Origin of the sequence: Streptomyces gardneri (assembly GCF_006539185.1) — a bacterium.
Taxonomy (GTDB): Bacteria; Actinomycetota; Actinomycetes; order Streptomycetales; family Streptomycetaceae; genus Streptomyces; species Streptomyces gardneri.
Genome location: NZ_BJMN01000030.1, coordinates 1 through 54,843, shown reverse-complemented (window position 1 = coordinate 54,843; position 54,843 = coordinate 1). Strand labels below are relative to the sequence as shown.

The 54,843-nt window shown below is 71.9% G+C and carries 56 protein-coding genes and 1 riboswitch (1 of these 57 only partly in view); of the genes, 25 read left to right on the top strand and 31 right to left on the bottom strand.

Going from position 1 to position 54,843, the window contains the following annotated elements; translation table 11 throughout:
• From SGA01_RS23080 to SGA01_RS23060, 5 genes are all read left to right on the top strand, one after another.
• Positions 1-85, top strand: partial view of a glycosyltransferase family 39 protein gene (locus tag SGA01_RS23080; protein WP_141298324.1) — the 3' portion only. The gene continues 1,451 nt to the left of window position 1, outside the view; the window shows 85 of its 1,536 coding nt (coding positions 1,452-1,536); its start codon lies off the left edge, out of view; the stop codon is at positions 83-85.
• 315 nt (positions 86-400) lie between these two features.
• Positions 401-1,495, top strand: a complete 1,095-nt coding sequence (locus tag SGA01_RS23075) for a UDP-glucuronic acid decarboxylase family protein (protein ID WP_141298323.1) — start codon at positions 401-403, stop codon at positions 1,493-1,495.
• Between the two features lie 127 nt (positions 1,496-1,622).
• Positions 1,623-3,512: a glycosyltransferase family 2 protein gene (locus tag SGA01_RS23070; protein WP_141298322.1), complete on the top strand. Its 1,890-nt coding sequence runs from the start codon at positions 1,623-1,625 to the stop codon at positions 3,510-3,512.
• Positions 3,513-3,557: 45 nt separating this feature from the next.
• Positions 3,558-4,580 carry a UDP-glucose 4-epimerase GalE gene (galE, locus tag SGA01_RS23065; RefSeq protein WP_141298321.1) on the top strand — a complete coding sequence of 341 codons (1,023 nt, stop codon included), beginning with the start codon at positions 3,558-3,560 and terminating at the stop codon, positions 4,578-4,580.
• Between the two features lie 58 nt (positions 4,581-4,638).
• Positions 4,639-6,114, top strand: a complete 1,476-nt coding sequence (locus SGA01_RS23060; RefSeq protein WP_141298320.1) for a UDP-glucose dehydrogenase family protein — start codon at positions 4,639-4,641, stop codon at positions 6,112-6,114.
• A gap of 79 nt (positions 6,115-6,193) precedes the next feature.
• Here the strand turns inward: SGA01_RS23060 and SGA01_RS23055 are convergent, their stop codons facing one another.
• Positions 6,194-7,834, bottom strand: coding sequence for a right-handed parallel beta-helix repeat-containing protein (locus SGA01_RS23055; protein WP_141298319.1), 1,641 nt, complete (start codon positions 7,832-7,834; stop codon positions 6,194-6,196).
• A gap of 361 nt (positions 7,835-8,195) precedes the next feature.
• Here SGA01_RS23055 and SGA01_RS23050 point away from each other — a divergent pair, with 361 nt between their 5' ends.
• The 6 genes from SGA01_RS23050 to SGA01_RS23025 all read left to right on the top strand — a co-directional run bounded on the left by SGA01_RS23050 (position 8,196) and on the right by SGA01_RS23025 (position 14,992).
• Entirely contained in the window at positions 8,196-9,422 is a 1,227-nt protein-coding gene (locus tag SGA01_RS23050) for an MFS transporter (protein WP_141298318.1), read from the top strand.
• Positions 9,423-9,481: 59 nt separating this feature from the next.
• Positions 9,482-9,916, top strand: a complete 435-nt coding sequence (locus SGA01_RS23045) for a GlcG/HbpS family heme-binding protein (RefSeq protein ID WP_141298317.1) — start codon at positions 9,482-9,484, stop codon at positions 9,914-9,916.
• Positions 9,913-10,764 carry an aldo/keto reductase gene (locus SGA01_RS23040; RefSeq protein ID WP_141298316.1) on the top strand — a complete coding sequence of 284 codons (852 nt, stop codon included), beginning with the start codon at positions 9,913-9,915 and terminating at the stop codon, positions 10,762-10,764. The genes SGA01_RS23045 and SGA01_RS23040 overlap by 4 nt, the downstream gene beginning before the upstream one ends.
• A 28-nt stretch (positions 10,765-10,792) precedes the next feature.
• Positions 10,793-11,803: an aldo/keto reductase gene (locus SGA01_RS23035; protein WP_141298315.1), complete on the top strand. Its 1,011-nt coding sequence runs from the start codon at positions 10,793-10,795 to the stop codon at positions 11,801-11,803.
• 227 nt (positions 11,804-12,030) lie between these two features.
• Complete coding sequence (locus SGA01_RS23030; RefSeq protein WP_141298314.1) at positions 12,031-14,268, top strand: alpha-N-acetylglucosaminidase; 2,238 nt, start codon at positions 12,031-12,033, stop codon at positions 14,266-14,268.
• Between the two features lie 28 nt (positions 14,269-14,296).
• Entirely contained in the window at positions 14,297-14,992 is a 696-nt protein-coding gene (locus SGA01_RS23025) for an adenosylcobinamide amidohydrolase (RefSeq protein ID WP_141298313.1), read from the top strand.
• A 36-nt stretch (positions 14,993-15,028) separates the two neighbouring features.
• On the opposite strand, the gene SGA01_RS23020 is transcribed toward SGA01_RS23025, so the two are convergent.
• From SGA01_RS23020 to SGA01_RS22990, 7 genes are all read right to left on the bottom strand, one after another.
• The gene (locus SGA01_RS23020; protein WP_229918347.1) at positions 15,029-15,613 is read right to left on the bottom strand and encodes an alpha/beta fold hydrolase; all 585 of its coding nucleotides are present in this window, start codon (positions 15,611-15,613) and stop codon (positions 15,029-15,031) included.
• A gap of 167 nt (positions 15,614-15,780) precedes the next feature.
• The gene (locus SGA01_RS23015; RefSeq protein WP_141298312.1) at positions 15,781-16,470 is read right to left on the bottom strand and encodes a DUF6230 family protein; all 690 of its coding nucleotides are present in this window, start codon (positions 16,468-16,470) and stop codon (positions 15,781-15,783) included.
• Positions 16,467-17,084, bottom strand: coding sequence for a hypothetical protein (locus tag SGA01_RS23010; protein ID WP_141298311.1), 618 nt, complete (start codon positions 17,082-17,084; stop codon positions 16,467-16,469). The genes SGA01_RS23015 and SGA01_RS23010 overlap by 4 nt, the downstream gene beginning before the upstream one ends.
• Positions 17,081-17,536, bottom strand: a complete 456-nt coding sequence (locus SGA01_RS23005; protein WP_229918336.1) for a DUF6114 domain-containing protein — start codon at positions 17,534-17,536, stop codon at positions 17,081-17,083. Before SGA01_RS23005 ends, SGA01_RS23010 begins: the two co-directional genes overlap by 4 nt.
• On the bottom strand, positions 17,530-18,306 hold the full coding sequence (locus SGA01_RS23000; protein WP_141298310.1) for a DUF6230 family protein: 777 nt from the start codon (positions 18,304-18,306) through the stop codon (positions 17,530-17,532). Before SGA01_RS23000 ends, SGA01_RS23005 begins: the two co-directional genes overlap by 7 nt.
• On the bottom strand, positions 18,303-18,809 hold the full coding sequence (locus tag SGA01_RS22995; protein ID WP_229918335.1) for a DUF6114 domain-containing protein: 507 nt from the start codon (positions 18,807-18,809) through the stop codon (positions 18,303-18,305). The genes SGA01_RS23000 and SGA01_RS22995 overlap by 4 nt, the downstream gene beginning before the upstream one ends.
• Positions 18,810-18,902: 93 nt before the next feature.
• Positions 18,903-19,583 (bottom strand): DUF6230 family protein, encoded by a 681-nt coding sequence (locus SGA01_RS22990; protein ID WP_141298309.1) that lies wholly within the window; start codon positions 19,581-19,583, stop codon positions 18,903-18,905.
• 191 nt (positions 19,584-19,774) lie between these two features.
• On the opposite strand from SGA01_RS22990, the gene SGA01_RS22985 reads away from it, so the two are divergent.
• Positions 19,775-20,386 (top strand): TetR/AcrR family transcriptional regulator, encoded by a 612-nt coding sequence (locus tag SGA01_RS22985; RefSeq protein WP_141298308.1) that lies wholly within the window; start codon positions 19,775-19,777, stop codon positions 20,384-20,386.
• A gap of 6 nt (positions 20,387-20,392) precedes the next feature.
• Here SGA01_RS22985 and lepB read toward each other — a convergent pair whose 3' ends face one another.
• The gene (gene lepB / locus SGA01_RS22980; RefSeq protein ID WP_141298307.1) at positions 20,393-21,025 is read right to left on the bottom strand and encodes a signal peptidase I; all 633 of its coding nucleotides are present in this window, start codon (positions 21,023-21,025) and stop codon (positions 20,393-20,395) included.
• A gap of 122 nt (positions 21,026-21,147) precedes the next feature.
• Positions 21,148-22,197: an AraC family transcriptional regulator gene (locus SGA01_RS22975; RefSeq protein ID WP_141298306.1), complete on the bottom strand. Its 1,050-nt coding sequence runs from the start codon at positions 22,195-22,197 to the stop codon at positions 21,148-21,150.
• A 136-nt stretch (positions 22,198-22,333) separates the two neighbouring features.
• Between SGA01_RS22975 and SGA01_RS22970 the strand changes: the two genes are divergently transcribed.
• The gene (locus tag SGA01_RS22970; protein WP_141298305.1) at positions 22,334-22,738 is read left to right on the top strand and encodes a Rieske (2Fe-2S) protein; all 405 of its coding nucleotides are present in this window, start codon (positions 22,334-22,336) and stop codon (positions 22,736-22,738) included.
• On the opposite strand, the gene SGA01_RS22965 is transcribed toward SGA01_RS22970, so the two are convergent.
• Entirely contained in the window at positions 22,725-23,477 is a 753-nt protein-coding gene (locus SGA01_RS22965) for a cysteine hydrolase family protein (RefSeq protein ID WP_229918334.1), read from the bottom strand. The genes SGA01_RS22970 and SGA01_RS22965 overlap by 14 nt on opposite strands.
• Positions 23,478-23,553: 76 nt before the next feature.
• On the opposite strand from SGA01_RS22965, the gene SGA01_RS22960 reads away from it, so the two are divergent.
• A complete protein-coding gene (locus tag SGA01_RS22960) occupies positions 23,554-24,012 on the top strand; it encodes a pyridoxamine 5'-phosphate oxidase family protein (RefSeq protein ID WP_141298304.1) in 459 nt (152 codons plus the stop codon).
• A 123-nt stretch (positions 24,013-24,135) separates the two neighbouring features.
• Here SGA01_RS22960 and SGA01_RS22955 read toward each other — a convergent pair whose 3' ends face one another.
• A complete protein-coding gene (locus SGA01_RS22955) occupies positions 24,136-25,038 on the bottom strand; it encodes a LysR family transcriptional regulator (protein WP_141298303.1) in 903 nt (300 codons plus the stop codon).
• A 73-nt stretch (positions 25,039-25,111) separates the two neighbouring features.
• Here SGA01_RS22955 and SGA01_RS22950 point away from each other — a divergent pair, with 73 nt between their 5' ends.
• Positions 25,112-26,209: a DMT family transporter gene (locus SGA01_RS22950; RefSeq protein ID WP_229918333.1), complete on the top strand. Its 1,098-nt coding sequence runs from the start codon at positions 25,112-25,114 to the stop codon at positions 26,207-26,209.
• On the opposite strand, the gene SGA01_RS22945 is transcribed toward SGA01_RS22950, so the two are convergent.
• A complete protein-coding gene (locus SGA01_RS22945) occupies positions 26,200-27,534 on the bottom strand; it encodes an aminotransferase class I/II-fold pyridoxal phosphate-dependent enzyme (RefSeq protein WP_141298302.1) in 1,335 nt (444 codons plus the stop codon). The genes SGA01_RS22950 and SGA01_RS22945 overlap by 10 nt on opposite strands.
• 35 nt (positions 27,535-27,569) lie before the next feature.
• On the opposite strand from SGA01_RS22945, the gene SGA01_RS22940 reads away from it, so the two are divergent.
• Entirely contained in the window at positions 27,570-28,241 is a 672-nt protein-coding gene (locus tag SGA01_RS22940) for a pyridoxamine 5'-phosphate oxidase family protein (protein ID WP_141298301.1), read from the top strand.
• A gap of 39 nt (positions 28,242-28,280) precedes the next feature.
• Entirely contained in the window at positions 28,281-28,925 is a 645-nt protein-coding gene (locus SGA01_RS22935; RefSeq protein WP_141298300.1) for an FMN-binding negative transcriptional regulator, read from the top strand.
• Between the two features lie 34 nt (positions 28,926-28,959).
• On the opposite strand, the gene SGA01_RS22930 is transcribed toward SGA01_RS22935, so the two are convergent.
• The 3 genes from SGA01_RS22930 to SGA01_RS22920 all read right to left on the bottom strand — a co-directional run bounded on the left by SGA01_RS22930 (position 28,960) and on the right by SGA01_RS22920 (position 31,841).
• Entirely contained in the window at positions 28,960-29,949 is a 990-nt protein-coding gene (locus tag SGA01_RS22930; protein ID WP_141298299.1) for a DMT family transporter, read from the bottom strand.
• A 183-nt stretch (positions 29,950-30,132) separates the two neighbouring features.
• Positions 30,133-31,176, bottom strand: coding sequence for an EamA family transporter (locus SGA01_RS22925; RefSeq protein WP_141298298.1), 1,044 nt, complete (start codon positions 31,174-31,176; stop codon positions 30,133-30,135).
• A 41-nt stretch (positions 31,177-31,217) separates the two neighbouring features.
• Positions 31,218-31,841 (bottom strand): Clp protease N-terminal domain-containing protein, encoded by a 624-nt coding sequence (locus SGA01_RS22920; RefSeq protein WP_141298297.1) that lies wholly within the window; start codon positions 31,839-31,841, stop codon positions 31,218-31,220.
• 196 nt (positions 31,842-32,037) lie between these two features.
• Here SGA01_RS22920 and SGA01_RS22915 point away from each other — a divergent pair, with 196 nt between their 5' ends.
• Together SGA01_RS22915 and SGA01_RS22910 are read left to right on the top strand one after the other, a co-directional pair.
• The gene (locus SGA01_RS22915) at positions 32,038-32,262 is read left to right on the top strand and encodes a hypothetical protein (RefSeq protein WP_055644674.1); all 225 of its coding nucleotides are present in this window, start codon (positions 32,038-32,040) and stop codon (positions 32,260-32,262) included.
• Positions 32,263-32,330: 68 nt separating this feature from the next.
• The gene (locus tag SGA01_RS22910) at positions 32,331-32,759 is read left to right on the top strand and encodes a type II toxin-antitoxin system Rv0910 family toxin (RefSeq protein ID WP_141298296.1); all 429 of its coding nucleotides are present in this window, start codon (positions 32,331-32,333) and stop codon (positions 32,757-32,759) included.
• A gap of 70 nt (positions 32,760-32,829) precedes the next feature.
• Here SGA01_RS22910 and SGA01_RS22905 read toward each other — a convergent pair whose 3' ends face one another.
• Complete coding sequence (locus SGA01_RS22905) at positions 32,830-33,441, bottom strand: PadR family transcriptional regulator (RefSeq protein WP_079037703.1); 612 nt, start codon at positions 33,439-33,441, stop codon at positions 32,830-32,832.
• Between the two features lie 182 nt (positions 33,442-33,623).
• Here SGA01_RS22905 and SGA01_RS22900 point away from each other — a divergent pair, with 182 nt between their 5' ends.
• Positions 33,624-34,001, top strand: a complete 378-nt coding sequence (locus tag SGA01_RS22900) for a hypothetical protein (RefSeq protein WP_141298295.1) — start codon at positions 33,624-33,626, stop codon at positions 33,999-34,001.
• 33 nt (positions 34,002-34,034) lie between these two features.
• A complete protein-coding gene (locus SGA01_RS22895; protein WP_141298294.1) occupies positions 34,035-34,592 on the top strand; it encodes a GNAT family N-acetyltransferase in 558 nt (185 codons plus the stop codon).
• Here SGA01_RS22895 and SGA01_RS22890 read toward each other — a convergent pair.
• A complete protein-coding gene (locus SGA01_RS22890; RefSeq protein WP_141298293.1) occupies positions 34,581-34,934 on the bottom strand; it encodes a hypothetical protein in 354 nt (117 codons plus the stop codon). The two genes, SGA01_RS22895 and SGA01_RS22890, sit on opposite strands and share 12 nt — an antisense overlap.
• A 148-nt stretch (positions 34,935-35,082) precedes the next feature.
• On the opposite strand from SGA01_RS22890, the gene SGA01_RS22885 reads away from it, so the two are divergent.
• Positions 35,083-35,892, top strand: a complete 810-nt coding sequence (locus SGA01_RS22885; RefSeq protein ID WP_141298292.1) for a PhzF family phenazine biosynthesis protein — start codon at positions 35,083-35,085, stop codon at positions 35,890-35,892.
• A 75-nt stretch (positions 35,893-35,967) separates the two neighbouring features.
• On the opposite strand, the gene SGA01_RS22880 is transcribed toward SGA01_RS22885, so the two are convergent.
• Entirely contained in the window at positions 35,968-36,750 is a 783-nt protein-coding gene (locus SGA01_RS22880; RefSeq protein ID WP_174867435.1) for a CPBP family intramembrane glutamic endopeptidase, read from the bottom strand.
• A 208-nt stretch (positions 36,751-36,958) separates the two neighbouring features.
• Complete coding sequence (locus SGA01_RS22875) at positions 36,959-38,458, bottom strand: glutamate-cysteine ligase family protein (RefSeq protein ID WP_141298290.1); 1,500 nt, start codon at positions 38,456-38,458, stop codon at positions 36,959-36,961.
• A gap of 489 nt (positions 38,459-38,947) precedes the next feature.
• Here SGA01_RS22875 and SGA01_RS22870 point away from each other — a divergent pair, with 489 nt between their 5' ends.
• Together SGA01_RS22870 and SGA01_RS22865 are read left to right on the top strand one after the other, a co-directional pair.
• On the top strand, positions 38,948-39,538 hold the full coding sequence (locus tag SGA01_RS22870) for a hypothetical protein (RefSeq protein WP_141298289.1): 591 nt from the start codon (positions 38,948-38,950) through the stop codon (positions 39,536-39,538).
• 336 nt (positions 39,539-39,874) lie between these two features.
• Positions 39,875-40,081, top strand: coding sequence for a DUF5999 family protein (locus SGA01_RS22865; RefSeq protein ID WP_024756896.1), 207 nt, complete (start codon positions 39,875-39,877; stop codon positions 40,079-40,081).
• Between the two features lie 85 nt (positions 40,082-40,166).
• Here SGA01_RS22865 and gcvP read toward each other — a convergent pair whose 3' ends face one another.
• Positions 40,167-43,052, bottom strand: coding sequence for an aminomethyl-transferring glycine dehydrogenase (gene gcvP / locus SGA01_RS22860; RefSeq protein WP_141298288.1), 2,886 nt, complete (start codon positions 43,050-43,052; stop codon positions 40,167-40,169).
• Positions 43,053-43,229: 177 nt separating this feature from the next.
• Positions 43,230-43,329, bottom strand: a riboswitch (glycine riboswitch).
• Positions 43,330-43,442: 113 nt separating this feature from the next.
• On the opposite strand from gcvP, the gene SGA01_RS22855 reads away from it, so the two are divergent.
• Positions 43,443-43,817 (top strand): PRC-barrel domain-containing protein, encoded by a 375-nt coding sequence (locus tag SGA01_RS22855; RefSeq protein WP_055644664.1) that lies wholly within the window; start codon positions 43,443-43,445, stop codon positions 43,815-43,817.
• Between the two features lie 523 nt (positions 43,818-44,340).
• Here SGA01_RS22855 and SGA01_RS22850 read toward each other — a convergent pair.
• The 10 genes from SGA01_RS22850 to clsA all read right to left on the bottom strand — a co-directional run bounded on the left by SGA01_RS22850 (position 44,341) and on the right by clsA (position 54,752).
• The gene (locus SGA01_RS22850) at positions 44,341-45,759 is read right to left on the bottom strand and encodes a DNA polymerase IV (protein ID WP_141298287.1); all 1,419 of its coding nucleotides are present in this window, start codon (positions 45,757-45,759) and stop codon (positions 44,341-44,343) included.
• Positions 45,760-45,960: 201 nt separating this feature from the next.
• The gene (locus SGA01_RS22845) at positions 45,961-46,578 is read right to left on the bottom strand and encodes a MerR family transcriptional regulator (RefSeq protein ID WP_174867433.1); all 618 of its coding nucleotides are present in this window, start codon (positions 46,576-46,578) and stop codon (positions 45,961-45,963) included.
• Between the two features lie 211 nt (positions 46,579-46,789).
• On the bottom strand, positions 46,790-47,263 hold the full coding sequence (locus SGA01_RS22840) for a bifunctional nuclease family protein (protein WP_015032172.1): 474 nt from the start codon (positions 47,261-47,263) through the stop codon (positions 46,790-46,792).
• A 53-nt stretch (positions 47,264-47,316) separates the two neighbouring features.
• Positions 47,317-48,060, bottom strand: a complete 744-nt coding sequence (ftsR, locus tag SGA01_RS22835; RefSeq protein ID WP_141298286.1) for a transcriptional regulator FtsR — start codon at positions 48,058-48,060, stop codon at positions 47,317-47,319.
• 29 nt (positions 48,061-48,089) lie between these two features.
• A complete protein-coding gene (locus SGA01_RS22830; RefSeq protein ID WP_190133545.1) occupies positions 48,090-49,031 on the bottom strand; it encodes an FHA domain-containing protein in 942 nt (313 codons plus the stop codon).
• Between the two features lie 82 nt (positions 49,032-49,113).
• Positions 49,114-50,142 carry a DUF881 domain-containing protein gene (locus SGA01_RS22825; protein WP_308699069.1) on the bottom strand — a complete coding sequence of 343 codons (1,029 nt, stop codon included), beginning with the start codon at positions 50,140-50,142 and terminating at the stop codon, positions 49,114-49,116.
• Positions 50,143-50,171: 29 nt separating this feature from the next.
• The gene (locus SGA01_RS22820; RefSeq protein WP_015032176.1) at positions 50,172-50,504 is read right to left on the bottom strand and encodes a small basic family protein; all 333 of its coding nucleotides are present in this window, start codon (positions 50,502-50,504) and stop codon (positions 50,172-50,174) included.
• On the bottom strand, positions 50,501-51,430 hold the full coding sequence (locus tag SGA01_RS22815; protein ID WP_141298284.1) for a DUF881 domain-containing protein: 930 nt from the start codon (positions 51,428-51,430) through the stop codon (positions 50,501-50,503). Before SGA01_RS22815 ends, SGA01_RS22820 begins: the two co-directional genes overlap by 4 nt.
• Before the next feature lie 101 nt (positions 51,431-51,531).
• Complete coding sequence (locus SGA01_RS22810; protein WP_141298283.1) at positions 51,532-54,027, bottom strand: mannose-1-phosphate guanyltransferase; 2,496 nt, start codon at positions 54,025-54,027, stop codon at positions 51,532-51,534.
• Positions 54,028-54,143: 116 nt separating this feature from the next.
• Positions 54,144-54,752, bottom strand: a complete 609-nt coding sequence (gene clsA / locus SGA01_RS22805; protein WP_024756906.1) for a cardiolipin synthase ClsA — start codon at positions 54,750-54,752, stop codon at positions 54,144-54,146.
• Positions 54,753-54,843: the final 91 nt, after the last annotated feature.

Below are 54,843 nucleotides of genomic sequence, written 5' to 3'. Positions count from 1 at the left end.
GATCATCGCCGTGCGCAAGGGATTCGAACTCGCCCGCAGCACGCAGCTGAAGAGCGGCCTGGTGCAGTTGTACGTACGGGAGTGAGCCGGCGGCCGCGCGCGGCCGGGCTCCGGGCGCGCGCAGCCCGCACTCACACGTGCGCGTGACGGTGACCCGCAGGCCCTACGGCAGTGGCGGCCCGGGAACTGGGGGACTTCCCGGAGAGACGGTCACCGAAGGGATCGGCCGAACAGCCGAACAGCCGGAATCGCCTCCAAAACAATGAGTATGTACGGCCATACGCTTTTGCTTGCCTTTCCCGAGAATGCTGCGTTTATCAGCTCACCCGATCAGCATTTCTCGCGCCGTCGCGCCATCGGGGCGTGACGCCATTTCCGCTTCTCACCCCTGGAGAAACACATGCGCGTAGCCGTGACCGGTGGCGGTGGTTTCCTTGGGTCACATCTCTGCGAAGCGCTCTTGCGGCGCGGTGACTCGGTGGTGTGCCTGGACGACTTCTCGACGGGCGATCCCGATAACATCGCTCCGCTCCTCTCCCACCCGGGCTTCGCCTTCCAGCACGCCGACGTGAGCGTGTCGGCGGATGGCGCCGGCCGCGTCGACGCCGTGGCCCATCTCGCGTCCCCCGCCTCGCCGCCCGACTACCTGCGCCGGCCGCTGGAGACCCTCAGGGTCGGTAGCCGCGGCACGGAGAACGCCCTGCGCCTCGCCCTCCGCCACAACGCGCGTTTCGTCCTCGCGTCGACCAGCGAGATCTACGGCGATCCGCTGGTCCATCCGCAGGAGGAGGCGTACTGGGGCAATGTGAATTCCATCGGCCCGCGCAGCGTCTACGACGAGGCAAAACGATACGCCGAGGCGGTCTCCGCGGCGTACCGCCGTACCCACGGCCTCAACGTCGGCATCGCGCGCATCTTCAACACCTACGGGCCGCGGATGCGCCCGCACGACGGGCGGGTGGTGTCAAGCTTCATCACCCAGGCCCTCACCGGTGAGCCCCTGACGATCTACGGCGACGGCAAGCAGACCCGCAGCTTCTGCTACGTCGACGACCTGGTCCGCGGTCTCCTGGCGCTCCTCGACTCCTCCGAGATGGGCCCGTTCAACCTGGGCAACCCGGTCGAACGGACCGTCACCGAGCTCGCCGAGGCGGTCCTGGCCATGACCGGGTCGCGCTCCGAGGTGAAGCACCACCCGCTACCGGTCGACGATCCGGTCCGCCGCCGCCCGGTGATCACCCGGGCCCAGGAGGTACTGGGCTGGCAACCGGAGATCGACATCACCGAGGGCCTGCGCAGGACCGTCGCGTACTTCGCCGCCCGGCCGGACCGGCTCGGCGCCTCGGCCGCGGCGATCCGCGGCGGCCAGGACGAGACGGTGCCGCTGACCGCGGTGACCGGCGCCACCACGGCGGCGCAGACGATCCCCGGCCCGGCCGCCGAGACCGCCGGTGTGACGCCCACGACGGCCGGTCCGTCCGGCTCGGGCGGCTGATCTGCGCGACGCCCGCGCCTCCCCCGCCGCACCGTCCAAGGGCCTCCCGCCTTTCCGCCTCCGGCTCTTTCCCCGGCTCCTCCGTATCCCACGGCCCGCTCACGCACCGCCTGGAGAACTCGCTGCCATGACGTCGTTGGAGCACGGCCCCACCCTCGCCACCGGGACCGTCCAGAATCCCCCACTCCTCTCCCCCGTACCCGGCTCCCCGGAGGAATGGGAGGCGCTGGGCGCGGAGATCCGTACCCTGTCCGGCGGATCCGTGGCCTCCATCGGCCCGGACGGCCCGGTCCTCGCCGGGCCGCCGCGCCGACTCGACACGCTCCCGTCGAGCTTCGTACGCGCCTTCACGCGCGTCGACCGCTGGCTCGTCGTCCTGCTGTCCCTCGGCTGGGTGGCCTGCCTGGTCTGGTTCTGGGCCTGGTGGCTCCAGCCCTCGCACCGCATCGGCTGGCCGGGTCTCATCGTCAACAGCGCCCTGCTGCTCTATCTGACCTACCTGCCGGTGCACTTCCTCGTCGCGCTGCTCCGGATGCGCCGCTTCGATCCGGCCGTCGGCGTGCCGGCGCTCCACACCGCGTTCGTGGTCACCCGCGCCCCTTCCGAGAGCTGGGACATCGCCCGCACCACCCTGGAGGCGATGCTCGCCCAGGACTTCCCGTACGGCTACGACGTGTGGCTGTGCGACGAGGACCCGACCGAGGAGATCCTCGACTGGTGCGAGGGCCGCGGCGTCCACGTCTCCTGCCGGCGCGGCCGCGCCGACTACCACCGGGCCGAGTGGCCACGACGCACTCGCTGCAAGGAGGGCAACCTCGCCTTCTTCTACGACCACTGGGGATACGCCCACTACGACGTGGTCGCCCAGCTCGACTGCGACCACGTGCCCGGCCCCCGGTACCTCGCCGAGGTCGTGCGCCCCTTCGCCGACCCGGCCATCGGTTACGTCGCGGCTCCCAGCGTGTGCGACTCCAACGCCGCCGAGTCCTGGGCGGCCCGCGGCCGGCTGCAGCGCGAGGCCATGTTCCACGGGCCCGTGCAGCTGGGCCACTCGGCCGGCCTGGCGCCCGTGTGCATCGGCTCCCACTACGCCGTCCGCACCCAGGCCCTGCGGGAGATCGGCGGCCTCGGACCTGAGCTCGCCGAGGACTTCTCGACCACGTTCCTGCTCAACTCGGCCGGCTGGCACGGCGCGTTCGCGATCGACGCGGAGGCGCACGGCGAAGGACCGCTCACCTTCGGCGCGATGATCACGCAGGAGTTCCAGTGGTCCCGCAGCCTCGCGGTGATGCTCCTGGGGATGCTGCCCCGCCACCTCGGCCGGATGCCGCTCAAGCTGCGCGTGCGCTTCGCCACGGCGCTGATGTTCTACCCGCTGCTCGCCGCGGCCACCGTCGTGGGCATCGCGCTGCCGCCGATCGCCGCGATCACCGGCATGCCCTGGATCAACGTGAACTACGGGGAGTTCCTGGCGCACTTCTGGAGCATGTCCGTCTGGCTGATCCTGCTGACACTGCTCTGCCGCCGCCGCGGGCTGCTGCGCCCCCGGGACTCCGCCGTCCTCAGCTGGGAGATCTGGCTGTTCGGCCTGTCCCGCTGGCCATACGTGGCCTGGGGCGTGCTCGCCGCGGTGCTGCAGAAGCTGCGGCCCCGTCAGATCACCTTCAAGGTCACCCCGAAGAAGCGCGACGGCCTGGAGCCGCTCCCGCTGCGCACCGTCGCCCCGTACCTGCTGATCACCACGGTCCTGTCGGGCTCGGCGCTCGTCGGCCAGTTCACCGGGCCCGCCGTGGGCTATGTCTTCCTCTGTCTGCTCGGCGCCGTCTCGTACGCCGCCGTGACGCTCGCGATCGGCGTACTGCACGTCAAGGAGACCGCGCGCGCCACCGGTGTCTCCGCGTTCCGAGCCCTGCGCACGGCCGCGCTGCCGCTCTGCTGCGGCCTGGTGTGCGCGGTTCCCCTGGCGCTCGCCGTGTACGTCTTCCCCACCTATCTCACCGGCTACTACGCCTGGTGACGGCCCGGCCGGCCCGCGTGGCCGGCCGAGAAATGAGGGTTCCCCGTGCCCCGTACGGTCCTTGTCACCGGCGGCGCCGGCTTCATCGGCAGCCACACCTGCGTCGAGCTGCTCGCGTCCGGCCACGAGGTCGTCGTCCTCGACGACCACTCCAACAGCTCCCCCGAGGCCCTTGAACGCGTCGCCAAGATCGCGGGCCGTCCGATCGCGGCGGCCCATGTCGGGGACGTACGTGACCGCCGGGCCCTGGATGCCGTCTTCACCGCCCACCCGATCGACGCGGTGATCCACTTCGCCGCGAAGAAGGCCGTCGGCGAGTCGGTGCAGATCCCGCTCACGTACTACGACATCAACGTCGGCGGCACCACGGCCCTGATCTCGGCCATGCACGACCACGGGGTGCACCGGCTGGTGTTCTCGTCGTCCTGCTCGGTCTACGGCGACACGACGACCGTACCGCTGACCGAGGCGTCCCCGGCCGCGCCGACGAACCCGTACGCCACCAGCAAATGGACCTGCGAGCGGATCCTGGCGGACGCCTGCCGCCATGTGCCCGAGCTGCGGGTACTGGCCCTGCGCTACTTCAACCCGGCCGGCGCCCACCCCACCGGGCTGCTCGGCGAGGACCCGCACGGCGTGCCCGGCAACATCATGCCGTACCTCACCCAGATCGCCGTGGGCCGCCGCGAGGAGCTGAGCGTCTTCGGCGACGACTACCCGACGCCCGACGGCACCGGCATCCGCGACTACATCCATGTCGTGGACGTCGCCGAGGGGCACCGCGCGGCCCTCGACCACATCGACGACGAGCCCGGCATGGTGATCCTCAACCTCGGCACCGGACGCGGCGCGTCGGTCCTGGACCTCGTACGCACCTTCCAGGAGGTGTCCGGCCGCCCGATCCCGTACCGCGTCACCGGGCGCCGCCCCGGCGACGTCGCGGAACTCGTCGCCGATCCGTCGAAGGTCGCCGCGGCCTGGGGCTGGAGGGCCCGCCACGACCTGGCCGCGATGTGCCGCGACGCCTGGCACTTCCAGCAGCAGAACCCGTACGGCTACGCCCGCTGAGCCTCCCCTCCCACCCACTCCCACCTTCCCCTCCCCCGCGCAGACAGGAGCACAACGCATGCGGTTGACCGTCATCGGTACGGGATATCTGGGAGCCGTGCACGCCGCTTGCATGGCCGAGATCGGACACGACGTCCTCGGTGTGGACGTCGACCACGAGAAGGTGGCCGGCCTCTCCGAAGGCCGACCCCCCTTCTACGAGCCGGGATTCGAGGACGTCCTGACCCGGGCGCTCGACTCCGGCCGGCTGCGCTTCACCACCGATCTGCGGGAGGCGGCGGCGCACGGCGAGGTCCACTTCATCTGCGTCGGCACCCCGCAGCAGGCCGGCTCCCAGGCCGCCGACCTGCGGTACGTGGACGCCGTCGTCGACGGACTGGCCCCGAACCTGTCCGCACCCTGTCTGATCGTCGGCAAGTCCACGGTCCCCGTGGGCACGACCGCCCGGCTGGCCGCCCGCGTCGCGCGGCTCGCGCCTCCGGGCACGCGCGTGGAGCTCGCCTGGAACCCGGAGTTCCTACGCGAGGGCTTCGCCGTCGACGACACGCTGCGGCCGGACCGGATCGTCACCGGTGTGACCGGCAAGGCGGCGGACGAGGCGCTGCGCCGCGTGTACGCCCCGATGCTGGCTGCGGGCGTCCCGTACCTCGTCACCGACCCGAACACGGCGGAGCTGGTCAAGTCCGCGGCCAACTCCTTCCTGGCCACGAAGATCTCCTTCATCAACGCGATGGCCGAGATCTGCGACGCCACCGGCGCGGACGTCGCCACCCTCGCCGACGCGATCGGCCACGACACCCGGATCGGCCGGCAGTTCCTGAACGCGGGGCTCGGCTTCGGCGGTGGCTGTCTGCCCAAGGACATCCGGGCGTTCACCGTCCGCGCCCAGGAGCTCGGCGTCGGGCCCGCGGTGGCGTTCCTCGGCCAGGTCGACGAGATCAACCAGCGGCAGCGGAGCCGGACCGTCGCGCTCGCCCGGCAACTGCTCGGCGGCGACCTCACGGGCCGGCGGGTCACGGTGCTGGGCGCCACGTTCAAGCCGAACAGCGACGACGTACGGGACTCGCCGGCGCTGGCCGTCGCGACGGAGCTGCACCGGCAGGGCGCGCGGGTCCGGGTTCACGACCCCGAGGGCGCGGCGAAGGCCGTGCTCGCCCACCCGGAACTGCGCTGTGGAGCAGATCTGCTGACGGCATGCCAGGGCGCCGAGCTCGTGCTGCACCTCACCGAGTGGAGCGAGTACCGCGAGCTGGATCCGGTCAAGCTGGCCCGCGTGGTTCGTACCCCGCTGCTGATCGACGGGCGCAACGCGCTCCCGCACGACGCGTGGCGCGCGGCCGGCTGGACCGTGAAGGCACTGGGCCGTCCGGCACCGCCGCCGGAGGAGCCGCGGCAGGCCGGCGACCGGGCAGTGGAGCCCCTGCGCACTCTCATCGCGTCCCCGGCGGCGTCCGGTTCGCAGGCATCCGGAGTACCGTCCCCCGCGCTTCCCGTCAGCCCGGTGGGCGGCGTCAGCTCTGTCAGCGGGACGTAGCGAGCCGGTGGTGACCAGCGGCTCGCTGCCCGGACCGGTCTCGGCCGGCCGGGCAGCGCCGCACGGTACCGGGGCCGCCTCAGTCAGTGGCGCGGGGCTGGACGGCCCCGACCGCCGGAGTCTGCGGAACCGGGTGGCCGAAGTAGTCGACGGGACCCGGGTCGATGCCGAGGGCCTGCGGATCCACGCCGAGGGGCACCAGGCCCTCGCAGCGTGGCACCAGGCCCTCCGGACCGGCGGCGCCGTCCGTGACCGGCGCGGTCAGGCCGCTCAGACACGGGTCCTCGCTGAGGCCGGTCGGACCGCCGTCCAGCGTCTCCTGGCCGGACGCGACACGCCAGCCGTCCAGGGACGTGTAACGGTGCACGCCCCACTCCAGGGCCCAGCCGCCAGTGCTGTAGTAGTCGTTGCCCGCGAGCCTGACGGTGCTCCGGCCGTACGCCGACTGGGTGTCGAGCAGGGGGCCGCCGTCGGTCGCGAAGACGTTGTTGGCGACGCGCACACCGGCCATGCCGTCGCGCAGCCGCAGGGCCGGGGGCCGGATGCCCGCGGCCGCCGCGGAGGGGAGGCCCTCGGTGCGCATCACGACCGTGTTGTGGTGGATGTCCAGGTTCTTCATGCGGGTGCCGTAGGCGACGATACCGCCGTACTCGGGCAGCTTCCTGGCGTCGTCCCAGCTCATGTTGAAGCGGACGACGTTGTCGTGGTGGGCGCCGGTCGGCTGACCCGAGTAGACGAGGAAGCCGGGACCGTCGTTGCCATAGGCGAGGTTGTACTGCATGACGGAGAAGGACACGTTGTTGTCGAGGCCGAACCCGCCGCCGTCGACGCGTGATCCGGTGCGGTTGCGGTACGACTTGTTGTGCTCCAGGACGACGCGGGAGGAGTCGTAGACCCAGATGCCCTCGGGGCCCTCCTCGGCGTCGGTGGCGGACCTCGTGCCGTTGTCGTGGGCCACCGAGCCCACCACCTTCGCGTCGAGCACGCTGCCGAGCGAGATGCCGCTGCCGGTGTTGCGCCGGGCGCTCTCCGGATCGCCGGTGTTGGCGTACGCCTTGACGCCTTCGATCCGGAGTCCGGAGTGCGCGTACGCGGGGTGCGCGGCCCGGAACGCGGGTCCGTAGACGACGAGGCCGGTCTCGAGGTTGTCGTGCACGGAGACGTTGACGATCCGTACGTCGCCGAAGCCGGCGCGCGCCTCACCCTCGGCGCCGATGCTGATCCCGTTCTGGAATCCGCTCGCCTCCACGTTCGTGATCCTGACGTGGCTGAGCCGACGGGTGTCCGGCAGGCTGCTGCGCAGCGCGATGCCGACGCCCTCGCGCCGTGACTTCCGGTCGCCGACGAGGGCGATGTCCCTCACCTCCACGCCGGCGGTGTCGCGCACGGTGATGCCCGACGTTCCGCGTGGGGCGATCGTCGCGCGCCCGGCGCCGTACGACTCGATCACGACCGGCTTCGTCGCGCTGCCCGCCTCGTCCTCGTCCAGGGTGATGCTGCCGGCGAACCGCTGGCCGCCCTTGAGCCGGAGACGGTCGCCCGGCTGGAACTGCACGGTGTTCGCGTGGTCGAGGGTCCGCCACGCCGCCGCCGGCGACATTCCGTCGTTCCTGTCGTCACCGTCGCGGCTCACGTAGAACGTGAACGGACCGCCCTTGGCGGGGCGGGCCGGCCGGTAGACACCGGGCACGTCACACCCCGTCAGCAGCAGAAGCACCATGGCCGAGACTCCGGCGGCGGCCCTCAACGTCCGGCTTCGGTTCTCCGGATTCACGAATACCCCTTATCGACTTTTCGCACGACATACCCCCATGCACGAAGAGAGTGCCAGAAGGCAGACACACGAAACGCCGACGACGCACGGAACCTCGCCACGCACCGAGCATCGCGACCCGCTACGACAAGACAGCCGACTCCTACCAGGCAGCCGTCACCCTCGCGTCGCCGCCGATGCGGGCCTGAACGTGCAGCCACCGCCATCCCGAGCGCACGGACTATCAGCGTTTGCACTTATAGCGCGCATGCAACTATTGTGAAGGCACGTAAAGAGCTCGCTCAAGCAATTTCGGAAGGGTTGAGCCATGCCGCTCGCACTCCTCGCCCTGGCCGTCGGGGCCTTCGGAATCGGCACGACCGAATTCGTGATCATGGGGCTGCTGCCCGAGATCGCCGCCGACTACGGCGTCACCATCCCGACGGCCGGCCTCCTCGTCACCGGATACGCGCTCGGCGTCGTCGTCGGCGCGCCCCTGCTCACGGTGCTCGGCACCAAGGTCAGCCGTAAGCGGATGCTCATGCTGCTCATGGGCCTGTTCGTGCTCGGCAACGTGCTGTCCGCCGTCGCCCCGAGCTTCGGGATGATGCTGACCGGCCGGGTCGTCGCCTCGCTCGCCCACGGCGCGTTCTTCGGCATCGGGTCCGTCGTCGCCGCCGAGCTGGTCGCCCCGGACAAGAAGGCCGGCGCCATCGCCACGATGTTCACCGGTCTCACCGTCGCCAACATCGTGGGCGTGCCCCTGGGCACCTTCGTCGGGCAGGCCGTCGGCTGGCGCACCACCTTCGCGATCGTCGCCGCGCTCGGCGTCGTCGGACTCTTCGGCATCGCCAGGCTGATCCCCGACACACCGCGCCCCGAGGGCGCCCGACTGCGCCGGGAGCTGACCGCCTTCCGCAACCCGCAGGTGCTGCTCGCGATGGCGATGACCGTGCTCGGCTTCGGCGGCGTCTTCGCCGCGATCACCTACATCGCCCCGATGATGACCCAGGTCGCCGGCTTCTCCGAGGGCTCCGTCACCTGGCTGCTCGTCCTCTTCGGCATCGGCATGTTCCTCGGCAACCTGATCGGCGGCCGGTACGCCGACCGCGCCCTGATGCCCCTGCTCTACACCACCCTCGGCGGGCTCGCGGTCGTCCTCGCACTGTTCACCGTCCTCGCCCACCACAAGGTCCTCGCCGCGATCGCCATCCTGCTCGTCGGAGCGCTCGGCTTCGCCACCGTGCCCCCGCTGCAGAAGCGGGTGCTCGACCAGGCGCACGGCGCGCCGACGCTGGCCTCCGCCGTCAACATCGGCGCCTTCAACCTCGGCAACGCGCTCGCCGCCTGGCTCGGCGGCCTCGTCATCGCCTCCGGCTTCGGCTACACCTCCCCGAACTGGGTCGGCGCCGTCCTCGCCGCCGCGGCACTCGGCCTCGCCTTCTGGTCCGCCGCCCTGGAGCGCCGCGCCCCCGTGGCGGCGGCAGCGGCACCGGCACCGGCACCGGCCGAGACAGCCGCGGTCGCGGCGGCCCGTACCCCCGCACACCACTGACCAGCCCTTCCCCCCCTCCCTTCCCCCCTCCCCTCCCTCTCGATTCCAGGAGAAGCGCCATGAGCACCACCACCACAGCCACTGCCGTGACCCCGTTGACGACGGCCGACGCCGAGATCCTGATCACCGCCGCCCGCCGCGCCGCCGAGGCGGCCGGGGTCACCGTCAGCGTCACCGTCCTGGACGCCGGCGGGCACCTGCTCGCCTTCCGCCGCGACGACCGGGCGGTCCTGATCTCGGGCGAGACCAGCACCCGCAAGGCGTACACCGCGCTCCAGCTCGACGCCCCGACCGCCGACCTGGTCGAGCTCGTCAAGCCCGACGGGCCGTTCCACTCCCTGCCCACCGCGCTCGACCGGCCGCTGCTGTTCATCGCCGGCGGCGTCCCCGTCCACCGCGACGGCCGTCTGATCGGCGCGATCGGCGTCGGCGGCGGCGCCCCCGAACAGGACCACGGCTTCGCCACCACCGCGCTCGAGGAGCTCTCCCGATGACGACGACCCGCACCCCTCAGGAGGGCTTCGCCGTCCCCACCGTCACGCTGAACAACGGCGTCGAGATCCCCCAGCTCGGCTTCGGCGTCTTCCAGGTCCCCGACGACGAGACCGCCGCCGCCGTCACCTCCGCGCTCGAGACCGGCTACCGCAGCATCGACACCGCCGCGATCTACGGCAACGAGACCGGCGTCGGCCGTGCGCTGGCCGCCTCCGGGCTGCCCCGCGAGGAACTGTTCGTCACGACGAAGCTGTGGAACGCCGACCAGGGGTACGACGCCACCCTGCGCGCCTTCGACACGAGCCTCGCCAAACTCGGCCTCGACTACGCCGACCTCTACCTGATCCACTGGCCGACCCCCGCCCGCGACCTGTACCGCGAGTCCTGGCGCGCCCTGGAGCGGCTCGCCGATGAGGGCCGTGTCCGCGCGGCCGGCGTCTCCAACTTCCAGCCCGGCCACCTCGCGCGGCTGATGGACGGCGCGAAGCTCGTCCCCGCCGTCAACCAGGTCGAGCTGCACCCCGGACTGCAGCAGGCGGAGCTGCGCGCGCTGCACGCCGGGCTCGGGATCGCCACCGAGGCCTGGAGCCCGCTCGCCCAGGGCGCGGTCCTCGACGACCACGTCATCGGCGAGCTGGCCGCCCGGTACGGAAAGTCCCCCGCCCAGGTCGTCCTGCGCTGGCACCTTCAGCTGGGCACCGTCGTCATCCCCAAGTCGGTGACCCCGGCCCGGATCCGCGAGAACTTCGAGGTCTTCGACTTCGCCCTCACGGACGAGGAGATGAGCGCCGTGGCCTCGCTCGACCGCGGTCTGCGCACCGGCCCGCACCCCGACGAGCTCAACTAGCCCCCCACATCAATAAGAAGGCACCGTCATGTCACTCAAGGAAATCCTTCCCGGCCGTCTCGGCTTCGGCACCGCCCCGCTCGGCAACATGTTCCGTGCGATCCCCGACGAGGAGGCCCACGCCACCGTCGAGGCCGCCTGGAGCCACGGCATCCGCTTCTACGACACGGCCCCCTTCTACGGCGCCGGTCTCGCCGAGACCCGCCTCGGCGAAGTCCTGGCCACCAAGCCGCGCGACACGTACGTCCTGTCCACCAAGGTCGGCCGGGTCGTCCTCGACGAGCACGAGACCGCCGCCCGCGACCTGGGCGAGAAGGGCGGCCTGTTCGAGCACGGCAACCCGAACAAGATGGTCCACGAGTGGACGGCCGAGGCCACCGAGCGCTCCGTCGAGGACAGCCTGAAGCGCCTGGGCACCGACCGGCTCGACATGGTCTGGGTCCACGACATCGCCCAGGACTTCCACGGCGACGAGTGGCTCGGGAAGTTCGAGGAGGCCCGCACCGGCGCCTTCCGGGTCCTGTCCCGCCTGCGCGACGAGGGCGTCATCAAGGCCTGGGGCCTCGGCGTCAACAGGACCGAGCCCATCGAGCTGACGCTCGCCCTCGACGAGCCGCGGCCCGACGGCTTCCTCCTCGCCGGCCGCTACACCCTCCTCGACCACGAACACGCCCTGACCCGCCTGCTCCCCATGGCCCAGGCGCAGAACGTCGACATGGTGGTCGGCGGTCCGTACAGCTCCGGCATCCTCGCCGGCGGCACCCACTTCGAGTACCGGAAGGCCCCCGCCGGGATCATCGAGCGCGTCGACAGGCTCAAGGCGCTGACCGCGAGGCACGGCGTGAGCATCAAGGCCGCGGCGCTGCAGTTCTCGCTGGCCCACCCGGCCGCCGCAGCGGTCATCCCCGGCGCCACCCGCCCGAGCCGCATCGCCGAGGACACCGCCGCGCTCACCGAGACGATCCCCGCCGCGTTCTGGACCGACCTCCGCGCCGCGGGCCTGGTCGGCGAGTCCGCCCCGCTCCCGGACAACGCCTGACGCGGCCATCGGGGTGTCGGCGGCCGCCACGGGGGGATCCTGTCTCTGCGGCCCGTGGGAAAGCCATGCGGGATCGATCCCTCCGCTGGGCGTCCGACGGGATGAGCATCGCTCGGTCCACGGCTCCGCCTCCCTCTCCATCGGCACGGGCCACCCGACAATGAGCCACGCCTTAGTCCTCGTCGTTGCCCTCCTCCGCGCAGGAGCCCTCCCCGATCGGGAGCCAGATGGCCAGTCGTCTGATCCTCCGATGCCGTCCCACCCTCGTCGTCGCGGCGCTCGCCCTCCTGACCGCGGTCTCCCCAGCCGCCACGACCGCCGCGCCCGTCCCCGCCCCCGTACCCGTACCCGGGCCGCCGCCCCCGTCCGCCTTCGACCCCTCGCCCGCCCGGGCCGGCCTGGAGCGCCTGCTGCCCTCCGTGGCCGGGCAGTTCGAGCTGGTCGCGGTCGACGAACCCGCCTCCGGCGACTACTTCTCCGTCTCCGGGACGACCGGGGCGATCCAGGTACGCGGCACCTCACCGGCCACGCTCCTCGCCGGGGTCGGCTGGTACCTGGAGCGGGTCGCGGGCGTCGACATCGGATGGCCGGGCGACAGCCTCGCCCGTCTGCCCTCCACGCTCCCCGAGGTCACCGGCACCATCACCCGCAAAGCGGCCGTGCCACACCGCTACGCACTGAACGACACCGACGAGGGCTACTCCGGCGCCTACCGCGGCTTCGCCTCGTACCGGCACGACATCGACCTGATGGCGCTGCACGGCGTGAACGAGGTCTTCGTCCCGACGGGGGCCGAGTACGCGTACTACCTCGCTCTCCAGCGGTTCGGCTACACCGCGGCCGAGCTGCGCGACTGGATCCCGGCCCCGGCCCACCAGGGCTGGTGGCTGCTGCAGAACATGTCGGGCTTCGCGGGACCGGTCTCCGAGCAGCTGATCGAGTCCCGCGCGTCGCTGGGAAGCAAGATCGCGGAGCATCTGCGTTCGCTGGGGATGACCCCGGTGCTGCCGGGCTTCTTCGGCACGGTGCCACCGGAGTTCGCCACCCGGAACCCCGGCGCGGTCACGGTGCCGCAGGGCAAGTGGGTGGGGTTCGCCCGGCCGGACTGGCTGGACCCCACGGGGCCGGTCTTCGCGCGGCTGGCCGCGACGTACTACTGGTTCCAGCAGCGGCGGTTCGGGGACAGCGACATGTTCAAGATGGATCTGCTGCACGAGGGCGGCACCCCAGGGCCCGTCGACGTGGCGGGAGCGGCCGGGGCCGTCCAGCAGGCGCTGGAGGCGGCGCACCCCGGCGCCACCTGGGTCATGCTCGGCTGGCAGCGCAATCCCTCCGAGGCTCTCCTGAGCGGCGTGGACCGCCGTCGGGTGCTCGTCGTCGACGGGCTCTCCGACCGCTACGACGGACTCGACCGCGAGACCGAGTGGGGTGGTACGCCGTACGCCTTCGGCTCGATCGGCAACTTCGGCGGCCACACCAGCCTGGGCTCCAACACCGGTGTGTGGGGCGACCGTTTCCACACGTGGCTGACCGCGCCCGGCAGCTCGCTGCGGGGCATCGCCTACCTCCCGGAGGGCACCGGCGGGAACCCCGCCGCGTTCGACCTGTTCACCGAACTCGCCTGGCAGCCGGGCCCGGTCGACCACCGGTCGTGGTTCGCGGCGTACGCCGCCCGGCGGTACGGCGGTGCCGACCCCCACGCCGCCGCCGCGTGGGAGCAGTTGCGCCTCGGCCCGTACAGCACGCCGTCCGGTACGTGGAGCGAACCGCAGGACGGCCTCCTCGCCGCGCGGCCGAGCCTCACGGCGGCCAGGGCGGCACGCTGGAGCCCGAGCGCCATGCGCTACGACGCCGCCACCGTGGAGCGCGCGCTCGCCGAACTGCTGCGGGTGGCGCCCGAGCTGCGGGCCACGGACGCCTACCGCTTCGACGTCGTGGACGTGGCACGGCAGGCGCTCACCAACCGTGGCCGCGTCCTGCTGCCGCGTATCAGGACCGCGTACGAGGTGAAGGACGCGGCCCGGTTCCGGGAGCTGGTGGCCGAGTGGAACGCCCAGGTGGAGCTGCTCGGGCGGCTGGTCGCCTCCGACCGGCGGTTCCTGCTCGGTCCGTGGCTCGCCGACGCCCGCGCCTGGGGGACCGACCGCGCCGAACGCGACCGGCTGGAGTACGACGCCCGCTCGATCCTCACCACCTGGGGCGACCGGGTGCCGAGCGAGACGGGCGGCCTGCACGACTACGCCAACCGCGAATGGGCCGGTCTGATCCAGGACGTGTATGCGCCCCGCTGGGCCGCGTACTTCGCGAGTCTCGACACCGCGCTGGCGAATCGTACGGATCCACAGCCCATCGACTGGTTCGCGAGGGACGACGCCTGGGCGCGCGGCCACAAGCGGTACACGACGACACCGACCGGAGACCCCGTCGCCCTGGCCGCGGAGGTGATGGCGGCCCTGTCGAGGTGAGCCGCAGGACACCTCCTAGGGTGTGGGGGTGCTTCCCAGAACCCTCCTCGCGAGCCCGTCCCTGGCCGACGCCGCCCTGCTCTCGCACACCGAGCAGGGCCGCGCGTGGCCCCTCCTGGTGTGGGCCCCGGGATCCGGCGTACGGATGGTGTCGAGCGCCGTCCTCGGCGGAGGCATCGGGGAGCGGGCCTGGGTCCTGAACGCGCAGGTCCCGCCCGGCTACGACCGGCTCGACCCCGTCTCCCACCTCCGCGCGCTGGCCTCCGGGGCCGGGCTCGAAGGGCCCGGGGTGGGGCTCATGACGGCGGCCTCGGTCGAGAACCGGCGGTACGCGGCGGACGGCGGCGCCGAGGCCGTGGTCACGGCCGGGATCGGGGTACGGGGCTGGGCGGCCGTTCCGGGCGCCGGCGGCGTCGCGGCCCCGCGCCCCGGGACGATCAACATCGTCGTGTCGCTGCCCGTGCCTCTCACGGACGCCGCCCTCGTCAACGCGGTCGCCACCGCCACCGAGGCGAAGGTGCAGGCCCTCGTCGAACTCGGCGCGGACGCCTCGGGCACACCGACGGACGCCGTCTGCGTGGCCGCGCCCTCGCCCACCGGACCGTCCGGCGGACAACCGACCGCCGAGGCCTTCGCCGGGCCGCGGTCGCTCTGGGGCGCGCGGCTGGCACGGGCGGTGCACCGCGCGACGTACGAGGCCTGCGCCGACCTGCTCACCCCCTAGGAGGCGGCCGTGGTCGGCCGCAGGCGCCCGGGTGCGTCAGCCGTGTGAGAGCAGCGCCGCCGTGAGTTCCGCCGCACGCCGGTGCCAGAAGCCGGCGCCCCGGAGCATGGCGTGCCCGCCCGTCGGCATCGGGATGCCCGCCGCGTCCGCGCCCGCCGCCCGCGCCCTGCGGACGAAGTCCCAGGACTCGCGCGCCGAGGTGACGCGGTCGGTCTCGTCGTGCAGGAGGTAGAGCCGACGGCCTCCGAGGTGGTCGACGGGTTCGCCGGTGGGGCACCAGGGCGCGAGGGCGACCACACCGCGGACGGCCGGGTCGCCGGCGGCGCTGAGTGCGGCGCGACCGCCCATGGAGTGGCCCAGGAGCACGACGGGTACGGGACCGACGCGTTCCCGGAGCCGGACGAGGGCGGCCTCGGCGTCCCGGGCGGCGTCGGCGCGCGGGCCGTTCCAGCCGCGGTGGCGGTACCGCACCTCGGCGACCAGCACGTCCCGGCCCCGGACGGCGCGGGTCACGGCGCCGACGAAGGGCCTCATGCGCAGCGCGGGCAGATTGAGGGCGGGCGGCGGCTCCGGCCCGTCGGCGCGGCCCCCGTGGAGGAGCAGGACCGCCGCGGCGGGCATCGCCGGCGCGCTGCGTACGAGCAGGGTGCCGGGCTCGGTCGGCCTCGCGCGGCAGCCGGTCCCCGGGGTCACCGGGAACCCGCGCTGCTCGGGGGAGCCGCGTGTCCGGATCGCCGCCACGCCATCGGTTACCTCCAGGAGTCGACCGTGAGGGCCGCAGTCTGCCATCACGGCGTCCCGGGTGTACCGACGGGCCCGGGTGGGGCGGGGCAGGCGACCGTGCCCGGTCTGACGGTGAGGGCGAGTTTCGGGGTGGTGAGGAGGCCCGGGATCTGGAAGTCCTGGGCGGTGCCGACGATCCGGTCGAACTTGGCGTACCGCGCCTGGATGCCGAAACGATGCTGCGGACTGTCCAGCGGGTTGGCGACGTACGCCCCGGTCGCGTCCTTGACCGTCTTCACGTCGGCGCCGTTGACGTTGAGGTCGACGATGCCGTCCATGTCGAGGACCCCGGTGGCGCTGCGCAGGTCGAGGACGGTGTTCTTCGTCCGGATCTCCCAGGAGCGGGGGTTGTCGTCGCCCAGGGTGAGCATCAGCGTGTACGTGACTCCCGCGATCTGCTGGCGCTGGCTGAGGCACAGGCCGTTGAGCACGCCGTCGGCGAAGCCCATGCGGAGCACCCGGACCGTGCCGGTGGTGCCGTCGGGCCGGACGACGGCCTGGTCGACGACCGCGGCGCCGTACTGCGTCCCGTACAGGCTGCTGGTCGTGAAGTCGACGGGACGGTCCTGGATCCGGAGGCCGACGGCGAGCGCGCCGCTCGCCATCGCGGACCCGAGGCCGGCCGCCACCAGGAGCGCGGGCACGGCGACGGCGAGCGAACGGCGCCAGTGGGTGCGCCCTTCGGGGAGGCTCACGGGACGGTCACCGTGATGGTCCCGGGGAGGTGGACGGGGTTGTCCGTGGAGTCGAGGGCGGCATGGTCGTCGACCGTGCGGATCGCGTAGATGTCGCCGGCGAAGTCCTCGGCCCCGGCGGTCAGGGGGATGAGGGAGCCGAAGAAGTCGAGCAGCCCCTGTACCCCGCAGATCTTGACGAGGACCCGGACGCAGACGTTGGTGATGTTCCCCCACATCGTGGTCGTCTCGGGCTTCCCCGCGCTGTCGTAGCCGCCGAGGGAGCCCTCGTTCGGCACGTCGATGGTGACGGTGTGCCCCGCGGCCCGCTGGGTCACGTTCATGTGCGAGCGGATCTTGAGCTTGGTGAAGGTGTACTGGGTCGTCGTCCTGGTCGTCCCGTCGGAGAGCCGGATGGTGACGTTCCTGTCGACGGTCATCGAGACGGCGACCATGCTCGCGATGGTGACGCGCAGCGGGTCGGGCGCGGGCAGGAAGGGCACGCCCAGCGGCTCGGGCGCGGCGGCGGTCCGGCCGGCGGCGCTGCTCGGCTGCCCGGACCAGAAGGCCGTGGCCACGGCGAGGAGCAGGGCGGTCGTCACGGCGAGCGGCTTGGACGGTACGCGGCGCGTCATCCTTCCACCGCCCCGCGGCGCGGGCGTTTGGCACCCCAGCCGACCGTCATCGAACCGCCGAGGACGCCGAGCGCCATCCCGACGAGGAACCCGCCGAGGTTGGAGACGACGAGGGACACGACCGCGAGGACCGCGCCGATGAGCCCGAAGGTGTAGCGCTGGGCGGGAAGCGCCATCGGGATCAGGCCGCAGAGGATCATCCCGCCGCCGACGAGGTAGCCGGCCACGCCCCCGAAACCGGTGCTCACGATCAACTGGAGGGAGCTGAGGGAGAACTTGAGGACGGTCCACCCGCCGGCGATCAGCCACAGCCCGCCCCAGAACGGCCGGGTCCGCCGAAAGGCCCTGAACCACCGGACCCACCGGCCGCACCCCTCCCGAGCCGCCCCGACGACCCGAGCTGCCCGACCCGCGCGATCCGCCCGATCGCTCCGAGCCGCCCCGCTCAGCATGCCGTGGCCGATCCCGCGACGACCCTGATCTTCAGGTCCGGAAGCACGAGCGCCCCCGCCATCTCGGCGTCGTACGCGGTGGCGCTCAGCCCGTGCAGGGTGATCGAGCTGCCTCCCTCGCCGCCCGCCGAGCCGAGTCCGAACCCGCCGGGCAGCGCGCCCGTGAGCGGCTTTCCGGCCACGGTGACCTGGTCGGCAGACTGGCCGAGCACCGCGTTCTGGAGGGTGGTCGGCCCGTACGCCTGCAGTTCGGTGGCCTGGATGTAGAGGTTCGACGCGTCGATGTCGGTGGTGAACGTGCCGGGCGGTGCGGCCGTCACCTTCTGGCCGCCCGTCAGGAGCAGCGAGTACGGGACTCCCGCGATCGTCTGGTGGACGATGCCGCACAGCCCGGCGAGGCCGGCGCTCGCGAAACCGACGCGTGCCATCGCCGTGTTGGTGGTCGTGGTGCCGTCCGGGCGCCCGACGGCGGGGGTGTTGACGATGGCCCCGAAGCCGGAGCCCTCGACCCCGTTGGAGGTCAGGGTGAAGGGCTGCCCGGTGACGCTGAAGTTGGCGGCGAGCGCGCCCTGCGCCAGCGCGGTGCCCAGGACCCCGACGGCGAGCGCCGAGGGTACGAGGGCGAGGGCGCCGCGCCCCCAACGGGTGCCGCGCCGGGTGCCGTCGGAGGCCTCGGCGAGCATCCGGGCGTTCCATTCCGTGACGGCGCGGGTGCCTCTCGCGCACACCCGGCCGACGGACGGGCCGAGACGGGTCGTCAGGTGATTCATACGGATCCGCTCCCCACGGACTTGGCGGGTACGGGCGTTTCGGCGCCCGGCCGCATACGGCGGAGGAGGCCGCCGCGCCTCCGGGCAGGCTTCTCGGGCAGCCAGGCGAAGGCCATCGAGCCGCCGAGGACGGACAGGAACATGCCGAGGAAGAGCCCGCCGAGGTTCGAGAGCGGGAAGGAGGCGACTCCCGCGATCACCGCGATGACACCGGCGGTGTGGCGCTGACCCGGGAGCAGCAGGATCAGCAGGGCCATCGCCATGAGGACGATGCCTCCGGCCATGCCCGCGACACCGCCGACGCCGACCTGGAGGATCTTGCCGAGCGGTGCCATCGGCAGGAAGAAGATGACGAAGCCGCCGGCCCCGGTCCAGAGGGCCGCCCAGAACGGCCGGGTGCGGCGCCAGCGACGAAAGGCCAGGCGGGCCCCGCGCGGGGTGGGGGTGACGGGAGCGGTCGGCTCGGACGACTCAGGCCGCTCGGGCGTCGGATCGGTGGTCATGGACCCTCGCAGTCGGGATCAGGGGTTGGGGGGGGACGTGGCCGGGGATCCGCGTCCCTGGAGACGCGGATCCCCGGCGGTGTCAGGCCGGACTCAGCAGGGCTTGTCGCCGTGGGCGACCGCGATGGCGAGGTCCGGCAGGGTGATCGCGCCGGAGATCGTCGCGCCGTTGGCGTCGGCGTTGAGGTTCTTGATGTCGGTCCGGCCGCCGGTGGCGTCCAGGCCGAACTGGCCCGGGGTGCCGTCGTTGATGCCGGTGCCCTTGATCCCGGCGCCGTCGGCGGCGGCGCCGATCACGTTCGGGGTGGTGTCGCTCGCGTTGAGCGTGGCGGTGGCCGCCTTGAGCGACTGGGCGTCGAGGACCAGCTTGTTCGCCTGGAGCCCGGCTCCGGCGACGAGCTGGTCGCTGGTGAGCGGGGTCGCCGCCGCCGGTGAGGAGATGTTGAGCGACCAGGTGCCGAGGCTGCCGATGACCGGGAGGTTGACGGACTGGACGGCGTGGACGCAGATGCCGTCGAGGCCCGCCTTGGCGATGCCGACCTCGGCGGCGCCCTTGGCCCCGCTGGCGTCGATGGTGTGCATGACCGCGCCGATGCCCTGCGGAGCGGCGACGGTCTTCGAGCTGAGGGTGAAGGGGACGCTCGTCAGCGAGAGGTTCGCGGCGAGCGCGCCCTGCACCATCGCCGTGGCCATGGCCGCCACGGCGATGGTCGCGGGCAGAGCCAGGAACGCCGATCTGCGCCAGCGGGTGACGCCTCTGTTCTCTTCCTGCATGTGATCTCCCACCGTCGTCCCGCGCCGTCGGCGCGGGGGGATGTGAACCCGGCAGCCGTGCGCCTCACGGCCGGAAGACCGGAGACGGATGACACTTCGCGGCTACCTGTTCGAGGATTGGACAGTCAGAGAAGAAGTGTCAACACTCTGGACAGTCCTGAGCAGAAATCCGGCTGGACTAGGCTGACCCGATGGCACGGTTCAGGGAGACGGTCCGGACACTGCTGCGCGAACGCCTCCTGGACGCCGCGTACGAGGCGGTCGCGGACCGCGGCTTCGACAAGCTCCGGATGGCGCACCTCGCCGGAGCCGTGGGCGTCAGCCGACAGACGCTGTACTCGGAGTTCCCCTCCAAGGAGGCGGTCGGCGAGGCCCTGTTCCAGCGCGAGCTGGAGCGCTGCCTCCTCGGCATCCAGCAGGGCCTGGACGCGCACCGGGACGACCTGCGCGCCGCCGTCGAGGCCGCGGTCGGCTTCACGCTCACGCTGGCCGGACGGAATCCCCTGGTCAAGGCGGTCCTGACGAGCACCGGCGAGGACGGCCTCCTCCCCTATCTCACGACCCGGTCCGCGGCCGCGTTCGAGACCGCGACGGCGATGGCCGACGCGTACGTCTCGGAGGCCTGGCCCGGCGTGGACCCGGTCGCGCGCGAGCTGGCCGTGGACGCGGCGGTCCGACTGACGGCCAGCCACATCGTCCAGTCCACGGCCTCACCGGAGGAGTCGGCGCGTCGCGTCGCCGACACGGTGGTCCGGGTCGCGCTGAGCACGGGCCAGGAGAACGTCGCGCCCACCACCCGGTAGGTCGGCTCACGGGCCCGCCCCCTTCACCGACCCCTGCCCCAAGCCCTGCCATCGCTCCAGGACGGGCCGGTTGCCGAGGCCCGGCGAGGCCGAGACGGGGAAGGCCCGCAGGCCGACCCGCCCCTCGACGCGGCCGAGTCGCCCCCAGCCGTACGCCCGGGAGTCGTCCGAGAGATCGGGGTTGTCCCCCAGGTAGAAGAACGCGCCCTCGGGCACGGTCCGCAGCTCCGGCCGCGCCGACCGCGTGCCGTCCGGCGCGCAGCAGGCACCCGTGCGGTGGGCCTGCGTGGTCCATTGCGGGGCCACCACCCGGTGGACCGGACCCTGGCCCCGCTCCTGCAGGAGGACCTCGAAGGGCCGTTCCGGCGTGGAGGCGATGGCCACCCGGTCGCCCGGCAGCCCGATCACCCGCTTGACGAGCAGCGCGTCCCGGCCGGTCGCCCGGAGCAGGACGACGTCGAAGCGGCGCGCCTCGCCCGCCGAACTCGGTGCGACGAGCACCCGGTCCCCCTCCTGGAGGGTGGGGGTCATGCTGGTGCCGTCGACGCGGACGCTCAGGGACGTGACGGCCAGCGCCGCGAGCAGACAGAGCAGGACGCCGGTACCGAGGACGGCGCCGGCCGCCCGGCGCGCGTTCATCGGTGGCGGGTGGGGTCCGGGGGCCGGCCGGCGCCGGACCGGTCGATTTCGGTCATGGCGGGACGGTAGGCCCGGCGGCGGACGGCGGCTGTGACCGTACCGCTCACGGTTGTTGACCGTCTTCACCCACTGCGGGCCCGGTAGGCCCGGGGCGTCTCGCCGGTCCAGCGCCGGAACGCCCGGTGGAACGCACTGGGTTCCGAGAAGCCGAGCTGCCGCGAGAGCAGCTCGATGGAGACCCGGCCGCCGGAGAGTTCGGCGATGGCGTGGTCGCGGCGCACCTGATCGCGCAAGCGCTGGTACGTGGTTCCCTCGGCGGCCAGTCGGCGGCGGAGGGTCTGCGGGCTGACGGACAGCCGGTCGGCGAGCTCCTCGGGTGTCGGCACTGACCCCGCGGGCAGGGCCCTCCCCATCAGGTGGCGTACGCGGCCGGTCACCGTACAGCCGTAGTCGGCGCAGACGAATACGTCGACGGGGGCCCGGCGGAGGAAGGCCCTGAGGGCCTCCGCGTCCCGCAGGACGGGCTCGTCGAGGTCCGCCCGGTCGAAGACGGCCGCCGTCCGCCGGGCGCCGAAGACGCAGGGCGCCCCGAACAGGACGGCGTACTCCTGGGCGTGCCGGGGCTCGGGGTAGGCGAACTCCACGCGCCGCAGGCCGATCCGGCGGCGGATGAGCCAGCCGGCGAAGCGGTGGGCGACGAGCACGGTGGACTCCGCACCGAAGTGGAGCGGATCGTCGTACCCGGCGACGTCGAACTCCATCCGGGCCTCGTCGCCGCCCTCGTCACCCCACTCGCCGCCCGCCTCGTCGCCTCCGCCCGGCTCGACGAGCCGGAAGCGCGGGCCGGACGGGAAGAGCGCGTAGAAGGCCTGGCTGCGTTGGAGCGCCTCGCGCAGGTCACGGCTGCCGTGGACCACGGCATGGCCCATCATCGCGAAGGTCCCGACCTTGCTCGGCGCATCGCCGAAGCCGATCAGCTCGTCGTCGAGGATGGCCCACAGCATCCTCACGAGCCGCCCGAACTGTTCCGCCGGGACCCTGGCATGGGCGTCCCCGAGCAGTTCGGAGGGCAGTCCCGCCCTGGCGAGGAGCGGCGCGGGGGCGACTCCTCGCCGCTCGCCTCCCAGCAGCGCGGCCCGTACGTGGTGGGCGCTGACCGTTGACACTTTCACCGCGGGGTGTCCATGTTCCGACACTCTACTAAGAACTGTAAGGCTCCCGAAGAGGCGATCCTGTGAACGGGGCACAGGTCACACCCGTACCGTCGGGTGCCAACACACCAGTGCGTGACGGAAAGAGGGGCAGCACATGAGCGGAGTGGCACGCAGGACGGTGGTCTCGGCGGCGGGCGCCGCGGGCCTGGCGGCGGCGCTCGCGGCCTGCGGTGGCGGCGACACCGAGGACAAGGGCACGGAGGAGCAGGCGGGCGCCACCCTCGCGCGAACCGGGGACATCCCGGTGGGCGGCGGCAAGGTCATCGCCGGTCAGGGCCTGGTGATCACCCAGCCGAAGGCCGGCGAGTTCAAGGCCTTCTCGTCCAAGTGCACCCACGCGGGCTGCGCCGTCAGCGGCGTCAAGGACGGCGTGATCGTGTGCCCGTGCCACCAGAGCCACTTCGACGCGTCGGACGGCAGCGTGAAGTCCGGCCCGGCGACCTCCCCGCTGCCGCCGACGCCGATCCAGGTGGTGGGTGACGAGATCAGCCTCGGCTGACGGCGCCCCCGGCGGCCCCTCGGCCGGCCCCTCGGTCGGCCACCCGGTCGGCCACCCGGTCGGCGCTGCGGGGCGCGCCGTCGGCTCGCCCGGCGCGCCGGGGGGCCTTCCAGCAGCCCAGCACCTCGTCCGTCGTCGTGATCGTGGCGACGAGCGCGAGGGTGTTCCGGATCATCGCGGGGGTGTAGTCGGCCGGCACCCCCGCGATCGCGTCCCCGGGCACGACGACTGTGTAGCCGCGGTTCACGGCGTCGAAGACCGCGTTGGGCACGGCCACGTTGGCGGAGACGCCGGTCACGATCAGCGTCCGGCAGCCGAGGTTGCGCAGGAGCGCGTCGACGTCCGTGCCCGCGAGCGGAGAGAGCCCGTGCAGGCGCCGGACGACGATGTCCTCGTCCGCGACCTCGATCGGTTCGGCGATCCGTACGGCCGTGCTGCCACTGTGCTGCTGCACCGGCAGCCGGGCGGCGGCCCGGAAGAGCCGCGCGTTGGTGTTGGCGCCACGCCCGTCGGGGCGCCGCTCGGCCACGGCGTGGATCACCTGGACATCGGCCTCGTGCGCGGCGGCCACGAGCCGCGCCACATTCCGCAGGGCACCCGACGAGCGGGCGACGGCGGCCAGTTCGGGCAGCGCGCTCTCCGTGCCGACGACTCCCCGCTGACACTCGACGGTGAGCAGCACGACCCCGCCGTCCGGACGGATCCACTCCCCGAGCCGCTCTCTCGCACTCTCACCCATGGTCTCCCCTTGCCTGTGCGCCGATGGCCCTCCATGCTTTCTGACGTCTCATCAGAAATCCAGAAGGGTGCGGACGATGACCGTCGCACAGCGCCATGGCCGCCGGATCATGATGACCCCGGCCGAGCTCGATTCCTTCCTCGCCGAACAGCGCACCTGCCGGGTGGCGACGGTGTCGGCCGACGGCCGTCCGCATGTGAGCGCGCTGTGGTTCGCCTGGGACGGCCGGGCCCTGTGGCTGTACTCGCTGACGCGCAGCCGCCGCTGGTCGGAGATGCGCGCCGATCCGAGGATCGCGGTGGTCGTGGACGACGGCGAGGAGTACGGCGAGCTGCGGGGCGTCGAGCTGTCGGGCACGGTCGAGTTCGTCGGCGAGGCCCCCCGTACCGGCGAACCGTTCCCCGAGCTCGAAGCGCCCGAACAGCTCTTCGCCGCCAAGAACTTCGGCCTGGACGTGATGCCGCACGACGGCCGCCACGCCTGGGCGCGACTGACCCCGGACGCCATCGCGTCCTGGGACTTCCGCAAGATCTAGGAGGCGCCGGCGCTATCAGGGAGGCACCGGCCCTACCAGGAGGCGCCGGCGCTATCAGGGAGGCACCGGCCCTACCAGGGGGTCGCCGACTCGAAGGGCCTCCCCCGATCACGGCGGCGCCCGTCAGCTCCCGAGCGGCTCGGCCGCCGCCCGCAGCGCCGCGACGACCGCCCGTACGGAGGGCCGACGGCCCGCGTCGGCGCGCCAGGTGGCGTAGATGTGGCGTCGCACCTTCTGCCGGACGGGCACGAACACGACCCCGTCCGGCACCGAGCGGCCGAGCCGGGGCGTGACGCACACCCCGAGGCCGGCCGCGACGAGCGCCAGCTGCGTGTGGTGCTCCCCCGCCAGGTGCCCGATGCGGGGCTCGATGCCCTGCGAGCGCAGGGTGAACATCAGCCAGTCGTGGCAGAACTCGCCCTCGGGCCAGGACACCCACTCCTCGTCGGCGAAGTCCTCCAGATCCACCGTCTCCCGCCCGGCCAGGCGGTGCCCGGCGGGCAGCGCCACGTCCGCGGTGTCGTCCAGGAGATGGGCCCGCTCCAGGCCCCCCGGTACCGGCGCCCGCTTGTTGCTCCAGTCCAGGACGAGGGCGAGGTCCGCGTCGCCGCGCAGCACCGCGCGCACCCCGTGCTCGGGCTCCAGCTCGGTCGTCCGGACCCGCAGTTCGGGGTGCCCCTCGCGCAGGGCGGCGAGCGCGGCCGGGAAGAGCCCCCGGGCAGCGGTCGGGAAGGCGGCGGCCCGCACCTCACCCACCACCTGGCCCCGCTGGGCCTCGATGTCGGCCTGGGCCATCTGGACCTGGGACAGGATCCGGGCGGCGTGCTCGGCGAGGAGCAGCCCGGCGTCGGTGAGCCGCACCCCCCGCCCGTGCTTGGCGAGCAGTTGCTGCCCCACCTCGCGCTCCAGCTTGGAGAGCTGCTGGGAGACGGCCGAGGTGGTGACGTGCAGCCCGTCGGCCGCGCCGCTGACCGAACCGTGCCGGGCGACGGCGTCGAGGGTGCGCAGGCGCTCCAGATTCAACATGTAAGCGATACTAAGGGAAGGGGTCGAACAATTCTCGCTTGTTCTAAGAGGTGGAGCCCGTCACCCTGAGTGCATGAGCCCCGCAGCCCCGCCCTCCGCGCCCCCCTCGACCTCCTCGCGTCCCGCCCGCACCTCACGTCTGCTCGACTGGCGCGTCCGCTTCGGCGTCCTGGCCCTCATCTGGGGGTTCAGCTTCCTCTTCATCAAGGTCGGCACGGAGGGCTTCGCCCCCTTCCAGGTGACGTTCGGGCGGCTGCTGTTCGGTACGGCGGTGCTCGCCGTCGCGATGGTGGTGAAGCGGGACCGGCTGCCGCGCGGCGCTCGCGTCTGGGGCCATCTGACGGTCGCGGCCTTCCTGCTCAACGCGCTGCCGTTCTCGCTCTTCGCGTACGCGGAGCTGACGATCCCGTCGACCCTGGCGGGCATCTGCAACGCGACGACCCCGCTGTGGGGCATGCTCCTCTCGCTCGTCGCACTCTCCGAGGACCGCCCGACCCGGGTCCGCGCGGCCGGTCTGGGCATCGGCTTCATCGGGGTCCTGACCGTCCTCGGCGCCTGGCAGGGCTTCTCCGGGCTCGACGTGACGGGCACGGCGCTGGCCCTGCTGGCCTCCTTCAGTTACGCGGTGGGCTGGATCTACGTCCGCAGGACGCTGAGCGACACGGGCGTCTCGCATCTCTCGCTCGCCGGTTCGCAGGTGGGCCTCGCGACGCTCCAGCTGGCCGTGGTCACCCCGCTGTTCACCTCCGTGCCGGAGTCGGTGGAGGTCGTGCCGCTGCTCGCCGTGATCGCGCTCGGCGCGCTCGGCACGGGGTACGCGATGCTGCTGCAGTACGGCGTGGTGGCCGAGGTGGGCCCGACGACGGCCTCCATGGTCACGTACTTCATCCCCGTCATCGCCACGGCGGCGGGCGTGGCGGTCCTGGGCGAGCAGCTCGCCTGGAACACACCGGTCGGCGCGGTGATCGTCCTGGCGGGAGCCGCCCTCACCCAGACCCGGGCTTCCCGCCGTACCGCACCGCCGTCGCGCGTGGGTATGCGTCCCGCCGCGGCGGGGAAGGTGGGCACACGGGACGGCGCCCTCGCGGGGGCCTCCGCCCCACTGCGCCTAGGTGCGGGTCCGGGACCGGAAGCCCGGGCCGGGCACACGGCGACCGAGACTCACCCGTAACTCCGCGCGGGCGCCGGTCCCGCCGCCCGCGCGATGGCCTCGGCGAGAGGCTCGACGTCCCCGACGGCGAGGCCGGAGACGGTGACCCGGACGGCCGGCCCCGCGCTCATCCGGAAGCGCGCACCCGGCGCCACGGCCCAGCCGTCGGCCACGAGGTGCGACACCGCGCCCGTCTCGTCCGCGACCGGCACCCAGACGTTCATGCCGCTGCGCCCGTGGGCCTCGATGCCCCGCCGGGCGAGGGCCCTCACCAGTCCGTCGCGCCGCTTCCCGTAGGAGCGGGCGACGGCGACCGGGTCGACCGCCTCGGCGGCCCAGAGGTGGGCGACGGTCCGCTGGAGCAGCCGGCTGACCCAGCCGGGGCCGAGCCGCTGCCGCCCGAGGACCCGGTCGACGGTCTCGGCGTCCCCGGTGAAGGCCGCGATCCGCAGGTCGGGCCCGTACGCCTTGGCGACCGAGCGCACCAGCGTCCAGCGTTCGGTGACCCCGGCGAGGGGGTGGAGGGGCTGCGCGACGATGCCGTGCCCGTGGTCGTCCTCCACGAGCAGGACGTCGGGGTGCGCGGCGAGGACCAGCCGCAGCTCCGCCGCCCGCTCCTCGGTGACGCACGCCCCGGTCGGGTTCTGCGCGCGGTCGGTCACGATCACGGCCCGCGCCCCGTCGCGCCGGATCGCCCGCTCGACCTCCTCGGGCAGCGGTCCCTCGTCGTCGACGGCGACGGGCACCGGTCGCAGCCCGAGCGCCGGTACGAGGTCGAGCAGGCTTCCCCAGCCCGGGTCCTCGACGGCGACGGCGTCCCCGGGCCTGAGGTGCACGGCGAGCACCCGCTCGATGGCGTCGAGGGAGCCCGAGGCGACCCCGACCGGCCCGGCGGGCACGCCGTCCGCGTCGAAGGCGGCCCGCGCGAGCCGCCCGAACTCCTCGTCGACGGGGGCCTCTCCGTACATGCCGGGCCGCTCGGCGTACCCGCGCGCGACCTCGGCGAAGGCCTCGCCGAGCGGTGGCAGCAGTGCGGGGTCGGGGCTTCCGTTGCTCACGTCCCGGACCCCGGCGGGAGCGTCCACCCGGATCGAGCCGCGGGCGGTGGTGGCGGGCCGCGGCCGCACCCGGCTGCCGCGCCGGCCGTCCGTCTCGATGACCCCGCGCTCACGCAGGGTGCGATAGGCGGCGGCAACCGTGTTCGCGTTCACGCCGAGCGTGAGCGCCAATTCCCGCATGGGTGGCAGCAGTTGCCCGGGCTCCAGGGCGCCTGTGCCGACTCCGCGCTCGACGCTGGCGGCGATGTCCGATGCGCGACGACCTTCGATCCGATACTCTCCTAGCACAAAAGAGATTATGCACTAGTGCAATGGAGTACGCAATGACCGCCGCCGCCGACACCTACGCGCCGACCGACCGGACCGTGCCGACCCGCTCCCGGGAGCGCGCCTCGTACGACAAGGCACTGGTCCACTCGATACTCGACGAGGGATACGTCTGCCACCTCGGTTTCGTCCGCGACGGCGCGCCGGTCGTCCTCCCGACGCTCTACGGCCGCATCGGGGAGAGTCTCTACGTCCACGGCTCGACCGGCTCGCGCCCGCTGCGCGCCACGGGCGACGGCGTGAAGGCCCCCGGTCTGCCCGTCTGCCTGACCGTGACCCACGTCGACGGCCTCGTGCTCGCGCGCTCCGCGTTCCACCACTCCCTCAACTACCGCTCGGTCGTCGTCCACGGCACCGCCCACCAGGTGACCGACCCGGAGGAGCTGCGCACCGCCCTCGACGCGCTCGTCGACCACGTCGTCCCGGGCCGCTCCGCCGACTCGCGCCCGGCGAACGCCAAGGAGCTCGCCGCGACCGCCGTGATCCGGCTCGACCTGGACGAGGTCTCGGCGAAGGTCCGCACCGGCGGCCCCAACGACGACGCGGAGGACCTGGGCCTGCCGTACTGGTCCGGCGTGGTCCCCGTGCGCGCGGTCAACGGAACCCCGGTCCCCGCCGACGACCTCGACCCGGCCGTCGCCCTCCCCGACTACCTCTCCGCTCCCTGAGCACGGGATTAGGACAGGAACGGGAAAGGAGCACCCACGATGCTGATCCACCCCTGGGACGCGGCCCTCGATGACGACGAGTGGCGTGACTGGCTCTCCCGCCACGACTTCGGCCAGCTCGCCGTGAACGGCCTGCCCGGCGAACCGCCGTGGGTGCAGCCGATGCACTTCCGGTACGAGGACGGCCCCGGCCCGTACGGCCGCATCCTCGCCCACCTGGCCCGCCCCAACCCCCTGTGGCGAGCCGTGGAAGCGCAGCCGACGGTCCTTCTCAGCGTGGTCGACGACTACGTCTTCGCCCCGGGTCCGTGGACCGCCCCCGAGGGCACGCCGACCGCACACTCCACGCCGACCTCGTACTACGCGGCGGTCCAACTGCGGTGCACGGCGCACGTGATCGACGACCCGGCGGAGAAGGCCGAGCTCCTCAACCGTCAGGTCGCCCACTTCCAGCCGGACGGCGCCACCGCCCTCGCGGCCCCGGGCGAGGCGCCCTTCGGCCGCCTCCTCTCGGGCATCCGCGTCCTGAACCTGGAAGTGACCGAGGTCCGGGCCAAGTTCAAGTACGCGGGCAACAAGCCCCAGGAGGTACAGGACCGGATCGCGGACCGCCTGGCGGAGCGGGCGGGCCCCGGCGACCTCGCCGCCCGAGCCCACCAGCTGCGGCGCCGCACCGCGAACTGACACCGGGCCGGGACGCGGGCGGCGCTCGGCGGCTCTACACCGCCACCGCCTCCTCCTCGATCCGCTCCATCTCCTCCACTCGCCGGCGTACCGCCGCCGTCCTCGCCTCGGCGAAGGCGAGGCCCGTGACCGCGGCGAGCAGGAGCAGGGTGCCGAGGACGATCGCCGACGTGAGCCGCTCGCCGAGCAGCGACACGGCGATCAGGGCCGCGCTCACCGGCTCCAGGAGCATGATCACGGAGACGGTGGCGGCCCGGACGACGGCCGCCCCGGCGAAGTAGAGCGCGTAGGCGAGGGCGGTCGGCACGGCCGCCACGTACAGCAGCAGGAGCACGACCCGCAGCGGCGATCCGGTGTGCGGTACGAGTCCCTCCGCGACCGCGAACGGCAGCAGACCGACCGCTCCGATCGCGAAGGCCCACGTGGTGGTCCCCAGGGCGTCCGTGGCGCCGCCGTCGCGCCCGAGCCATCGGGTGAGCAGGGTGATCGCGGCGTAGCCGGCCGCCGAGACGACCGCGAGGATCACGCCGAGCGGCCGCACCTCCGCGGCCCCGCCGCCCAGGACGAGGACGGCGAGTCCGGCGAGCGCCCCGGTGGCGGCGATGAGCCCGCCGCGGCCGAGGCGTTCGCCCATGGTCAGCCGTGCGCCGACGGCGATGAGGACCGGCCCGGCCCCCAGGGTGACGACGGTCCCGACGGCGAGGCCGGTGTTCTGGACGGCCGCGAAGTAGGCGCTCTGGAAGACGGTGAGCCCGATACCCGTACCGAGGATGCGGGCCGTCCGCCGGCCACGCGGTTCCGCGGCGGTGCGAGAGACGGCACGGCGGGGCCGCAGGGCCAGCGCGCCGAGCAGCAGGACGAGCCCGCCGACGCAGCGCCAGAAGGAGAGGGCCAGCGGGCCCATGTCGCTGACCCGGAAGATCAGCGAGGCGGCGGCACCGGCCGTGCCCCAGGCGATCCCGGCGACGATCAGATAGAGCAGGCTCCGCCCGACGGGCAGGGCGGACGGCGAGGAGTTCGGCACGTGACTTCTCCGAGGAGGAAGAGGGAGGAAGGGTGTGGTCGCTCGGCTCCGCGCGCGGACAGCGACGAACCGCCCGGGGGCGGTGATCCGCCCACCCGGGCCCGTTCCTCGTCAGGAGATGTCGCCGCGCGCTAGGAGGCGGGCGGCGGCGGCGAAAGTACGGTCGCGTGCATGATCGCCACGCTAGGAGGCGGTCCGCCCCGCCGACAACTCCTTTTCGTCCCGCCCGCCGGATCCTTCCGTACCGCCGGTTCCTGCTGCGCCGACGGCTACCTCCGCGCCGTCGCCCCCGGAGGCCGCGACGGGATCGGACGACGGCGCCTTCGGCGTCGAGGACTGCGCGATGAAGGCGCCGACCAGGACCAGCGCTCCGCCGAGGATCTGCGGCGCGTCCAGGTGCTCGCCGAGCAGCACCCAGGCCAGGACGGTCGCGACGACGGCCTCCAGACAGGCCACGACACCCGCGACCTGCGGAGAGAGCCGGCGCACCGAGATGACGCCGGTGACGTACGCGAGGACCGTGGCGATCAGCACGATCCAGCCGAGCAGCAGCCACGCGGGCACGCTGCTGCCGTCCATGTCGGCGCTGCCGCCGAGGATCGCCCAGTCCATGCCCCAGGGCCGGGCCACGACGGTGAGGACGAGCGCGCCGATGAGCAGCCCGTACGCGATGATGCCGAGCGGATCGGCCTGCTCGGCCTCGTCGGAGCCCTGGTCGGAGAGGACGAAGTAGCCGACCTGGCAGCAGGCGGCGGCGAGGGCCAGGAGCAGACCGACGAGGTCGAAGCTCAGCCCGGACCAGACCTGGACGACGCACGAGAGGCCGCCGACGGCCAGGACGACGCCGAGGGCGGCCGCGCGGGTGACCGGCCGGCGCTGGACGAAGCGGACCCAGCCGAGGACGAGGGCCGGGGCGAAGTACTCGATGAGCAGCGCGACACCGACGGGGATGCGGGAGATCGAGGCGAAGTAACAGGCCTGGACACCGGCGACGGCGAGCAGGCCGAAGCCCACGAGGAGTGCGGGTTTGCGGCGCAGGAGGTCCCGGTGGCGCCAGGCCACGGGCAGCATGACGAGGGCGGCGCCGGCCACCCGGAGCCACACCACATGGAGCGGGTCGAGGCCCGCCTCGATGAGCGGCTTGGCCGCCACTCCTGAACCACCGAATGCGAAGGCCGAGGCCAGGGCAAGTCCCAGGCCGGCGCTTCTCCCCTGAGACGCGAACATCGGGCCATCATGACAGGACCCGGTCAGGCGCGTAACCCCCGTTACACCTGTTGAGACGGCTCCTCGCCGAAGGCGCCGTCGCGACCACCGATACGGGGCTCGACGGACGCATCGACACGCGCGACCAGGGCGACCGGATCGACCCCGGCCCGCTTGAGCACCTCGACGGCCCGGCTCTCGGGGTCGGCGGCGACGCCGACGAGCAGGTCGAGCCCGTGAGCGCGTTCGTCCCCGCGCCCGGCGGCCCGCCGGAAGGCGCCCTCCAGGGCGGCGGCGGCAGCCGGCGACCAGCCGAAGGACCGGCCGTCGTCGCCCCGGGGCTCGGCCTCGCGCGCGGCGGGCAACAGGCGCCCGGCGCCCGATTCCTCGACCGAGCGCTGCCAGCGCAGGCCGTAACCGATGGACCGCTGGGCGAGGTAGCCGAGGACACGGGCGAGCTGATGGCCGCTCTCGAAGGCGTCGCCGACGTCCGGGTCCGACTCGACGAGCGCGTGCAGGAGGTGCGCGGTGTCGATCTGCCGGTCCCCGTCCCGGAGGGCTCTGCGGCGCGCGCCCGTCACGGCGGTCGCGAGCGACGGCGTCAGGAAGGACAGGAAGGACGTGAGCTCGGCGCGCGGGGCGACGGGCCGCCGGGGCGGCTGCGGGAGAGGAACGGGACGGTGCACCCTTCCACCTCATCAGGCCGGGGAGCCGGGGGCATCAGCGCGGAGAAGCATGTCCGCATCCCACCGGAGTTGGGCACAGGCGCACGATTCCTCCTCCTTACGGAGGAGATTGCCCGCGTTCGCCTCCGGGGGCGCGCGCCGCCTTGCATTGCGCCCCCTTTGCAACCGCGGGCCCGTTGCCGTTCGTCCTCCGGACGTGTTCTGGATGGTGGCTCTGCTCGCGCGCGACGGACGGCAGTACGTGTACCGGGTGTACGCACCCCGGGAGGCGCTGCCGGCCGACCTGTTCTGGGCCGCTTTCCACTGCCACGAGGAGGACGGGGGGCCGCGCGCCTCCGACTGCTTCGACTCGGCCGAGATCTGGTGGATCGGCGACGGCGCGGACCCGGCCGCCGCAGAACTGACGGTTCATCAGTATTGAATGTTCACGCCCGCCCGGCTACGTTCCGCGACACCGGAACCAGTTGGCACGCCTGAAGGGGTGGTCGCATGGCCGAAGTCAGCGCGGAGGCACGGATCGAGGCTCCGGCCGGGAAGGTCTGGGCGTGCCTGACGGACTTCCCCTCGTACGGCGAGTGGAACGCCACGCACACCAGCTTCCCGAGCGGCGGCCCGGAGAGCCTGGAGACGGGTGCCACCTTCACCGAGAACATGAAGCTGATGGGCTTCCCCGCCGAGGTGCTCTGGACGGTCGAGGAGCTGGAGACCGACCGGGCGCTCGCCATCCGGGGCAAGGGCCCGATGGGGGTGACCGTCGCGACGCGCTACTCGCTCGCGGCGGACGGGGACGCGACGACGGTACGGATCGACGGCGAGTTCACGGGCGCGGCGGTCTCCCTGATGGCGGGGAAGCTCAAGGACTCGGCGACGGCGGCGCTGACGGAGTCACTCCGCAAGCTCGCGGGCCTGGTCGCCTGACCGAAGGCACGGAAAGAGCCCCGCGGCACACGCCGCGGGGCTCTTCGTCCTTCACTGCCGCCGCTCGGCCTCAGTCCTCGTCGGCGAGGATGAGGTACAGCTTCTTGCGGGCTTCGTTGATCACGCCGACCGCCTTCTGCCGCTGCTCGGCGCTGCCGGTCTTCCAGACCTGCCCGAACGCCTCCATCAGCCCGAAGCCGGCCTGCCGGATCTCGTTCACGGCGTCCCAGTCGACACCGCGCCCGGCCTCCTCCCACGGGGCGTCCGGCCCTTCCTCGGCCTCGGCGCGCCCGGCGTCGGTGAGCGTGAACAGCTTCTTGCCGCCCTCGCTCGCGCTGGTGATCAGCCCCTCGTCCTCCAGCATCTGGAGGGTGGGGTAGACCGAGCCGGGGCTGGGCTTCCAGGCCCCGTCACTGCGCTCGCCGATCTCGCGGATCATCTCGTAGCCGTGCATGGGGCGATCCTTCAGCAGCGCCAGGATCGACGCACGCACGTCACCGCGCCGCGCCCTCCCCCGGCCGCCACCGCGACCACGCCCGCCCCAGGGACCACCGCCGCCGCCGAAGCCGGGCCCGAACGGCCCGAATGCCCGCCGCCCCTCGAAGTCCCCACGAGGTCCGGGGCCGCAGGCCCCACGACCGGCTCCGTGTCCGTTTCCGTACTCGTGTCCATGTGAACGCATCGCAACGCTCCTTCCATCGGGTTTCCATCGTTGAACTGTCGCGATACCTCAACGATATATCGGAACTGTTCACCGAGCAAGAGCCGATACCGAAACGAACGCTCTGGAGGACGGGTCGGCCCCGACCGGCATGCCGGTCGGGGCCGTGGTGATGCGGGAGAGCCAGGGGCGAGACTCTTCCCATGAGAGTCAGATGCCGGCGGATCATCCATCCCGCGGCCGACATCCCGGTCCCCGAGTACGACGGGATCCGGGTGGGCGGTGTCTATCCGGTGCTGGAGCTGGTCGCCTACGACATCGACTGCCAGATCCGCGTCCTGGGCGCCGACACACCCGACCCCGGACTGCTCTGGGATCCCGCCGACTTCGAGACGGTGGACGCCCGCATCCCTCCCGACTGGACCCTGGTCATCGCCGACGGCCACACCCGCCTCGCGGACGCCCGCTGGCAGCGCCCCGGGTTCTGGACCGCCTATCACCAAGGCGACCCGCAAGCCCTGGCCGACTACGAGCACGTCAAGCGCGAGCTGCTCGCCGCCAACCCACCGCACGAGACCTGATCCTGGCCCTGCGCTCCTGCCATGATCACGACCATGACAACGGTCACGACCGGGGACGACACCCCCTTCTACACGCAGCTCACCTCCCCCGACGCGGCGAGCGACGCCCTCGTCACGGCCCTCGCCGAGTGCTGGACCGAAGTGAGCGACGCGGGCGGCGCCGCCGGCTTCCCCTTCCCGCCGGTCGATCCCACCGAGGTCGCCGCCGCGGTCGACCGCATCGTCACCGGCCTCGCCCCCGCGACCAGCCGCCTCGTCGTCGCGACCGTCGACGGAGCCCTCGCGGGCTGGCTCAACCTCCGCCGCGACCCGCACCCCCTGGTCGCGCACTGGGGCACGCTCCACCACGTCCAGACCCGCCTCCGGGTACGCGGACAGGGCATCGGCGCGGGTCTGGTACGGCAGGCCCGGGCGATCGCCCGCGACGAGATGGCCCTGGAGCAGCTTCGGCTCGCGGCACGCGGCGGTGTCGGCCTGGAGGAGTTCTACGGCCGCCTCGGCTATCAGGAGGCCGGCCGCTGGCCGGGCGCCCTCCGGCTGGCCCCCGGCGACGACCGCGACGAGGTCCTCATGGTCCTTTCACCCCTGTGACTCCGCCCGCCGCCGCGCCCGGACGGCTCGTACGGCCCGAACCACGCGCGTGATCCCCCACCCCAGCAGCCACGGCAGCACCGTGATGCCCAGGACGTACACGAGGAAGTAGCCCACGAGGTCGTCGGTGCGCTTCGGCTGATCCAGCGGCATCACCATGGCGATCGCGGAGACCGTCACCGGAAGCAGCGGCAGCAGTACGGACCACAGCCGCGCCCGCAGGCCCGGCCGGAAGGCGCACCACACTCCCATCCCGCCCATGACGAACGGTCCGAACGGCACCCACAGCACCACCGGAACGAAGAACAGCACCCACCACTCGTCCGAGTACCCGAACATCATCGAAGCCCCCCGAGTCCGGCGACGTCACCCATCGCCTGTTCCCGCTCCCCGCTCCCCGTCCCCACTCGGGGGGACGCAGGAAGGCCCGGTCCAGTTCTCCGCGATTGGCCTTGGTCCACGTGATCGCGCACCTTGTACGGTCGGCGGCATGCGGATCCGAATCATCGACGCCTTCACCGACCAGCCCTTCTCCGGAAACCCGGCCGGAGTCCTGCTCCTCGACTCCTTCCCCGAGGACGCCTGGCTCCAGAAGGTCGCGGCCGAGGTCAACCTCTCCGAGACGGCCTTCGCCCACCCCCTGCCCGCCGGCGGCGAGGCGGACTGGGCCCTGCGCTGGTTCACCCCGACCACCGAGGTCGACATGTGCGGCCACGCGACCCTCGCCACGGCCCACGTCCTGCACACCACGGGCACGGCGAGCGGCGCCGTCCGCTTCGCCACCCGGTCCGGCGTCCTGGGCGCCACCGCCACGGCGGACGGCACGATCACCATGGACTTCCCGACCTCCACCCTCACCCCCGTCCCCGTCCCCGACGGCCTGGAGAAGGCGCTCGGCGCCGAGGTCGTCGCCGTCCACGACACGGCCGCCCACATCGGCGACCTCCTCGTCGAACTCCGCGACGAGGCCACTGTGCGCTCCCTCGCGCCGGACTTCGCCGCCCTCGTGGACCTCTCCTCCCGCGGAGTCATCGCCACCGCCGCCGCGCAGGACCCCGACCGGGGCTACGACTTCGTCTCCCGCGGCTTCTTCCCCGCCGTCGGCATCGACGAGGACCCGGTGACCGGCAGCGCCCACACCGCACTCGCCCCCTACTGGTCGGCCCGCTTCGGCCGGGACGAGCTCACCGGCTTCCAGGGCGGCGCCCGCACGGGCCTCGTCCACACCCGGCTGCGCGGCGAGCGCACCCTGCTGACCGGCCATGCCGTGACGGTCATCGAGGGCGAGCTCCACGCCTGACGAGCAGGAACGAAAGGCCGAGGGGCGTACGGCAACAGCCGCACGCCCCTCACCTCTGTCCCGCACATCCTCGCGTCACACGGTAGGCAGCCAGCCCACCTTCCCCGCCAGCAGCCCGTATCCGACGAAGGCCACGATGTCGAGCAGCGCATGCGCCACGACCAGCGGCCCGACCCGCCCCCAGCGCCGGTACAGCAGGACGAAGACGACGCCCATCACGACGTTGCCGATGAAGCCGCCGATCCCCTGGTAGAGGTGGTACGAGCCGCGCAGCACCGAACTCGCGACGAGCGCCGCCATCGGCGTCCACCCCAACTGGCCGAGTCTGCGCAGCAGGTAGCCGACGACGATGACCTCTTCCAGGACGGAGTTCTGCACCGCCGAGAGGATCAGCACCGGGTACTTCCACCACACCTCCGGCAGCGACTCCGGCACCACCGTCAGGTTGAACCCGGAAGCCCGCGCCGCCAGGTAGAAGGCGAGTCCCGCGCTCCCGATCCCGGCCGCGACCAGCGCCCCGCGCCCCAGGTCGGGCCAGGGCCGGGTGCGGTCGAAGCCGATGGCCCGGAGCCCGACGCCCTCCCGCAGCAGCAGATGGGCGACGAGGACCACCGGCACGAGCGCCGAGGCGATGCCGAAGAGCTGCCAGGACAGGTCGAGCCACGGCCGCCCCGGCGCGTACGAGCCGTTGAGCGTCGCCGCCTGCTCCTTCAGCGACCCCGGCCGGGTCAGCGAGCCGATGAAGCTGATGAGGGACGACAGCGCGCTCGCGCCGAGCGAGAGCGCGAGCACGATGAGGGTCTCGGAGCGCAGTACCTTCCGCGGCAGGCCTCCGGGGGGCAGGGAAGCGTCCCTCACGTCTTGCTCCGACACCACACCTGTCTCCACTTCCCCGTCGTGGGCCCATGCCGTTCCGGCGGTCTCGGCGGCCGCGGTCGCCTCGGTCGACCTCGGTTGCCCTCGGTCGCCCTTGGATCGTCCTCGGCCCGCCTCGACTACCTTGACATGATCACCCATGCCCGGGGATGCCGCTCCGGACCACCGCCCGGACCACGCGGGGCAGGTGTCAGCCGATCCCCACGGGCCAGGTGTGCACGGGCTCCCCCTCGTGCATCAGCGTCCGGTAGCGGCGGGTGGTCGCGGCCAGCGCCGCCTCCCGGTCGAGACCCGACTCCAGCGCCTGGTGGAAGGTGTCCGCCTGCCAGGAGGCCCCGTTCACCTTCTTCAGACAGCGCTGCTCGATCACCCCGAGGTAGAAGTCCCGGTCCGCCGGCTCGATGTGCCAGGCGTCCAGACCGGCCGCGGCGAGCGGCAGCAGCTCGTCCAGGACGAGCCGTACCGCCGGCAGGGTCGCGACACCACCCGCGCGGCCCGCCCGGGGCCAGCGCAGCTCCGCGTCGATGCCGTGGCGACAGGCCGTGTCGAAGTTGGCCTCCGCGTCCTCGAAGGCCATCCGCTTCCACACCGGCCGGGGCTCGTCGGCGAGCGAGCGGACGAGCCCGTAGTAGAAGGCCGCGTTCGCGATCACGTCGGTCACGGTCGGCCCGGCGGGCAGGACCCGGTTCTCCACGCGCAGGTGCGGGACCCCGTCGACCCAGCCGTACACCGGCCTGTTCCAGCGGTAGACCGTGCCGTTGTGGAGGACGAGCTCCTGGAGTTTCGGTACGCCGCCCTCGTCGAGGACGAGCAGCGGGTCCTCCTCGTCGCAGATGGGGAGGAGCGCAGGGAAGTAGCGGAGGTTCTCCTCGAAGAGGTCGTACACCGAGTCCACCCACCGCTCCCCGAACCAGGTGCGCGGCCGGACGCCCTGGGACTGCAGCTCGGGCGGCCTCGTGTCGGTGGCCTGCTGGAAGAGGGGAGGCCGGGACTCGCGCCACACCTCGCGGCCGAAGACGAAGGGCGCGTTGGCGCCGAGGGCGATCTGGACGCCCGACACGGCCTGCGCGGCGTTCCAGACGGCGGGGAACCGGGCCGGTGTGACCTGGAGGTGGAGCTGGACGGAGGTACAGGCGGCCTCCGGCACGATCGACTCCGAGGTGCACTGGAGCCGCTCGACTCCGTGGATGTCGAGGGTGAAGTCCTCGCCCCTGGCCGCCAGGATCTGGTTGTTGAGGAGCGTGTAGCGGTCGGCGGCCGACAGGTTCTCGAAGACCAGGTCGCTCTGGGCGAGCGTGGGCAGTATGCCGATCATGACGACGCCCGCGTCGAGTTCCTTGGCCTTGCGGTCGGCATATCCGATCCCGGTCCCGATCTCCTCGGCGAGCCGGTCGAATACCCTGCCGCCCAGCCGGTGCGGAGCGATGTTCACTTCCAGGTTGAACAATCCGAGTTCCGTCTGGAAATCGGAGCTCGCGATCCTTTCCAGAACCGGCGCGTTCAGCATCCGCGGGAGCCCGTCAGCACCGGCGAGATTGAGTTCGATCTCCAGGCCCATGAGATTTCGGGGCCGGTCGAACCTCTTCTCCGCCAGCAGCCTCGCGAGCCCCGCGAGACACTGCTGGAGCTTTCTCCGGTACTGCTGCCGGTCGGCCGGGCCAAACCCGTCCGCGTCGACCTTCTCCCCCATCGAGCCGTCCCTCCCACCGTGGGCAGCCGCGACGACGGCCGCGCGTCACGGACCATGATGCCCACCCCGCTGATCCACAACGCCTGCGGATCGGGGCCGCCGGAGGATAGGCTGGAAGGAGCTCTCCACGGGCACTTCCCGAAGGCATGACACGGTCGACATATACCAATGTCCTATTACCCCTTGACGGGGGATCAGAATTCAGCCGTCCGACCCGGCGAGGACTACGCAGGTGGGCGCCGCCCGGCCGTCATGATTCCGCTTGAACAGCCCATGAAATAAGGCCTGATGAGGCCTTGCCAGGAATATCGGCGACGTCTAGCGGAAACACTCTGTGAACACGTGTCGTATAAACTCCGCGGACGAGGCAGAGTGTTGGTGCCCGGTCATGGACCCATGACCCCATGGCCCCTCTCTGGCCGCGCCGCTGACAGCGCCGTCGTACCTGCCCACGCATCACCGTGTCTCCTGAGTGAGAGGCGACCCACCATGCTCCGACCCTCCCCGGCCCCTGCGCCGGCCCTCCGCAGTGTCCTCACGGCCCTCGGCTCACCGACCGCCGTCCACGAGGCCCGAACGCCCGCCCTGCGGGCTGCGCAGGGACCGCTGAGCCCCGAACTCCCGTTGCCCGTACACGTCCTCGGCGTCACGGGAACACCAGGACGGTCGCCCCGCACCCGGCTCGCCGGCTGGCGGTTCCTGATCCGGAACGGCGAGCGGGCGATCGCCGCCGCGGACACCATGCTCACCCCGGACGGCTGGACGTTCTCGCACTTCTTCGAGGGGCCGTACGTCACCGCGACGGAGCGGGCCCTGCTCCAGGCCGAGGCGCTGCCCACCCTTTACCAGCCCCGGCTGCTCTCCGTACCCGAGCTCTACATGCTGACGCTCTGGCTGCACGCCGAACCGGAGGCGGACGGCACGACCGACGCCCCGGCCGCGGCCGACCTTCTGGTACCCCTGGCCCCCGCGCCGCCGGGGATCGCGGCCCACCGGCCCTACCAGGTCGCCGACCTCCTGCCCGTGCTCAGTACGCGTCTCGCGCCGCCGCCCCTCCTGGGCTCGGCGGCGCCCGCCTGATCCACCCTGCCAAGGGGGTGTCGTGCCCCGTGACCCGACCGGGTCACGGGGCGTACTGCTGTCCGACGGCCACGCCCGAACGGCGTTCCCGAACAGCCCTCCCGTACGGACTAGCCCGCTCGGGCCACTCCGAACCACCCGAAGGGACCGTGCACTTGACCTGAACCGCCCCTGCGGGTGATGCGTCTTCCCCGGAGAGGACGAGCTGCCGCGAAATACCTGCGGAAGACCGTCCGTAGAGCAAGACTGGGACCGGAACCGAACCGACCGACGGGGGCGGCGATGAGCGCGAAGAGCCGCAGGACATCCACCACGACGCAGCGAAAGAACCCACCCATGTGCCAGCACCAGCCTGCCTGTCCCACCGCCGACTCCAACGACCGGGAGGCGGCCCGCCTGATGGCACACCATCCGGAACAGGGCTGGAGCCTGCTGTGCAACGGCGTCCTGCTCTTCGAGGACACCGGTGAACTGCTGCCGGACGGGCAGATCATCGCCCCGCACCGGCCGCTGACGGCGGGACAGGTGACGACCGCCGCCTGAGCGTGCGAGGAAACACCGTACGAGGGAGAGAAACGCCGAGGGCCGGCCCGGAGGAGGATCCTCCGAACCGGCCCTCGGCCCGTGCTCAGTTGTCGTACTCGTCCATCGGCGGGCAGGAGCAGACCAGGTTGCGGTCGCCGAAGGCGCCGTCGATGCGGCGGACCGGCGGCCAGTACTTGTCGGCGGCCGAGACGCCGGCCGGGAAGACCGCCTCGTCACGGGTGTAGGCGTGGTTCCACTCGCCACCCAGCGCGGCCGCGGTGTGCGGGGCGTTGTGCAGCGGGTTGTCGTCGGCGGGCCACTGGCCCGAGCCGACCTTCTCGATCTCGGCGCGGATCGCGATCATCGTGTCGCAGAAGCGGTCGAGCTCGGTGATGTCCTCGGACTCGGTGGGCTCGATCATCAGCGTGCCGGCCACCGGGAAGGACATCGTCGGCGCGTGGAAGCCGTAGTCGATCAGACGCTTGGCGATGTCGTCGACCGTCACGCCCGTCTCCTTCGAGATCGGACGCAGGTCCACGATGCACTCGTGGGCGACCAGACCGGCCGGACCGGTGTAGAGCACCGGGAAGTGCGGCTCCAGGCGCTTGGCGATGTAGTTCGCCGCGAGCACGGCGACCTGCGTCGCGCGCTTGAGGCCCTCGCCGCCCATGAGGCGCACGTACGACCAGGAGATCGGCAGGATGCCGGCGGAGCCCCACGGGGCGGCCGAGATCGGGCCGACGCCCGTCTCCGGACCGGCCGTCGGCTGCAGCGGGTGGTTCGGCAGGTACGGCGCGAGGTGCGCGCGGACGCCGACCGGGCCGACGCCCGGGCCGCCGCCGCCGTGCGGGATGCAGAAGGTCTTGTGCAGGTTCAGGTGCGAGACGTCGCCGCCGAACTTGCCCGGCTTGGCGAGACCGACCAGCGCGTTGAGGTTGGCGCCGTCGACGTACACCTGGCCGCCGGCCTCGTGGACCTCGGCGCAGATGTCGGCGACGTGTTCCTCGAAGACACCGTGCGTGGACGGGTAGGTGATCATCAGCACGGACAGCTCGTCGCGGTACTGCTCGATCTTGGCGCGCAGGTCCACGACGTCGACCTCGCCGTCGTCGGCGGTCTTGACGACGACGACCTTCATGCCGGCCATCACCGCGGAGGCGGCGTTGGTGCCGTGCGCGGAGGACGGGATGAGGCAGACGGTGCGCTGCAGGTCGCCGTTGGCGCGGTGGTAGGCGCGGACGGCCAGCAGACCGGCCAGCTCGCCCTGCGATCCGGCGTTGGGCTGGATCGACACCTTGTCGTAGCCGGTGACCTCGGCGAGGCGCTCCTCCAGCTCGGTGATGAGCGTGACGTAGCCCTGCGCCTGGTCGATCGGGGCGAAGGGGTGGATCTGGCCGAACTCGGGCCAGGTCACCGGCTCCATCTCGGTCGTCGCGTTCAGCTTCATCGTGCAGGAGCCGAGCGGGATCATGCCGCGGTCGAGCGCGTAGTCGCGGTCGGCGAGCTTGCGCAGGTAGCGCAGCATCGACGTCTCGGAGCGGTGGGCGTGGAAGACCGGGTGGGTCAGGTACGGGTCGGAGCGCAGCAGCCCGCTGGGCAGCGTGTCCTCGGCGGCGGCGTCCAGGGCCTCGATGTCGCCCTCGACACCGAAGGCGCCCCAGACGGCGGCGATCTGCTCGCGCCCGGTGGTCTCGTCACAGGAGACCGAGACGAGGTCGGCGTCGACACGGTAGAGGTTCACGCCGGCCTCGCGGGCGGCGGCGACGACCTCGTCGGCCTTGCCGGGCACCCGGACGGTGAGGGTGTCGAAGTACGAGCCGTGCACGACGTCGGCGCCGCCGGCGGTGAGACCCGCGGCGAGGATCGTGGCGTACCGGTGGGTGCGGAGCGCGATGCCCTTCAGCCCGTCCGGACCGTGGTAGACGGCGTACATACCGGCCATGACGGCGAGCAGCACCTGGGCCGTGCAGATGTTGCTGGTGGCCTTCTCGCGGCGGATGTGCTGCTCGCGGGTCTGGAGCGCCAGGCGGTACGCGCGGTTGCCGTCGGCGTCGACGGACACCCCCACCAGGCGGCCGGGCAGGGAGCGGGCGTGCTTGTCCTGGACGGCCATGTAACCGGCGTGCGGGCCACCGAAGCCCATGGGCACACCGAAGCGCTGCGTCGTACCGACGGCGATGTCCGCGCCCAGCTCGCCGGGCGAGGTGAGCAGGGTCAGCGCGAGCAGGTCGGCGGCGACGGTGACGATCGCGCCGAGCTCGTGGGCGGCGTCGATCAGCGGCTTGATGTCGCGGACGGCACCGGAGGCACCCGGGTACTGGAGGAGCACACCGAAGACACCGCGCTCGGCGACCTCGGCGGGAATGCCCTCGCTCAGATCGGCGACGACGACCTCGACACCGGTCGGCTCGGCGCGGGTCTCGATGACGGCGATCGTCTGCGGCAGGGCGTCGGCGTCGATGAGGAAGACGCCGTTCTTGACCTTGCCGACGCGCCGGGCGAGCGCCATGGCCTCGGCGGCGGCGGTGCCCTCGTCGAGCAGGGAGGCACCGGAGGTGGGCAGCCCGGTCAGGTCGGCGACCATGGTCTGGAAGTTGAGCAGCGCCTCAAGGCGCCCCTGCGAGATCTCGGGCTGGTACGGCGTGTAAGCGGTGTACCAGGCCGGGTTCTCCATGACGTTGCGAAGAATGACCGGCGGGGTGAAGGTCCCGTAGTACCCGAGGCCGATCATCGGGGCGAGGACCTGGTTGCGGTCGGCGAGCGTGCGCAGCTCGGCGAGTACCTCGGCCTCGGTGCGCGCGGCCGGCAGGCCCAGCGCCTCGGCGTTCTTGATCACGTCCGGCACCGCGGCGGCCGTGAGCTCGTCGAGCGAGCCGTAGCCGACCTGGGCGAGCATCTTGGCGCGCGCCTCGGCGTCGGGCCCGATGTGCCGCTGCTCGAACGGGATGCCCTGCTCGAGCTCGGAGAGCGGAATGCGGTTGGCGGTCATGTACGGAGGCCTCCTGGTCGTCACGACCTGCGAGGGGCACCACGGCGCGGGTACCCGGACGGCCTCCCCCTCTGTCATCTCAACCTGAGAGTTTCACCGGCACACCTTGCGGCACGCCGGCTTTCACCGTCGGTGAGAGCGCATGCCGTCGGACACCGCTCTGCTTTCCAGAGTGACCTCGTCTGTGCGGTACGTGGGCCTGAGAGATTCCGGGGAGGATTTGCTCCTTCGGCGCCCTCCGAAAGGTTTCTCCGGGGGACTCTCCCGCACAGGGTCGACAGCCACAGCCAGCCTACCAGCGCGGTTACGACTCCCATCGCTCAAGTGGCCGACATCCCACTTGTGCACTTTCGTAGAGGTGTAGAGCAGTTGCGACCAGTTGGAGGGACCGTGCAGACCGACATCGATCCGCGCAGCCTGATCGGCCGCAAGGCGTTCGACCGGAACGGACACAAGATCGGAACCGTTGACGAGGTGTACCTGGACGACGCGACCGGCATCCCGGAATGGGCCGCGGTCCGCACCGGCCTGTTCAGCCGGGACGCCTTCGTCCCCCTGGAGCCGAGCGACCTGCTCGAAGACGGCCTGCACATCCCCTTCGAACGCGCACTCATCAAGGACGCCCCGGACTTCGGCGTGGGCCGCCACCTCTCCCCGGAACAGGAACTCCAGCTCTACCGCCACTACAGCCTCACGCTGCCCCCCTCGCCCCAAACCCCCCAGGACACCGACTTCGGCCACCTGGCAGGCCAAGAGGGCCCCTGAAACACCACACCCACAGCCCCACCAGAACGCCGCCGGCTCCCACCACAGCCACCCCTGACCCCCAAACCGGGCACTCTCCCCCGCCCACAGCCACCGCAGCCCCCACGGGAAACCACACCCCTGCCCACCCACCCCCACAGGCGGTGCGGGCGGGAACCCCACCCTCACCACCACATACAGCCCCCGGGCCCGTCGGGCCCGGGCCACCCGGCCCTCCCGGGCCGACGGGCCGGACGGGCCGGACGGTCCGGACGGTCCGACGGGGCAGGCGGGCCGGACGGTCCGACGGGGCAGGCGGGCCGAGCGGGCCAGGCAGGGCAGGCAGGCAGGCCAGGCGGGTCAGGGGGCCAACAGGCCAGGCGGGCCGAGAACCGTCCCGCGCCCGCAGCCGCCGACGGCGCGGCACCCCCACCGGAAAACCCGCACCAATGCCCACCCAGCCGCACGGGCGGTGCGGGTGGGAACCCCAGCCCGGCCGCAGGCCGGGCGCACCCCCACCGCTCCGCACCAGTCCTCGGCCCCGTCACGCCTCCGCCCCGCACTCCCCCCGCACCAACGGCAACGGCTCCGAGGGCTCCAGCTCCGGATCGTCCACCGAGAACGTCCGCACCCGCCCAGGCGCCGACCACGGGTCCTCGAACCGCACCGTGACCCGCCCGACGCCGCTCCCTTGCACCCATCCCGCCCCGTGCACCGCGTGCCACACGTCGTGCCCCGGCGCCCACCGCCGCTCGACGGCGACGACGCCGGCGGACTCGGGTTCGCCCGAAACACCGGCGACACCGCCACCGGCACCACCCCCCACCGCCTCCACCGCGTCCGCCCCGGCCCCCGCCCCCGCCTCCGCAATCGCGACCGCCGCCCGTTCCTCCTCCGCCTGAGCGAACAGGTCCTCCTGCGTGTAGTCCGCGAGCCCGCTCACCCCCACCCCGAGCAGCCGGACGCCTCCGGTCGTGTCGACGGCCTCCAGGAGCCGCCCCGCGGCCTCCCGCACGACCACCGGGTCGTCCGTCGGCCCCCGCAGGGTGTCGGACCGGGTCAGCGTCGAGAAGTCGTACCGCCGCACCTTGAGGACGATCGTCCGTCCCGAGTGCCCCGAGGCCCGCAACCGCGCCACACAACGATCGGCGAGCCGCTCCACCTCGGTCCGGATCCGCACGCGGTCGTGCAGGTCGACGTCGAAGGTGTCCTCGACCGATACCGATTTGGCGTCCCGCTCGGCCACCACGGCCCGATCGTCGTACCCCTGGGCCATCCGGTACAGCGAGGCCCCGTGCGCCCGTCCAAGGAGTCGTACGAGCTCGTCCTCGCCCGCCTCGGCCAGGTCGGACACCGTGGTCATCCCAGCACGCCGCAGATGCTCCCCGGTCGCCGGCCCGACCCCGGGCAGGATCCGCACCGACCGGGGCCCGAGGAGCTCCCTCTCCGTCCCCGGCTCGATGAGTACGAGCCCGTCCGGCTTGGCCTCCTCGGAGGCGATCTTCGCGATCATCTTGGATCCCGCGAGCCCCACGGACCCCGTCAGTCCCGTCGTCGCCAGGATGTCGGCCCGCAGCCGCTCCCCGACGACCAGCGCTCCCGCGCTGTCGTCGGCGAGGCCCCCCGCCTCCAGGTCCACGAAGGCCTCGTCGAGGCTGAGCGGCTCCACGAGCGGCGAGAGCCGACCGAGCAGCTCCATGACCTGTTCGCTGATCGACCGGTAGAAGGCGAAGCGCGGGACGAGATACGCGGCGTTCGGCGCGAGCCGCCGCGCCTGGCCCATCGGCATGGCCGAGTGCACTCCGAAGCGACGGGCCTCGTACGAGGCGGTGGCGACCACTCCGCGTGGCCCGAGACCGCCGACGACCACGGGTTTTCCGCGCAGGCTGGGCTTCGCCGCCTGCTCGGCGGCGGCGAAGAACGCATCCATGTCGAGATGCAGGATCGTCGGCGCGGCTCTCACACTTCCGATGCTGCCCCATGCCACTGACAACGGGACGCCGGCCACCCGAGGAGCCGCGGAAACACCGGCAGCGGAATCGACCACTCCCCCGAGCCAGGACTACCGGTCACAGGGCCGGCCGCCCTTCAGAGCCACAGGACGGGCCACCCTTCAGAGCTGCGCCCCCACAGGAGCGCACCCCCTCGGACCTCTTCGGACCCCTCAGACCGCCTTGTCCCGCCGCCGCCTCGCCAGCTCGTCCCCCGGGTTGTGCCCGACGAGCGTCTCGCCGGTGTCGACCCGCTCCCCGTGCAGCTGCGAGAGCGCCGCCTCCACGTCCCGCCAGACGACCCCGACGGCGATCCCGAAGACGCCCTGGCCGCCCTGGAGGAGGTCGACGACCTCGTCGGGCGAGGAGCACTCGTAGACGGTGGCTCCGTCGCTCATGAGCGTCATCCGCTCCAGATCGCGGAAGCCCCGGGCACGCAGGTGCTGCACCGCCGCCCGGATGTTCTGCAGGGCCACCCCGGTGTCGAGGAAGCGCTTGACGATCTTCAGGACGACGACGTCGCGGAAGCTGTAGAGCCGCTGCGTCCCCGACCCGTACGCGGGCCGCACGCTCGGCTCCACGAGCCCGGTGCGTGCCCAGTAGTCCAGCTGGCGATAGGTGATGCCGGCGGCTGCGCAGGCCGTAGGGCCGCGGTAGCCGATCACGTCACCCGCCGGGCCCGTACTCGCGTCCGCTCCGAAGTCGCCCACACTGCCGTGAAGCGGATACGGACCGGACTCCCCGGACACGCGTCCGAGCGAGCTCCCTGCCGTACCGTCCGCGCTGCTCATCACGCCGACCCTCCGTCCTTGACCTGCCCACACGAAGGTAGGCAGTCACTCGGGGTGCGTCAACGATCGCCACACTCGGCACGCCGAGTGATAATCACCCTGAGAGTGGTTTGCCGTGTCTCTCCCCGGGGAAAGGCTACTCGAATGCTCTGACGGCACCCCGCGAACGGCCCGCACGACCGGCCTCGCAAGCGGCCTCCGGCCGCACGTCTCACTGACTGTTGGTCCCGAAGTCCTCCGGTGAGATCTGGTCGAGAAACTCGCGGAACTTCTCCACCTCGTCCTCCTGCTCGTCCGGAATCGCGATACCCGCGTCGTCCAGCACACCGTCACTGCCGTAGATCGGCGTTCCGGTGCGCAGGGCGAGTGCTATCGCGTCGGACGGCCGGGCGCTCACCTCGACGCCGCTGGCGAAGACCAGCTCGGCGTAGAAGACCCCGTCACGCAGGTCCGTGATGCGGACCTCGGTGAGCTCCTGCCCCACGGCCTCCAGCACGTCCTTGAACAGGTCGTGCGTCAGCGGCCGCGGAGGGGCCATCCCCTGCTGGGCGAAGGCGATCGCGGTCGCCTCACCCGGTCCGATCCAGATGGGGAGGTACCGATCGCCTCCCACTTCCCGCAGGAGCACGATCGGCTGGTTGGAGGGCATTTCCACCCGGACACCCACAACGTCGAGCTCGTTCACACAGCAACCCTAGGACGTGCCCGACCGGTTTGGATAGTCGGGCCCGTCCAAGATCACTGGAGCCGGATGCCCAGAGCCGTCTGTACGAAGGCCGCGTGGAGCCTCACGGAGAGCTCGGCGAGCTCCTTCGCGGTGGCCTCGGCATGCGCTCTGGTCTGCGGATTACGGTGCCGGCGCAGGGGCGCGACCATCTGCTCGAGGAGCCCGGCCTCACGGTCGGCGGCCGCCTTGACGCCGCGCAGATGCCGGGGTTCGAGACCGAATCTCCCCAGATCCGCGACAAGTCTGGCGACGGTGACGGCCTCCGCGTCGTAGCCGCCGCCCCGTACCTCGGCGAGGAGACCGAAGGCCTCCCACTCGGCGAGCTCGGCCTCGGTCACCTCCGCGGCGGCGAGCAGCTCGGCCCGGCCGATCCGTGCGGCGGTGGGCCGCTCCCCGTCCTGTTCCCAGGGTCCGTCGAGCAGCTCCCCCCGGCGCCCGGGCGCGGGAAGGCTGACCTGCTCGCCCCGGGCGAGAGCGTCGAGATGCTCACGGATGACCTTCAGCGGAAGATAGTGGTCCCGCTGCATCCGCAGGATCTGAGCGAGCCGCTCCACGTCCTGCGGGCTGAACTTCCGGTACCCGGACGCCGTCCGCCGGGGCTCCACGAGCCCCTCGGCCTCCAGGAACCGGATCTTGGAGATCGTCACTTCGGGAAATTCGTCGCGCAGCTGGTTCAGCACCGTGCCGATGCTCACCAGCCGGTCGCCCGCGGTGGCGGTGCCGGATCCGGCACCGCCCGTCGGTGTTCGCAGCATGGACCTTCCCTGAAGGCTTCTCCGAGGCGTCACACGCCCCGCTGGCTCGAATAGAAGACCAGCCGGTACTTGCCGATCTGCACTTCGTCGCCGTTGGACAGCACGACCGACTCGATCGGCTCACGGTTGACGTACGTGCCGTTGAGGCTGCCGACATCGGCGACGGTGAAGCTGCCGTCCTGCGCCCGCCGGAACTCGACATGGCGCCGGGAGACGGTGAAGTCGTCCAGGAAGATGTCGCTCTGCGGGTGACGGCCGGCCGTCGTCAGCTCTCCGTCGAGCAGGAACCGGCTGCCGGAGTTCGGACCCCGGCGCACCACGAGGAGCGCGGAGCCGAGAGGCAGGGCCTCCACGGCGGCGAGCGCCTCGGGGGACAGCGACGGGAGCGCGTTCTGGCCGGTGACCTCCGCGTCGTACGCCTCGAGCCCCGAGATGGAGATCGTCGACGTCGTCTCGGACGCACGCTCGGGGGCGACTCCGCCCCGCAGCGGCGTGCCGCAGTGGGAGCAGAAGCGGCTGTCGGCCGCGTTGCGGTGACCGCACCTCGTACACACCGGCATGGACGCATCCTCCTGCCGCGGCATCCCCGCGGAGGTCTGTGTCGCATACGGGTCGGGGGTAAACCCTCCACCCGTACTTGAGGTTGATGGTTCCCCGAAACCTATGCGTCCGGCCCCGGCGGGGTCAACAGAAGACGCGCCCTGCGCGCCCGAAATGTCACCGCCCTGACCGTCGACCTCATCGCGGAAGAGCGGGCGCTCGCCGCCCTGCTCCTCGCTCTGGGCATGGCGCGGCGCGCGGTGCCTGGCGTTGCCGCCGTCCTCGCGTGCGCTCTTGCCGAACAACTTCGCAAACAACTTCACGGGCGATTCCCCTTGACCGAAACAGACCCGCCCGTGGGGCAGGACGAACCGAAATTCCTCACACCTGCCGACCCGGACACCTTCACAACGTCCGTATCCTCCGGACAGTTTCCACCACGCACCACCGTTGTGGTGCGCCGACCCCCCGCAACGTCATGCCCTTGTCGCGGGACCCCCCTCGTCCCCCGTCTCACTGCGAGGACGACTGAGCGTAGTCAGGCCGCTTCGCGGGTCGCAAGGCATCGACGACGATCTTCGCCGACCGCTCCACCGTGGCTGTGGCCTGCTCCTTCTCGAGGGTCTGCACGACACCGCCGGGGATGTTGAGCGCGGGCTCGAGATCCTCCGGCTTGCCGATGACCTTGAAGACGTACGGAGCGGCCACCTTCGTTCCATCGATCCGCATGTCATCACCGCTACCGGTGAAATAACTGTCCGCCACCACCCGCACACCGTTGACCTGGATCGCCTCGGCACCCGCCGCGCGCAGCTCCTGGATGGCGTCGAGCAGCATGTCGGACTCGACGGCCCCGGTGGGATCGCCGACGGTCAGGGTGATCCCCGGCCCCTCGGCGGCGACCGTTCCCGCCAGGATCCCGAGCTGCTGCTCCTTCTCCTGGGTCTGCTTACGGGCTTCCTCGGCCTGGTCCGAGCTGGACTCCAGCTCGGTGCGCTGCTTCTCCAGACGCGCCTTCTCGTCCTCCAGGCGCTGCGTACGGTCGTCGAGCTCGTCGAGGATCCGCACCAGGTCCTCCTGCCGGGCGCCTCGCAGCGCGCTGTTCTCGCTGGTCGAGGAGACCTGGATGGCCAGGCCCAGACCGAGGACGAACAACAGCAGCGCGACGATGAGTTGGGCCCGCGTGACCCGCGGCGGCCACAGAGCGGCGGCGAGCCGACGACGCCCACTCGGCTCGCCCCCACCGGAAGCAACAGGCGCGACGGGAGGAACGGACGAGGCAGGAGGGACAGGCGCGGAGGAAGGGACAGGCGCGTCCACGGGGTCGTCGCCCTGCCCCGAGCTCTCGACACCCTTCGAGCTCTGCGGCCCCCGGGGCTGCTCAGCGCTCTCACCCGGACGAGCCCGCTCAGGCTCCTGCGCACTCTTCGAACTCTGCGAACCCTCCGGGCTCTGCGGATCCCGCCGACTCTCGGACTTGTCGGCGCCCTCGGCACTCTTGGCGTTCTTGGCGTTCTTGGCGTTCTCAGGGTTCTCGGGCATCTGAGGGTCCTGGTCCTCGCTCATCGGCCTCACGCCCGGAACACGTGGCGCCGAATGGCGGCCGCGTTGGAGAAGATCCGGATGCCGAGCACGACGACCACACCGGTCGACAGCTGCGCGCCCACGCCCAGCTTGTCGCCGAGGAAGACGATCAGCGCGGCCACGACGACGTTCGAGAGGAACGACACCACGAAGACCTTGTCGACGAAGATCCCGTCGAGCATGGCCCGCAGGCCGCCGAAGACCGCGTCCAGAGCGGCGACCACGGCGATCGGAAGATAGGGCTCGACCACCGCCGGCACCTCGGGCCGGACCAACAGTCCGACCACGACTCCGACGATCAGGCCCAGTACGGCGATCACGATGTGCCCTTCCCTGTGTCGGCCGTGGCCCGACCGGACGGCGTCGCCGCCCCGGCCCCCCTCGGCTCTGCTGTACGTACGGTCAGGCTCGGCGCGGCCGGCAGGCGTACGTCGCCCTCGGCCGAGATGCTGCTCCTGATCCCGAAGTTCTCCACCAGCGCGTGCAGATACTGCCCGTCGGCGCTGTCCTGGAACGCTGTGCTCAGCCGCTGCCCGTCCCCGATCGCGAGGACGGTGTACGGCGGCACCAGCGGCTTGTTGTCGACCAGTATGGCGTCACCGGCGGCCCTGATCGCGGAGAGCGAGGTCAGACGCTGACCGTTGATCGAGACGGCCTCGGCGCCGGACTCCCACAGCCCGTTGACGACCCGCTGCATGTCCCGGTCGCGGACCCGTCCCGTGTCGGAGAATCCGCTGCTCTCCCGCGGTCCCCCGCCACCGGTGTCGGTGCCCTTGGCGTCGTCGACGACCAGCTTCACCCCGGGGCCGTGCACCGGGGTCGCACCTGAGAGCAGGGCGACGAGCTCGGCCTGGTCCCCGCCGTGCTGCTCCAGGGCCTGCCGCTGCCTCTGCGCGACCTCGGACCGGATCCGCTCGACGTCACGCTCCAGCCGATCGGCGGCCGAGGTCTCCCCCTCGATCCGGTCGATCAGGTCCTGCCGCTCCTTGGCGACGACCGGCGCAGAGATCCGCGCCTCGGCCGCACCCACGGTCACCACTACGGCGGCGAGCAGGAGGCCCGCCGCGACGCCGAGCTTGGCGCGCAGGGGACGGGGCAGATCGTTCCCCTCGGCGGCACGCCGGGCCGTAGCCTCCGCGTAGCCGTCGTCGAGCGCGTGGTCGATCACGTTGTTCAGCAGCGACATCGACGCGTCCGGGCGCGGCGGCGGTGATCCGGTGCTCCGAACGGGGGGCTGCTGCGACATGCCGCACATCGTCGCACGTCGCACGGCCTACCACCGAATGGCCCCCGTAAAGGGCCGGGAGGCACCCCAGGGGCACCTCCCGGCCTGACGGTCCCGCTCCGTCAGCGACCTGCGCTGTCGACCACCTCGGTCCACTCGTCGAGCAGGGCCTGCGCGGAGGCGTCGTCGGGGCCTTCCGCCCACAGATGGGTGACGGCCTCCGCCGGGTCGGGCAGCACCATCACCCAACGCCCGTCGGCCTCGACCACCCGCACGCCGTCGGTGGTGTCGACGGACCGGCTGCCCGCCGCCTCCACCACCCGACGCATGACAAGCCCCTTCACGGCCCACGGGGTCGCGATGTCCTTCTTCAGGACGTGGGCCCGCGGAATCCGCGCGTCGATCTGGCTCAGCGTGAGCTGGGTCCGCGCGACGAGACCGATGAGCCGCACGAAGGCGGCGGCGCCGTCGAAGACGCTGCTGAACTCGGGCACGATGAACCCGCCGCGCCCGTCACCACCGAAGATCGTCGACTCCTCCCGGCCGACCCTCGTGAGGTCGTCGGGCGAGGTCGTCGTCCACTCCACCTGCGTGCCGTGGTACGCGGCGACCTGCTCGGCGATCCTCGTGGTCGTCACGGGCAGCGCGACCCGCCCCGAACGCCGCTCGGCCGCCACCAGGTCCAGCATCACCAGGAGCGCCCGGTCGTCCTCGATGATCCGCCCCCGCTCGTCGACGAGCGAGAGCCTTTCTCCCACGGGGTCGAAGCGCACCCCGAACGCCGCCCGCGCCGACGCCACGATCTCCCCCAGCCGTACGAGCCCGGCCCGCCGGCTCTCGGCCGACTCGGTGGGCCGGGACTCGTCGAGCCCGGGGTTGATCGTCAGCGAGTCCACCTGGAGCCGCCCGAGAAGGCTGGGCAGCACGAGCCCGGCGCTTCCGTTGGAGGCATCCACGACGACCTTGAGTCCCGCCTCCGCGATCCCGGTGGTGTCGACGTTCCGCAAGAGCGACCCGGTGTACGAATCGAAGACGCTTGCTGGGAAGGACAGGTCACCGATCTCCCCAGGGAAGGCCCGCCGGTACTCCTGCCGCGCGAACACCCGGTCGAGCTTCCGCTGCCCGGCCTGCGAGAGGTCCGCCCCGCGCTCGTCGAAGAACATGATGTCCACGGAGTCCGGCACACCGGGCGAGGTCCGGACCATGATCCCGCCGGCACTCCCCCGCGCGGTCTGCTGCCGGGCCACGGGCAGCGGCACGTTCTCCAGGTCCCGTACGTCGATGGCGCTGGCCTGCAAGGCCGAGATCACCGCCCGTTTCAGCGCCCGGGCGCCTCGGGAGTGGTCACGCGCGGTGGTGACCGTCGCCCCCTTCTTCAGGGTCGTCGCGTACGCCCCCGCAAGCCGCACGGCCAGCTCCGGCGTGATCTCCACGTTCAGGATGCCGGACACCCCGCGCGCCCCGAAGAGATGCGCCTGCCCCCGGGACTCCCAGATGACCGACGTGTTGACGAAGGCGCCGGCCTCGATCGTCTTGAACGGATAGACCCGGACGTTCCCCTGCACGATCGATTCTTCACCGACGAGGCACTCGTCCCCGATCACGGCCCCGTCCTCGATCCGGGCGGCCCGCATGATGTCGGTGTTCTTGCCGATGACACAGCCGCGCAGATTGCTCTGCGGCCCGATGTAGACGTTGTCGTGCACTACGGCCTTGTGCAGGAAGGCCCCGCTCTTGATCACCACGTTCGAACCGATGACGGTGTGCTCACGGATCTCTGCGCCGGCCTCGACCTTGGCGTAGTCCCCGATGTAGAGCGGCCCGCGCAGCACGGCGTCCGGATGCACCTCGGCGCCTTCGGCCACCCAGACGCCGGGTGAGATCTCGAAGCCGTCGATGTCGACCTGGACCTTGCCTTCGAGAACGTCCGCCTGGGCCTTCACATAGCTCTCGTGAGTGCCGACGTCCTCCCAGTAGCCCTCGGCGACATAGCCGTAGATAGGCTTGCCCTCCTTCATGAGCTGAGGGAAGACGTCGCCCGACCAGTCCACCGACGTGTCAGCTGCGACGTAGTCGAAGACCTCGGGCTCCATCACGTAGATACCCGTGTTCACCGTGTCCGAGAAGACCTGGCCCCATGTGGGTTTCTCCAGGAACCGCTCGACTTTCCCTTCCTCGTCCACGATGGTGATACCGAATTCCAGGGGATTCGGGACCCGGGTGAGGCAGACGGTGACGAGTGCGCCCTTCTCTTTGTGGAAGGCGATGAGGTCGGTCAGATCGAAATCTGTGAGCGCGTCCCCCGAGATGACGAGAAAAGCGTCGTCCTTCAACGCTTCTTCGGCATTCTTCACACTGCCCGCTGTACCGAGCGGCTTCTCCTCGTTGGCGTATGTGAGCTCCATCCCGAGCTCTTCGCCGTCGCCGAAATAGTTCCTGACGAGGGAGGCGAGAAACTGCACGGTGACGACGGTCTCGTTGAGACCGTGCCTCTTGAGCAGTCGCAGGACGTGCTCCATGATCGGCCGGTTTACTACCGGCAGAAGGGGCTTGGGCATGCTCGAGGTCATGGGGCGAAGTCGGGTTCCTTCGCCACCGGCCATCACGACGGCCTTCATGTCGGAAGCGTCCTCCTTGAAGAGACGACGGTCCTGCCGACTTCACCTGTCCGCTCGGTGGCCCTTCGGCGTCCTCGATCCTGCCGGCGACGTTGCTCGGCACGGGACGGACGGGCTCAATCGGCCGCGGTATCCGCCTTCACGAGTCGACGGACCTGGACCACGTAGAGGATCCCTGCCCACCAATACAGAGTTGTACCCCATCCGGCGAAGGCCCACCCGAAAACTTCAGCGAGTGACGAGAGCCAGCCCGTTCCGTCACTGAGAAGCAGCAACGGGAACGCGTACATCAAGTTGAATGTCGCAGCTTTCCCGAGGAAGTTCACCTGCGGCGGCGGGTAGCCGTGTCGACGGAGGATTCCCACCATGACCAGCAGCATCGCCTCGCGCGCCAACAGGGCGGCGGTCAGCCACAGCGGCAGGATCTCACGCCAGGTGAGCCCCACGAGCGTGGAGAGGATGTACAACCGGTCGGCGGCCGGGTCGAGCAGCCGGCCGAGGTTGCTGATCTGGTTCCAGCGCCGGGCGAGCTTGCCGTCGAGATAGTCGCTGACGCCGCTGAGCATCAGGACGAGCAGAGCCCATCCGTCGCTGTTGGGGCCGCCGAACTCCGGACGGAGAATGAGCCACAGAAACAGCGGCACGCCGAGAAGACGCGCCATGCTGAGAATGTTGGGGATGGTGAGGACCCGGTCGGTCTGAACGCGAGTCTCCTGGACCTCCACCCGGGGGCCTCCTGCTGAGATGATGCCGACGTTGCCCCCTGACCCTACCCGCAGCCAGGACGCGCCCGTGCACAGGGTCCCGACTGCCGCC

What these genes read in the sequence shown, in the direction of transcription:
- SGA01_RS23075 (WP_141298323.1), top strand. Translation starts at nt 401, where the DNA reads ATGCGCGTAGCCGTGACCGGTGGCGGTGGTTTCCTTGGGTCACATCTC.
- SGA01_RS23070 (WP_141298322.1), top strand. Translation starts at nt 1,623, where the DNA reads ATGACGTCGTTGGAGCACGGCCCCACCCTCGCCACCGGGACCGTCCAG.
- SGA01_RS23060 (WP_141298320.1), top strand. Translation starts at nt 4,639, where the DNA reads ATGCGGTTGACCGTCATCGGTACGGGATATCTGGGAGCCGTGCACGCC.
- SGA01_RS23055 (WP_141298319.1), bottom strand. Translation starts at nt 7,834, where the DNA reads ATGGTGCTTCTGCTGCTGACGGGGTGTGACGTGCCCGGTGTCTACCGG.
- SGA01_RS23050 (WP_141298318.1), top strand. Translation starts at nt 8,196, where the DNA reads ATGCCGCTCGCACTCCTCGCCCTGGCCGTCGGGGCCTTCGGAATCGGC.
- SGA01_RS23045 (WP_141298317.1), top strand. Translation starts at nt 9,482, where the DNA reads ATGAGCACCACCACCACAGCCACTGCCGTGACCCCGTTGACGACGGCC.
- SGA01_RS23040 (WP_141298316.1), top strand. Translation starts at nt 9,913, where the DNA reads ATGACGACGACCCGCACCCCTCAGGAGGGCTTCGCCGTCCCCACCGTC.
- SGA01_RS23035 (WP_141298315.1), top strand. Translation starts at nt 10,793, where the DNA reads ATGTCACTCAAGGAAATCCTTCCCGGCCGTCTCGGCTTCGGCACCGCC.
- SGA01_RS23030 (WP_141298314.1), top strand. Translation starts at nt 12,031, where the DNA reads ATGGCCAGTCGTCTGATCCTCCGATGCCGTCCCACCCTCGTCGTCGCG.
- SGA01_RS23020 (WP_229918347.1), bottom strand. Translation starts at nt 15,613, where the DNA reads ATGCCCGCCGCGGCGGTCCTGCTCCTCCACGGGGGCCGCGCCGACGGG.
- SGA01_RS23010 (WP_141298311.1), bottom strand. Translation starts at nt 17,084, where the DNA reads ATGACGCGCCGCGTACCGTCCAAGCCGCTCGCCGTGACGACCGCCCTG.
- SGA01_RS23005 (WP_229918336.1), bottom strand. Translation starts at nt 17,536, where the DNA reads ATGCTGAGCGGGGCGGCTCGGAGCGATCGGGCGGATCGCGCGGGTCGG.
- SGA01_RS23000 (WP_141298310.1), bottom strand. Translation starts at nt 18,306, where the DNA reads ATGAATCACCTGACGACCCGTCTCGGCCCGTCCGTCGGCCGGGTGTGC.
- SGA01_RS22995 (WP_229918335.1), bottom strand. Translation starts at nt 18,809, where the DNA reads ATGACCACCGATCCGACGCCCGAGCGGCCTGAGTCGTCCGAGCCGACC.
- SGA01_RS22990 (WP_141298309.1), bottom strand. Translation starts at nt 19,583, where the DNA reads ATGCAGGAAGAGAACAGAGGCGTCACCCGCTGGCGCAGATCGGCGTTC.
- SGA01_RS22985 (WP_141298308.1), top strand. Translation starts at nt 19,775, where the DNA reads ATGGCACGGTTCAGGGAGACGGTCCGGACACTGCTGCGCGAACGCCTC.
- lepB (WP_141298307.1), bottom strand. Translation starts at nt 21,025, where the DNA reads ATGAACGCGCGCCGGGCGGCCGGCGCCGTCCTCGGTACCGGCGTCCTG.
- SGA01_RS22970 (WP_141298305.1), top strand. Translation starts at nt 22,334, where the DNA reads ATGAGCGGAGTGGCACGCAGGACGGTGGTCTCGGCGGCGGGCGCCGCG.
- SGA01_RS22965 (WP_229918334.1), bottom strand. Translation starts at nt 23,477, where the DNA reads ATGGGTGAGAGTGCGAGAGAGCGGCTCGGGGAGTGGATCCGTCCGGAC.
- SGA01_RS22960 (WP_141298304.1), top strand. Translation starts at nt 23,554, where the DNA reads ATGACCGTCGCACAGCGCCATGGCCGCCGGATCATGATGACCCCGGCC.
- SGA01_RS22955 (WP_141298303.1), bottom strand. Translation starts at nt 25,038, where the DNA reads ATGTTGAATCTGGAGCGCCTGCGCACCCTCGACGCCGTCGCCCGGCAC.
- SGA01_RS22950 (WP_229918333.1), top strand. Translation starts at nt 25,112, where the DNA reads ATGAGCCCCGCAGCCCCGCCCTCCGCGCCCCCCTCGACCTCCTCGCGT.
- SGA01_RS22940 (WP_141298301.1), top strand. Translation starts at nt 27,570, where the DNA reads ATGACCGCCGCCGCCGACACCTACGCGCCGACCGACCGGACCGTGCCG.
- SGA01_RS22935 (WP_141298300.1), top strand. Translation starts at nt 28,281, where the DNA reads ATGCTGATCCACCCCTGGGACGCGGCCCTCGATGACGACGAGTGGCGT.
- SGA01_RS22925 (WP_141298298.1), bottom strand. Translation starts at nt 31,176, where the DNA reads ATGTTCGCGTCTCAGGGGAGAAGCGCCGGCCTGGGACTTGCCCTGGCC.
- SGA01_RS22910 (WP_141298296.1), top strand. Translation starts at nt 32,331, where the DNA reads ATGGCCGAAGTCAGCGCGGAGGCACGGATCGAGGCTCCGGCCGGGAAG.
- SGA01_RS22905 (WP_079037703.1), bottom strand. Translation starts at nt 33,441, where the DNA reads ATGCGTTCACATGGACACGAGTACGGAAACGGACACGGAGCCGGTCGT.
- SGA01_RS22900 (WP_141298295.1), top strand. Translation starts at nt 33,624, where the DNA reads ATGAGAGTCAGATGCCGGCGGATCATCCATCCCGCGGCCGACATCCCG.
- SGA01_RS22895 (WP_141298294.1), top strand. Translation starts at nt 34,035, where the DNA reads ATGACAACGGTCACGACCGGGGACGACACCCCCTTCTACACGCAGCTC.
- SGA01_RS22890 (WP_141298293.1), bottom strand. Translation starts at nt 34,934, where the DNA reads ATGATGTTCGGGTACTCGGACGAGTGGTGGGTGCTGTTCTTCGTTCCG.
- SGA01_RS22885 (WP_141298292.1), top strand. Translation starts at nt 35,083, where the DNA reads ATGCGGATCCGAATCATCGACGCCTTCACCGACCAGCCCTTCTCCGGA.
- SGA01_RS22875 (WP_141298290.1), bottom strand. Translation starts at nt 38,458, where the DNA reads ATGGGGGAGAAGGTCGACGCGGACGGGTTTGGCCCGGCCGACCGGCAG.
- SGA01_RS22870 (WP_141298289.1), top strand. Translation starts at nt 38,948, where the DNA reads ATGCTCCGACCCTCCCCGGCCCCTGCGCCGGCCCTCCGCAGTGTCCTC.
- SGA01_RS22865 (WP_024756896.1), top strand. Translation starts at nt 39,875, where the DNA reads ATGTGCCAGCACCAGCCTGCCTGTCCCACCGCCGACTCCAACGACCGG.
- gcvP (WP_141298288.1), bottom strand. Translation starts at nt 43,052, where the DNA reads ATGACCGCCAACCGCATTCCGCTCTCCGAGCTCGAGCAGGGCATCCCG.
- SGA01_RS22845 (WP_174867433.1), bottom strand. Translation starts at nt 46,578, where the DNA reads ATGAGCAGCGCGGACGGTACGGCAGGGAGCTCGCTCGGACGCGTGTCC.
- ftsR (WP_141298286.1), bottom strand. Translation starts at nt 48,060, where the DNA reads ATGCTGCGAACACCGACGGGCGGTGCCGGATCCGGCACCGCCACCGCG.
- SGA01_RS22825 (WP_308699069.1), bottom strand. Translation starts at nt 50,142, where the DNA reads ATGCCCGAGAACCCTGAGAACGCCAAGAACGCCAAGAACGCCAAGAGT.
- SGA01_RS22815 (WP_141298284.1), bottom strand. Translation starts at nt 51,430, where the DNA reads ATGTCGCAGCAGCCCCCCGTTCGGAGCACCGGATCACCGCCGCCGCGC.
- SGA01_RS22810 (WP_141298283.1), bottom strand. Translation starts at nt 54,027, where the DNA reads ATGAAGGCCGTCGTGATGGCCGGTGGCGAAGGAACCCGACTTCGCCCC.